Origin of the sequence: Pedobacter sp. AK017 (assembly GCF_014200825.1) — a bacterium.
Classification (GTDB): Bacteria; Bacteroidota; Bacteroidia; order Sphingobacteriales; family Sphingobacteriaceae; genus Pedobacter; species Pedobacter heparinus.
On the sequence record NZ_JACHCW010000007.1, the window covers coordinates 173,015 to 230,685 of the forward strand.

Below are 57,671 nucleotides of genomic sequence, written 5' to 3' on the forward strand. Positions count from 1 at the left end.
GTACCGCATCAGCACAAAACAGAGATGCGGTAAAATTTAGTCAGACCATTAACAAAGACAATGCCTATAGACATCTTTCTGTGCTTGCCTCTGACGAATATGAAGGTAGGGAGACTGGTAAAAAAGGGGGCTGGATGGCCGCAGAATATATTAAAAATCAGTTTAAGGTTCTGGGTTTAAATGGTCCGGTAAACGGCGATTATTTTCAGTCTGTAGACATGGCTTCTTTTGGTATTTCGCAGATGCTAACGCTGGAAGGCCAACCCGCAGAACCCATTAAAGATTTTTATGTCGTACCTTCATCGGTATCAGGCAGCGGCTTTGCTTTTAATTCAGGCAGCATTTTATTTGCAGGTTATGGGCTGAACAAAGAGGGCTATAACGACTACGAGGGGAAGGATATTACCGGTAAGGTAGTGATGATCCTTAAAACTGCAGAACCTTCGGGTACAACTACTGCAAAAACAGGTGGTAATATCAACACAAAAATTAAATACCTATCGGATCATAAAGCCCGTGCTGTTCTGGTAATAGACCCTGTGATTGATAACATGCCGGATAACCTGAAAAACTATCTGCAATCTGAACAGATGGTAATGAAAACCAAAGAAAACCTTGACCGCCTGAACGAGCCGCAGGGCATGCCCGTTATCTACATCGGTACGACTTTAGCCAACCAGATCTTAAAAGGGGCAAAAACTACCTTAGATGCATTAAAAAAGAAAATGACCGAAACCGGGAATCCGGTTTCGCAAGTCTTAACCGTCTCTGTTACTGCCAGTGCAAAGAAAACTGAAAATAAAATAAGGACTGAAAATGTTTTGGGCTTTTTGGAAGGTAGTGATCCAAAGTTAAAGAAAGAAATTCTAGTGATTACTGCACATTATGATCACATTGGCATTACTCCGGATGCAAAAGGTGACGATAAAATCAACAATGGAGCTGACGACGACGGCTCAGGGACAACCGGAGTGCTGATGATTGCCGAAGCCTTTTCAAAAGCTAAAAAAGCTGGGAAAGGCCCTAAAAGGAGCATCTTGTTTATGACGGTAACGGGTGAAGAGAAGGGGCTGTTAGGTTCCGAATGGTATTCGGAATATCCTGTTTTTCCATTGATCAATACGATTACCAATCTGAATATAGATATGATAGGCCGTGGAGATGCTGCGCATGCCCAGGATAACAATTTTGTTTATATCATTGGTTCTGATATGTTAAGCAGCGACCTGGACCGTATAGGTAAAAAAGCGAATAACGATTATGTAAAGATGAACCTGGACGAACGTTATAACAACCGTACAGACCCAAACCGTTTCTACTACCGATCTGATCATTATAATTTCGCCAAACATGGCATCCCGGTTATCTTTTATTTCAATGGGGTCCACGAAGATTATCATCAGCCGGGTGATGAGATCAGCAAGATCGACTTTCCAATGCTGGCTAAAAGGGCAAGATTGGTTTACTACACAGCCTGGGAGCTGGCAAATGGCGCCAAGCGACCTGCTGTGGACAAGAACGAAGACGGAACAAAGAAAAAATAAGATCTTTAAACCTGCCCCACCCGGCAGGTTTTTTTATACCATGTAAATCTGGCATAACAATGCTTCTGATTTATTTTTATATTTGGAAGATGATGAAGGTATCTGAGGAATTTTTGATTAAAGCGGATGAGAAGGCCTTTGATTTAGGGCATCGCAAAACAATTAATTACAACATAGGCAAATACAATACAGCCGTAGAACGTGGATTGTCCAAATTTGAGAACCTGGAAAATTCGAAAAAGAAAGCACATGTAATTAAATGGCGGGTAATGGAAAACCTTGACAAATTTCTACCTGAGTTTGAAGCCAATTTTCAGCGCAGGGGTGGAAAAGTAATCTGGGCAAATGACACCCAGGAAGCGCAAAAGGAAATCCTGAACATCATCAACAGAACCGGGGGTAAAACGGTCATCAAGTCAAAATCAATGACCACTGAAGAAATCCATCTCAACGATTTTTTAGGAGAGCATGGTATAGAATCGCTGGAAAGTGACCTCGGTGAATACATCGTCCAGTTGTTGGGCCAACACCCTTATCATATTGTAACGCCTGCCATGCACCTCAATAAGGAGGAGATTGCCAAATTGTTTCATGAAAAATTTGGTACTCCTTTAGACTATACCCCTCAGCAGCTTACACAAAAAGCCCGTGAGCTTTTGAGAGAAAAGTATCTGAATGCAGATATCGGCATTAGTGGTGGAAATTTTTTAATTGCAGATACCGGGAGTATTGCCTTAACGGAAAATGAAGGGAATGCCAGGCTTTGCACTACCTTTCCTAAAATCCATATCGCCCTTGTAGGTATAGAAAAAATTATCCCGTCAATGGCAGACCTTGACCTTTTCTGGCCATTACTGGCCAGCCATGGTACCGGCCAGAATTTAACGGTATACAATACCATACTAAGTGGGCCAAGACGCGGCGAAGAAACAGATGGTCCTGAAGAAATGTATGTCATCCTGTTAGACAATGGCCGCACAAATCTGCTGGCACAGAAAGATCAGCGCCAGGGCTTATACTGTATCCGTTGTGGTGCCTGCCTGAACGCCTGTCCGGTATATAAAAATATCGGCGGACATACTTATAACACGACTTATAGCGGCCCTATAGGCTCCATCATTACCCCCCACTTAAAGGGTATGAAAGAATTTAAGCATTTGAGCTACGCCTCAAGCCTCTGCGGAAAATGTTCGGAAGTCTGTCCCGTAAAGATCGACATCCATAAAATGTTGCTCCTGAACCGCAGGGATGCGGCAGCGGAACACGACAATACTAAAACTGAAGAAATTGGCTGGAAGATCTGGAAAACCAGCATGTTAAAAAGGTCAAGAATGGATGTTTTTGGCGGAAAGATCAAGAATTTCTTTCTGAAATTTCTGTTTAAAAAGATCTGGGGCAAATACCGTGAAATGCCTGAGGTTGCACCAAAATCTTTTGCTAAATTGTGGAGGGAAAAAAACAAAGATCCGAAAAGCTTATAATTTATGACCTTCGACAGAAAAGATAAGGACAATGTCACGCTGTTAAATTTTTATTTACAACTCCTATATCCCAGGATGGTGGAGGAAAAGATGTTGATCTTATTGCGTCAGGGCCGCATTGGAAAATGGTTTTCTGGTATTGGACAGGAAGCCATTGCAGTAGGCAGTACCATGGCAATGAAAGCCTCGGAATACATCCTTCCCATGCACAGAAATTTAGGGGTCTTTACTTCAAGGAATGTATCCTTAACCAAACTGATGGCCCAATGGCAGGGCAAAGCTACTGGTTTTACAAAAGGCCGCGACCGTTCCTTTCATTTTGGAACCCAGGAACACAAAATCATTGGAATGATATCCCATCTAGGGCCTCAAATGGCACTTGCCGACGGTATTGCCCTTGCAGATGTACTGATGGGCAAGCAACAAGTTACGCTGGTATTCACAGGAGAAGGCGCGACCAGCGAGGGCGATTTTCATGAGGCCGTGAATGTAGCCGCAGTATGGGACCTGCCAGTTATTTTTTTAATTGAAAACAATGGCTATGGCCTATCAACGCCTGTTAACGAACAATTTAGATGTAAGAACCTGATAGATAAAGCCATAGGTTATGGCATCGAAGGATTTAAAGTGGATGGAAATAACATCCTTGAAGTATATGACCTGATTGACAGGGTTGCCTGCAGAATGCGGGAAAACCCTAAACCTGTACTGATAGAATGCCTTACTTTTAGAATGCGTGGTCATGAAGAGGCATCGGGCACAAAGTATGTTCCCCAGGAGCTTTTAGATGAGTGGGAAAAAAAAGATCCTGTTAAAAATTTCGAACAATATCTGCTCGATCAAAAAATACTTAATCCTGATTCAATTGAGGAAATAAAAGCCAGCCTGAAAACTGAGATTGATAATGAGGTTGAAAATGCTTTTAATGAAGCCGATCCGCTTGCTGATTCTGAAAGGGAATTGAAAGCCATGTATTTCCCTTATGCTGGTACAAGCACAGCACCGGATAGTACTATTGCAAAAGATATCCGTTACATTGATGCCATTTCTGATGGTCTCCGTGTAGCCATGCGAAGGCACAACAACCTGGTACTAATGGGCCAGGATATTGCGGAATATGGTGGTGCCTTTAAAATAACTGATGGTTTTGCCGAGGAATTTGGCAAAGCGCGGGTACGGAACACCCCTATCTGCGAATCGGCCATTGTAGGCGCAGCGCTTGGCCTTTCCATAAACGGGTATAAGGCCATGGTGGAAATGCAGTTTGCCGACTTTGTGACCTGTGGTTTTAACCAGATTGTAAATAATCTGGCTAAAACACATTACCGCTGGGGAGAAAAAGCAGATGTGCTGATCCGTATGCCTACCGGTGCTGGTACAGGTGCTGGTCCTTTTCATTCACAAAGCAATGAAGCCTGGTTTACTAAAACACCTGGGTTAAAGGTGGTGTACCCGGCCTTTCCCGCAGATGCCAAAGGCCTGCTCCTTGCCGCCATAGAAGATCCAAACCCGGTCATGTATTTTGAACATAAATACCTGTACCGTTCTCTGCACGGACTTGTACCGGAAGGCTTTTATACCCTGGAAATAGGGAAAGCAAACGTCTTGAGACGTGGTGAACAATGCTGCATCATTACTTATGGTTTAGGTGTTCATTGGGCAATGTCCTACCTGGACCAAAATCCGGACCTTTCTGTTACACTGGTAGATTTGCGAAGTTTGCAGCCCTGGGACAAAGAAACTGTGGCCAGTGCCGTTAAAACAACCGGACGGGTGCTTATTTTACATGAAGACACACTGTGTTCTGGTTTTGGTGCTGAACTTGCCGCCTGGATTTCCGAGCATTGCTTTAAATACCTGGATGCTCCGGTAATGCGCTGCGCCAGTAGTGATACAGCAATCCCCATGAATAAGGTACTGGAAGATAGCTTTCTTGCAAAAAGTCGTTTAAAAGGTTCGATCAGACGTTTACTCGCCTATTAAACAAACTGGCACGATAATGGCCATTTTAGCTCTAAATCCATCAGGTATTATGAAAGCTATTTATTTTCCCATCCTTTTGCTATTTCTTTGTAGTTGTAGCCGAAAGCCTAAACACCCACAGGCAGGGTTAATTAACCAGCGCACTGCAGCTAGTATGAGCGAAAAGGATATCCTGCAATATGCAGATTCTATAGATGCAAATTCAAAAGACCTGGAAAAACAAACCAGTCTGGTTTATCAGCTGGGAGATCAGTTAATGTATGCATCACAATACAGCTGGAACGGGAGCCCCATAATGTTTATTGAATATATCAGCAATGAAGGCTTGAGCAACCAGACAAGGAAATATTACTTAAAAAACGATAGTCTGGTATTGGTTAAAGAAAAAATTAGCATGGACGGTGAAAATGCACAAAAATATACTGAAAGCAGGGCCTACATTAGAAACAACATCGTTTTTAAAAAAGAAAGCCGGTTAGCCGTAACTGAAGCCGCACTTAAATCAAACAAATATACCCTCCAGCAAACACCAGCAAAAAACAATCAGGAATTTGCTGAGAATATTTTACGCCTTAAAGATGCTGTCCGCGCCAGTAATAAATTTGAAGTCGTGTTTGACAACATCATTTCAGTTGCAGAAGAAAGCCGTATATTGCTAAAAAATAAGCTTCCTGATGGATACAGCGCCACTGTTGTGGTAAGAGACCAGGATGCATTTATAGATAGCCTGATCAGCATGCCTGCTGTTTTTAAAGATAAAAAACTGAATTTTAAGTGGCAGGTTAATGATAAAGAAGCGGTTTATGTACCGGTTGCAGCAAGTGTGACTTCTGCAAGCGGATTAAACAGGTAAACATTCCCATTATCAAGACAAACACAACGGTAGCGTTTTCTAAGCTTTTCACCTTTTTTAAACTGTCTTCCGTCCTTAATCCTGAATACTGCATGTAAAGGCAGCTCTTCCAGTCTGGAAACATCAGCCAACACATCGTACCTTTTTAATGCCCTGGATAACTTCAGGTCGGTACAGCTAGCTGCCGAGGGGTTATTCAAATAACTAACAATCGCTTTTTTCAGGTCCTCAGGAAAAATACTTTGCTCCAAAAATGGCACCATCATTCTTTTAAAATTATGTTTCCATTCATTTCCATGAGGTTTTACCTTGTTCTTATAGTCGTTCCAGGTAAGCAGATGTGCAAATTCATGTACGGTAGTTACCAAAAAAGCATAAGCGTTGAGGTTATTGTTTACAGAAATCTTGTGCCCTGCTTCCTTGAAGGGATGCCTGTAGTCGCCCAGCTTGGTGGCCCTGCCTTTTGATATTTTAAATTCACATTGAAAATAATCTATCCACTTCGCAATGATCGGCGCAGCAGCTACGGGCATATATTGTGATAAAATTTTCTCTTTTTCCACCACCACCAAGATAAATAAATTACTTCAAAAGTTGATAAGCAATAAGGGCAGCCACATAAGCCATAGCAGTCATATATCCCAACTGTATCATCGGCCATTTCCAGCCTTTAGTTTCGCGATAAACAATAGCAACTGTACTCATACATTGCATCGCAAATGCATAAAACAACATCAGTGAAATTCCGGTAGCAAAAGTATAAACCGGCATACCGGTTTTACTGTTTATCGAACCGGCCATTCTTTCCCGTATGGTCTCACTGTCCTCATCTCCTCCATCAACACTATAAATGGTAGCCATGGTACCGACAAAAGCTTCACGTGCAGCGAAAGAAGTAATTAATGCAATTCCAATCTTCCAGTCATAACCTAACGGACGTATTACCGGTTCTACTGCATGCCCAAGTAAACCAACATAGGAGTTCTCAAGCTTTTCTGTAGCAATTAAAGTTTTTATATGGCTGGTATTTGCCGCAGGATCTGCTAAAGCTGAAGCATACTTTTGATCGATCTTTTCGAATCTGCTTCCCGGTCCGAAAGAAGCCATTACCCAGAGAATGATTGAAATTGCAATAATAACCTTCCCTGCTTCGAAAACAAAAGTCTTTGATTTTTCGTACATGGTATAAATCACATTTTTCCACCTTGGCATCCGGTATATCGGCAGCTCCATAATGAAATAGGATCGCTCTTTAGATTTAATGATGACCTTCATCACCCATGCTACTAAAATAGCGGCAACAAAACTGATCAGGTACATCACCATCAATGCGAGTCCCTGCAGATTGATGATCCCGAAAACTGTCTCTGAAGGGATCACAAGAGAAATGAGCAGGATGTAAACAGGTAAACGCGCAGAACAGCTGATCAATGGGGTAACCATAATCGTAATCATTCTATCCTTCCAGTTTTCTATATTCCTTGCCGCCATAATGGAAGGCACTGCGCAAGCCAGTCCGCCTATCATTGGTACTACAGATTTTCCATTAAGCCCCACCTTGCTCATGATCTTATCCATCATGAAGGTAACCCTGGCCATATATCCGGTATCTTCCAAAATAGAGATAAAAGCAAAAAGTATCGCTATCTGAGGAATAAAGACAAAGATTCCACCCAATCCTGCAACTACCCCATCCAATAGCAAATCTGTAAGCATACCTTCAGGCAAGTGTTCGTGTCCAAATCCGGCCAACCAACCAAAACCATTTTCAATCCATTCCATCGGAAATGTTGCCCAGGCAAATATGGCATTGAAAATCACAAAAAGGAGGAGCATAAATATTACAAAACCCCATAACTTATGAGTCAATACAGCATCCAGCTTATCGCTGAACGAATATTTATTTTTTCCTCTGTCAATAACCACATCAGCCAGAACGTTGCTGAGGTGTTTATAGCGCGCAATGGTTTCTGCTGCCTGTATCTTCGAAGATTCGAAACCATTGGACTGCTCTATGCTTTCAATTTCTTCCTGTTCCGCAGCATTAAAAAAAGCCAGGTATTCATGCTGGTGCAATACCTGTAGTGCGTAATAATCACGAGTTGCACCAATTTTATGCTTAATGGCCCGTATGGCATCCGGCGCTAAAAAACTTACTTCAAAATCGCTCACCTGGGTGGCCATATTCGTATGTGCTATTGCCTGCTTCAAAGCATTGATTCCGATATTGTTCCTGGCAGAGATGGGCACCACCTGAACGCCAAGCTTAGCAGCCAGCTTATCGGCATCAATTTCAATACCTTGCTTTTCATTCAGGTCAATCATATTCAGGGCCAGTACTATTGGGATTCCCAAATCGGCTACCTGTGAATACAACAGCATATTCCGCTTTAAATTAGTGGCATCAACAAGGAGTACAATCACATCCGGATAACTGCTGTTTTTGGCATCGGCAAGCACTTGAAAAACAATACGCTCATCAGCGCTTTTAGGGTATAGGCTATATGTACCTGGTAAATCTGTAATCTGTATCTGCCTGCCGTCTGCTAACTTAGCATAGCCTATTTTTTTATCGACAGTAACTCCGGGGAAGTTTCCGATTTTTTGGTTTAATCCCGTTAAACGATTAAAAAGAGTGGATTTTCCTGTATTGGGATTACCAACTAATGCAACTTTAATATCCAACGCCGATTGATTTTATTGAATAATGATAACTGCAGCCTCACTTTTACGTAAACAAAGCTGATAACCTGCCACACGAATGGCAATAGGACAACCAAGTGGTGCAAAACGTTCAACTTCTACAAGCTCTCCAGGTAAACAACCCATTTCCATTAATTTCACAGACATCTCCAAGTCTGTAAATGCTACAATAGTTCCTTGTTCTCCTGGATTAAGCTGCGAAAGTTTCATCTATATTAAGATTTGTATAAATTTTCAATGAGTCTCCTGTCCTGTTACTAACTCCTGTTTGCTCATTGCTTATTAGGGCGCAATTTAGACTTAATTTATAATAATTCCAAATAAAGACCATAGGGAAAGGCTTTCCTTTATGGTCTTTATTTGGTCATTTTATTGATCTAAAAATCAGAAATGATGAAATGCTTTAATGTCTGGGATAACTATTATAGCTAACTTTAGGACAGTGGCAACCAGGTTTAAAAATCCCACAGCTGCCCATTAGGCATACCAGTAGTACTAAAGCCAGTTTAATTGCCGGTTTTTTCATTATAATTAGATTTATGTAAGAGTATATAACTAAACACACCCATAAACACACCGATCATATCACAGCCAAAATCCCACCACTCTGCGGAGCGATAACTAAAAAACTTCAACTGTAACAATTCTATGCCGGCACCCAACAGGGCTGTAATCACAATAATCTTAAAAATAGTTAAAGAGCTAAAACTGTAATTGTGCTGGTGCCTGATCTTGCCATAAAACAACAGAATCGTGAGCACGAAAAAAAAGCCCATGTGGACAAACTTATCAAACCCTTCGAAGAAAAAGCCGTGGCCATTGCCCGAGGGCATCCTCATTGTACAAAGGACTACGATGATGACGGTCCATACTACCGCCCAGACCTGATATTTTAATTGTCCAAAAATATTCATTTACTAAGCGCCTACAAGGGCTTTGTAAGCATCAGCAGTCAATAGTCCCTCTGCTTGCGCAGCATCGGAAACTGTTACTTTTACCATCCAGCCCTGACCATAGGGATCGGTATTTACCAGTTCAGGATTATCATTCAGGGCAGCATTTACTTCCAATATCGTTCCGGTTAGGGGCATAAACAGGTCAGAAACCGTTTTAACTGCCTCAACAGTACCAAATACATCATCTTTAGCTACCTCATCACCTACGGTATTGATGTCAATATATACAATATCACCCAATTCACGCTGTGCAAAATCTGTAATTCCAATAAAAGCTTCATTACCTTCAATCTTAACCCATTCGTGGTCTTTAGTGTACTTTAATTCTGATGGAAAATTCATTTTTTTATTTTATTTGTTAGTTGCTATGTTTTATGTGGTATCTGGCAATCCCATGCCGGTCCGCTTCAAAGGTAATTAAATCTCATCATTTAAAACAACCCTAATTCAGCGTAATCCTTAAACTAAAGCCAAAATTACTAAACGAAGTATTAAAGGTTTGTGAGGTGTATGGCTTGGTAACATTTGAGTCATAAAACAGCCTTACATTAAAGCGCTGGTTCAAAATATAATCCACACTTGGTCTTAAAGTAATGTTTTTAGCACCTGATGAGACCTCTGCTTCAGTAACATCAGCCCTGTAAATTACCGTTTTATTGTCCCTTATTGCCACATCCAGTTTAAAATCCATGTTGTTATCAGTTTTTAAACCCTTAAACAGACCGAATGGAAACCTAAACTTAGTTGTGCGGTATCCCAGACCAAAAACCATGTTATTTTCTGACAACTGGGCAAGCTGGCTATTGGCTAGGCTCAGTCCCAGTAAGCGTGTTCTTCCCAGCTCAAAATTGGCGGTCATGTTGTTCTTTAAGCGGGTATCCACCCCAATCAACGGAGAAAACTGTTCTGCAATGGTAACCTGGGCATATTGGTAATAAGGCAAAAAGTTGCTGTTCTCGTCCCTGCTGCTTACAAAACCGTTGCTTTCTTTATAACGGATCAATGAATTAAAACCGTTCACGCTATATACCGAGCGGTAAGCATGCCTCAGATCAATAGAACTGAACCTGTCGGCCAGAAAAGCAATTCTGGTCAACCCCCTATAGTTCAGGCGCCAGTTTGGTAAGGGAATTTTAGGCAGGGAGTTGAGGCCGATAGAAGAGGCACTCTTTCCTGTATAAGCAGCCAAAAAGGCCGAAACAAGAACATCCTGCGAATTTTTATCATATCCATCTGCATAACCTGTTGGCATATTGCCCGAAGAGTTTACATTCTGTGCCCCCAAACGTTGTGAAATGACCTGTCTGTTGCCCATAAATTCAGCAAATAATTTTGAGACCGTACTGCCCTGCTTCTCCGAAAATGCAGTCCTCAGCGAAATAAAGGAAACACTGTAATCACCGGTAGTAAAAGGACTCAGGTTCTCAAAATCGCGTACCGACTGGTCATACCGGAAGTTTGTAGAGTAATTGAGCGTTCTGTTTTTATTGGCTGTTAAAGTAATACTCAGGTCTTTAATCGGCTCTATCAGCCCGGTTAAACTTAAGTCTTCCCTTAAGGTATTGATGTAAAGCTGTGATTGTAAGGTATCTCTTGTTATCCAGCCATTGTTCAGGGCCATTTCCCGGATGTCACGCTGACTACCAAAAACAAAACCCAAACCAGGGGCTCCTGTTGCTTCATCCAGGCCAAAATAACTTACACGGGGCAAGTATCCGGGTAAAAAGATACCTTTCGTTTGCGTAAAGGCTGCATTTACATTTTTTACACTGGTTAACAAACCAACAAAGAATGAGGCCGCGGACGAGGGCTTATCACCTGCACCATTTGCGCGCCTCACAAAACCAAATTTATTGTATAACCCTGCAAGATTTAAGGTAGGGTTAACCTGTATTGTTCTTGAATTCTGAATGGTATTACCCAGGTCGATCAGCGGGTCCCTTAATGTAGATAAAGGCTCGGTCTGCCAGTTAAAGTTGGTACCATATCTTGTAGCCACTGTTACCCAGTCCATTCCCGGAATCTTATTCAGTGGCAATGAATAAGTCACGTTTAAATTATGGTTATAATCCGTAGTCCTGCCCAGGCGCTTTAAATTTTGCCAGATGGTATCTCTTTTTAATCCTTCAATCCGGCCCTCAGGCTCATCTATAATAGAATAATTGGTTGCGTCAAAATCCAGCGTTAATGAACGTGTTAAATTCCATGAAATGCCATAAACCCTCGTGATCAAAAAGTTTTTGTTAAACGTAGTGTTAATAGGAATGGAATTATTAGGATCGTTGTTCCGCAAACTGTTTTCCGAATAATAGCGGTCTACATCGATCCTGAAGTTGATCGCATTGGGTAATGGATTAAAGTTAAAATCTTTTAACAGGGCCAGGGTATTCGATTTGATGATCTTGGCAAAAGGTTCCACATTTTTCGCCTGTCCAGAATAACTATAAGCCAGCGATGCCCGGTAAGTTTTCTGCACATTATTCTCGTTGATAAAATCACGGTGTGCAAATTTTGTGTAAGCGTAACTTGCGTTAAAGTTCTCTATATCCCACACCTGCGATTTTTTGTCCGGATTTGTCCTTTCCTTCCTCACATTTGTAAAATTGATACTGTTCCGGGTCGTATAATCCTGGGCATACTCCAAAATTGCTTTCTTTTCAGATTTCGAAGCTTTGTCCAGCGCATTTTTCAATTCAATATCAGGCATTTTCGGGTCATATTGCGGCGTGCTTACCTGACTCGAATAACTCACAAACATCGGGATTTTGATCCCTGTTTTCTGAGGGAAAAACTTACCCAGTTCCATACTTGATGAAATATCGAAAAACACATTATCTGCCCTGTTCCGTTCGCTTACTCTTTTTTCCAGGGAACCAAAACCTATGGTCGATTTACTACCGGATACATTCACATCAGCAAAATCAGCCAGTTTGGCACTCATCCTTGCCGTTGCTGCCCATCCGCCCCGTTCGTCAAATTCTGTTAAACGCATCTCATTGAACCATACCTGGGCACTTTTATCCAAACCATCATCACCTGGGCTTGCCCCATTCCTGTAAGGGTTCAATACACCAAGCATATATACCCTCACCTTGCTCATATCAGGTTGCCCCTTTACAACAATCTTTTTACCATCAACCATATAAGTAAATGGCTTACTGATGTTCCATGGAAGACCATCTACATCTAAGGCACTGTTACGGGCAATTTTCGCCTTCTGGAACAACTCCAGTTCAATATCCAGCTTATTCTGATCAGGCCATATCGCATAAGGGTCACTTGTACCCGGACGCGTCACTTTCAAAGGCTGTGAATATTCGTAGTAGTTGTCCTGGTTATCCGTACCTATCCTTAAAAAAGCGCTCAGGTCATTGTCATTGATCGGCGCGTTCCCCAGAGCTTCCAGGTGAATGTACATTTCAAGGTGTTTGTACGACCTGAAATCGTTCAATGCAGTTTTAAATGTAGCCCTTCCATAACCATCACGTAAATTTTTTATGGTTACTGCAAGCGATTGCTCATTTTGTCTTGTATCTCCCCGGTAATTGCTGAAATCACGTTCTCTTTCAATACCAGGTGGTACTACGTAAGGAATAGGGGTACGCTTACCATTTTCTTCTATGTTTACCGTTGATATTTCAATAGTTGAATTGTCGGGGCCTAAATTTTGCAGTGCAGGATCCAGAATAACCTGTGAAACTTCGTTGTTTGCATTATACTGTCTCCACTCTCCTCTTACCAGCTGGATTTTTCCAAACCTCAGTACTGTAGTATCGGCAAAATTGGTCATGAACATCCTGATAAAGCGGATGGATTTAAAATCCTGGATACTGCCCACTTTTTGCTGATACTGAGCAAGGGGAATCCGGATCTGATACCAGGTAACCGGCTGCGTTTGCCCATTTGCCAGCTTCACCTGTGAGGTGATCTTATCTGTAACAAAATTCTGCCCAACCATTAAATCACCCGGGCGCATAGAAACCTTATACTGGAAATATTCATCGCTCTGGGTCATGTTGTTGTCCCTGTTGATATCTTCTCCGTCTGGCAAAGAAGTTGAAGCTGAATTATCTACCCCAAAGTCTTCCTGAGATTGCTGTGCGGTTTTAGAATTTCCCTCAGGTCCATTGTAGCGCTGGTAACGTTTCAATATCCCTGCATTGACCTGATCAAGCGCCCTGCCCCTAAAATAAACATAATCGTCCGATGAGGGGTCGTTGTCAAATTCAGCTGCTGCATCAGGGTTCAGCTGTCCTTTGATCTGGTTAATCAGTGCAGCAAATTTGGTTTTCTCATCCGCGTTAGACAGACCATCCAAACCCACATCCTGTGCTTTCCTGGCTGCAGGATCATTGTCAAATGCCTGCACTACCGGTTGCAGTTTAGGTACCCTGCCCCAGTTGGTCTCATCATATTTTTCCGGATCACCATTTGCGGGCAAACCATTTTCCAACGATTTACGCCCGTCTTTTAAAATATCTTCCGATATGTTCCCCAGGTTAAAATACAGGTCACCTCCTGTCGAGTTTGGTTTATAAATATTCGGGTCCATTACCCAAAGCTCGATATACTCGATGTTCAATGCCTGAAAGTCACTGGTTTCAATTTTCCTGAACAAACCACCCCAGCGCGATCTTGGATTGGTCAGTGTACCATTCGGATTAAAGCCAGTTGTAGTATAATTGTAAGGGCCCCGAACCATAGGATAAAATGCAACATCCAATGTAGGCAAAGTAATGGCCTGCCCGGTAGCTGTCTCTTTAAAAGGAAAAACCTCCTGCTCTATAATCTCACGCACATAATGATTAGACAACTCATTCCGGTTATTTCTCAGGTTATCCGGAATAGTACCTGTATTCCTGTTATAAAAAATCGGGTCGATGTTATAAAAAGCAATTCTTGCCCTGTTAAAGCCATAACTCAAATCATCTATCCTGCTCGCTTCCGGGAAAAACTGCGGCGTTCCCGACAGTTGCCAGGCAATCGCACTTTTCAGATCTATCACTGAACGAGAAGCTTCAAAATCATCCAGGTAACTCACCCCACCTTTATTGCCGCCGAAGTTCAGGGCACTTGGATGGCCGGGAATCAGTTGTGCAAATTCACCGGAAAAGGCGATATTGGAAGGCACTTTAGTCGATAATAATGGTAGCTTATCCACCAGTTTGGTCAAAAACCGGGATGGAGAACTGTAGTTCAGGTCAAGCCCCCACATCGTATTGGAGATCGGCTCCTCACCAATATTTACTTTGGCAGTAAGCGGCTTCTCTGTAAGGTTCATCAACGTACCTCCAAGGTTCAGCTTGTTATTCACTTTATAGTCGAGCCTTGTTCCAAATAAAGAACGTTGCTGTAAACCAAACAGTTCATTATTTTCAGTCGAAATCCTTATTGGCTGACCAGAACTCAGTAAAGCCGGATTAATGATCCTCACCCTGCCTCCCTGGTAATCAACTGTAAAATCAACTCCTTCCTGTAAGGGAATCGTCCCTGCAAATACTTTTACAGAACCTTCAGGTACATTGATGGCATTTAAGCTAAACTCTGAAGCGATTTCTGACTGGTAGGCACCTTTGATGATGTACCGGTTCTGGTTACTGAACAGCTGCTGGGCAACCACCTTAGTCGAATCGTATAATGCAGTAAAGGTATATTTATCAATCAGTGCCTGTTCTGTTGGTAAAAACTGATCTGCAAGGTCTTTTCCAAAAGGTTCAATCAGCGGAAATATGACCCTTCCGTTCAAGGGATCTATGGTGATATAGCCGTTAATGGTGTTGGTTGAAAAATTTACCTGGTTGTTTGTTGTACTGCCCGAGTTCCCGTTGTTATAGGATGAATTCTGTGTATTTGTACTACTGGTTCCAAAAGGTTTGTTTTCGGTTTCAAAATCGAATACCCCATCAGGTTTACGTTCTTTCTGCTGGTTCAGCCGGTCAAGCCCCGTCACCTGGATCCATTGCTTGCCGTTCAAAGGCCGGCGGTCTGCATCCAGCTTCTGTCCTTCCTGTATCAGCGGCTTCTCTACACCGGTCTTTTCGTCAATACGGAAAACATCCAGTTTAAAGTTCTGCTGACTGATCTGATAGCCTCCAATGGAATAAATGTTTTTCATCATCAGGTCCCAGGTGGGCAAATTGGTTTTGATCACATCATTTTTTAGCAATTTGGTATACAAAACTTTAGGTGTGGAAGGGTCAAAAGGAACATCGGTAGAAAATTCTCCAACCTGGTATTCCACTCCATTGTAAGTGTACCTGTAAGCAACCGTTAACACCTCATCGCTGTTCAGCGCATTGTTCAATGAGATATAACCCAGCTGGGGATGAAAAGTATATTCCCTGTCGGACAGTTTCCGCGCATAGGTCAGCTTGGCGTAATTATCCGTACCACCACTACCTGCAAAAAATGAAATGATCTCGTTAGAATTTGTAAATCGTGAATTGGCAGGAATCCTGGTTAAAAGATCATTGGAATTTCTTGGAAACAAAGGATTGGTAAAACCAGATGGCAGTACTGAAGCACCCCCGGTAATCCCCGGATTAAAAGTCTGGTTTTCTCCAAGGTCTATAAAACCGAGTACATCCCTTGAATCCTGTGTGTTTCCTGCTTTATTGGTAATCCAGACCTCTACCTTGGTAATCAGTACCCCGGAAGTGATGGTCGGGGGATTCGACAATACTTTATTGTAATTCTCCCTGAAATATCTGGCCAGAAAATAATGTTTATTGGCCTCATAATTATCTGCACTTAACCGGTACTCATTTTGTTGCGCACCATTGTTGATCTGAATTTCCCGCGACTGCGATTTTTGCTGTGTAAATACAGTTGCTACATTCAGTTTTCCAAACTTCAGCTGTGTCTTTATACCAAATAAGGCCTGAGTACCGTTAATTAGCGTTGTATTTAAGGGCAAGCTTACATTACCCGCCTCAATTTTTTGTATGATATCATCTTCAGCACCGGTATAGTCCAGCTTAACCTGATTTTCAAAATCAAACTGGGCTTCAGTATTGTAGTTCATGTTGATCTTCAGCTTGGTACCAATATTACCAATCACATCCATCTGTATGCGCTGGTTAAAATCAAAATTTCCCTGTACACGCTGGCGCTCGTTAAACAAAGGATTCTCATTTTTATTGATCCTTCCCAAAAAGGTAAGCTCAGCTTCCCCACGGGGCTGTATATCTATAGTTGTACCCCCAAATATCCGTTCAAAAGCCTTGCTGTTAACTTTCAGACTGGGTATAATGCCCGTTCTTCTTACATCGTTCACCTCCTGGTCAGACAATACCCGCCAGTTTTCGCGTTTAATTTCACTGTTCACCAGGCGCATGTATTCATCTACAGTCATATACTGCACCTGGCCAAAAGGCTTGTCGCCAATCAGTTCCTGGATAATATACCTCTTATTAAGCGCATCATATTCCACCTTACGGTGCATATTTTCGGGTAAGGGATAAAAAGGGCCCGACAAAGACCTGATACCAAGCCTTTGCTTCTCTTTCAGCCCGAAAGAGTTTTTTAAAGTATCCTGCTTCCCCTTTTGTGGCACAACCTGCGAAAAAGCCTGTTGTCTGCTAAAAGTAATTGTCAGGAAGAGAAATAGCGTTAATAAGGTTTTCAAGGGCAAATTTTATAAATTCTTCAATGCTATTTTTATCATTTGTTCAACAGACAAGTCTTGCCCACCATTTTTCACCGCATTGTCTATTGCCTTTTCAGAAGCAGGTTTGGCAAATCCAAGCATCATCAATGCCGAAAGTGCCTCTTCTCTTACTGTATTGTTTAAAGGGGCAGCAATTAACGACCCCGATCCTTCTTTCTTCAGCTTGTCCTGTAATTCCAGTACCAACCTTTGTGCAGATTTTGCGCCTATCCCTTTAATCCGCTGGATAAGTGCCAGGTCTGCATTCACTATCGCCGTCTGAATTTCAACCGGCGTAATAGACGAGAGCATCATTCTCCCTGTATTGGGGCCTATTCCCGATACCGAGATCAGGTGTAAAAAAAGTCTGCGTTCTCCCTCATCGGCAAAGCCATAAAGGGTATGTGCATCTTCTTTTACATGCAGCCAGGTATACACCTTACAACGTTCGGTATTAGCCAGGCTGCTATAAGTATTTAAAGATATATTAAGATGATAGCCTACGCCACCAGCTTCTACAACAATATAAGTAGGACACTTAAAAGCCAGCTTACCATCAATATACTCAAACATAATTATTTCTTAGCTATTCTTTTTAACAATCCGCCTTTTTTAAGATTTACCTCTTGTTCTTTTCCCTGAACATCCAGAACAGCTAAGGTAACCATATTTACAATCTCCCTAACCGAACTTCCAAGTTGAACAATATGAACAGGCTTGTTCAAGCCCAATAAAATAGGACCAATAGCCTCAGCCTCACCCAGTTCCTGTAAAAGCTTATAAGCAATATTGCCCGATTCCAGATTAGGAAAGATCAACGTATTTGCCGGCCCGTCTATCAATCTGCTGAAAGGAAAATTATCTTTTAACAGGGCATTATTAATGGCAAAATTTCCCTGCATTTCGCCATCTACCATAATGTGCGGATGCTGATCATGCAGTATTTTTACAGCCTTTCTAACTTTTTCAGGCACCACACCCTCATTAGAACCAAAATTGGAATATGACAGCAACGCAATACGCGGATGGATGTTAAATTTACTCACAGAACGTTCCAAAAGCAAGGTCAGGTCTACCAATTCTTCGGCGGTTGGGTCTACATTCACTGTAGTATCCCCAAAAAATACAGGGCCTTTCTTGGTCATCATCATGTACATTCCTGCAACACGGTTTACACCGGGTGCAGTGCCAATTACATGCAGGGCAGGTTTAATGGTCGAAACATAATTTCTTGTCAGTCCCGATATCATGGCATCCGCCTCACCAAACTCTACCATAGATGCACCAAAATAATTCCTGTCACGCATCAGCTTGGTGGCGTCAAACAAGGTAAGCCCCCTCCGTTGTCTTTTTTCATACAGGGCCTGGCCATATTTTTGCATCAGTTCAGGCTCCTTAAAAGTATCTATGATTGTTACGCCTTCCAGCTCCAGTGCACTTTCTTCAATAATTCTTTCGATTACCTCTTTATTGCCCAGTAAAATCGGGATGGCAATGTTTTCATCCTTAACAATCTGGGCAGCTTTTAGTATCTTATAATGATCTGCCTCTGCAAATACCACACGCTTAGGATCGGATTTGGCCTTATTCGTGATTGCACGCATAATGGCATCGTCCATGCCCAACCGGTGCTTCAGTTCTTCCTCGTAAGCATCCCAGTCGGTAATGGTTTTCCGGGCAACCCCTGATTCAATTGCTGCCCTGGCCACCGCTGCAGAAACGTTAGTCATTAACCTCAAGTCCATCGGCTTTGGAATAATGTATTCCTTACCAAATTTTATGTTTTTCTCATTATAGGCCATGTTTACAGCCTCGGGAACAGATTTTTTTGCCAGCGACGCAATGGCCTTTACTGCAGCAATTTTCATCTCTTCATTGATTGCAGTTGCCCTCACATCCAGCGCTCCCCTGAAAATATAAGGGAAGCCCAGTACATTGTTCACCTGGTTGGGGTAATCAGAACGGCCTGTAGCCATGATGATATCTTTACGGGATTTAATGGCCAGTTCATAAGCTATCTCCGGATTGGGGTTCGCCATGGCAAACACAATAGGGTTTTTAGCCATCGATTTCAGCATATCTTCTGTAACGCAGTCGGCCGACGATAAACCGATAAAAACATCGGAATCTTTCATCGCTTCTGCCAGTGTATCCAGTTTTCTGGAAGTTGCAAACTCAGCTTTGATCTCGTCCAGGTTTTCCCGGTTATCCCTGATCACACCCGACCTGTCGCACATCACAATATTTTCTTTTTTAGCCCCCAAGGAAACATATAAACGTGAACAGGAAATAGCAGCGGCACCAGCACCATTTACAACGATCCTGATCTTATCCATCTTCTTTTTCTGCAGTTCACAGGCATTTAACAAAGCTGCTGCAGAAATGATAGCCGTACCGTGCTGATCATCGTGCATCACCGGAATATTCATTTCAGCTTTCAAACGCCGCTCAATTTCAAAGCATTCAGGAGCTTTGATATCTTCCAGGTTCACTCCCCCAAATGTAGGCTCCAGTGCTTTTACTATTTTTACAAAATCATCAACATTCGTGGTATCAAGTTCCAGATCAAAAACATCAATATCGGCAAATATCTTAAAAAGAAGGCCCTTACCTTCCATCACCGGTTTACCAGCTTCGGGACCAATATTGCCCAGGCCCAAAACAGCGGTACCATTACTGATTACGGCTACAAGGTTGCCCTTTGCTGTATATTTATAAACATCTTCTGTATTTTCGGCTATTTTTAAGCAGGGTTCTGCTACGCCAGGTGAATAAGCAAGCGCCAGATCCCTTTGGGAATTGGTTGGTTTAGTGGGTATAACCTGGATTTTACCCGGCCGTCCTTGCGAGTGGTAATCCAATGCATCCTGCTTTCTATTAATCTTACTCATAAAATGCTTATCGTGTAAGGGGCCAAAGTTACAATTCTTTTAACAAGCCATAAATAAAAAAGAACACATTAAATTTAACCTCTTAGCGGGGCTGCTGTATGCCTTCCTTCAATGTTGCTATAAATTTTCAGGCGTTGCCCCGGAACAATTGTTGATCCTTTTAGATTGTTCCAGACCTTCAGGTCCTGTACCTCTACATGATATTTATTGGCAATACCAATCAGGTTCTGACCAGGGGCTACTTTGTGGTACACAATCGGAGATTTACGTTCAGCTTTAGACTTCCGCTTCAACTGGTTGTCATTTGACGCCAGTATAATGTGTTTATCCACATCGGCTTCTGTCTCGTTCAGCAATTCGTATACCCTGGTAAAACTGGCCAGGCTCACCTTCGGTAAAATCACCCGTTTTGGCGAAAGCTCAGAACCGTTTACAATCTTCTTCTTATAAGAGGGATTCAGACTCCACAACTCTTCTACCTCTATATTCAGGGCCTCTGCCAATGAAGGGAGAGAAACAAAACGGTTCACTTGGATGGTGTCTGTATTTTTAAGAAAAACCGTACGTTGCGCCTTAATTTCATGTTTTCCTGAATAGTTCATCACATACACAGCCGCAATAAAGGCCGGCACATAATTTCTTGTCTCCATAGGCAAAAAGCGTCTGATCTCCCAGAAATCCCTGGAATCTGCCTTTGCAATTGCACGGTTTACATTTCCCATTCCGCAGTTGTAGGCTGCAATTGCCAGCAACCAGTCGCCCAGTTCTTCATAAGCATCTCTGAAATATGCCGCAGCTGCATAGCTGGCCTGTATAGGGTCTTTACGTTCATCCACAAAGTTATCCATATTCAGTCCATACCCCTTAGCTGTAGCAAACATAAACTGCCATAATCCGGTTGCCCCAACCCTCGAAACTGCGTGTGGGTTCATCGAGGATTCAATGATTGGCAGGTATTTGATCTCTTCTGGAATGTTATAGCTTTTTAGAGCCTTTTCAAAGATTGGGAAATAATAGCCCGAAAGCCCAAGCATTTTGCCCATCATATCTTTACGGCCTGCATAAATATCAATGTACTTCTGTACATATTCATTGTAGCTTAGCGGAACTGTTTTCTGAATAGAATCCAACCTGGCCTTATACATGTAATTGTGGTTATAAAAAGTTGTTGCTTCTTCAACAACAGGCACATAGGTTGTATCTGTAATCTGCAGCATACGTTGCTGTGCATCTGCCGTAAAGCAGGTGAAAGCCAAAATACAATAAGATACAAAGCGTACTATTAGTCTCATAGGCATAATATTTATTAAGTCTGCCACAGGCATCTTTTCCCGTACTACAAGCTTATGATGGTTTTTGGTTCATTGGTTTAATTGGTCAGTTGCCTGGCATTTAAAAAGTTATGAGCTAAAGACAACAGGTCCTGCTCTCCAAAATGTCTGGCCATCAACTGAACACTTAACGGTAAACCTGAATAATTATTGCCCAAAGGGACAGCAATTGCAGGAATACCTGTTAACGAGGCCAGTACTGTAAATATATCAGCCATGTACATCACCAAAGGATCGTCAATATTTTCTCCTATTTTAAAGGCGGGTGTTGGTGCTACTGGGCTTATTATCACGTCAAACCGGGTTAGCAGTTCTTCCATTTTCTCTCTGATCAGCCTCCTCACCTGCTGTGCTTTCTGGTAATAAGCATCGTAATATCCTGCACTTAAAACAAATGTCCCCAATAAAATCCGGCGTTTCACTTCCTCACCAAAACCTTCAGCCCGCGATAATTTATAAAGTTCATTCAGGCTAGTTGCTTCCATGTTGCGATGCCCGTAATGTACCCCATCGTAGCGTGACAGGTTCGAGGAAGCCTCGGCCGTAGTCAGCACATAATAAGCTGGCACCAGGTAATCGAGCAGATCAAAAGAAACATACTCAACCGTATGTCCCTGTTCCTTTAATTCGCCGATGGCATTTAATATTGCATTTTTGATATCCGTATCCAGCGCTTCACTTTCCAAAGTCTCCTTCAAAACAGCGATTTTTTTCTTTTTAAACGTACCTTTCCCGAAAGCAGCACTGTCTGCAAGCAGGCCGGCCTGATAATCAGGCACCGGCAATTTGGCTACCGTGCTGTCATAATCATCTGCACCAGCTAAAACTTCCAGTAAAACTGAAGCATCACCAACTGAAGAAGTAATGGTACCTACCTGATCAAAGGATGAAGCATAAGCAATTACGCCATATCTTGAAATCCGCCCATAAGTAGGCTTTAAACCTATACAACCACAAAATGCAGCAGGCTGTCTTACCGAACCTCCGGTGTCTGTTCCTAAAGCAGAAAGGCAAAGATCGGCCTGTACAGCAACAGCCGAACCTCCTGATGAACCTCCGGCGACTTTTTCACTGTCGGCCGCATTTTTAACCGGCCCATAATACGAAGTTTCATTAGAGCCGCCCATCGCAAACTCATCGCAGTTCAGTCTGCCAATGATCACAGCATCCTCAGCAATCAGACGTTCAACAACTGTGGCAGAATAGGGGGAAACAAAACCTTCCAGCATTTTAGAAGAGGCACTAACCTGATGGTCTTTATAACAGATATTGTCTTTTATACCAATCACCATACCTGCCAGTTTACCCGCTGTTCCCTGTGCTATCTTTTCCTGTACCAGTTTAGCCTGGTTTGTTGCAGAATAAAAAAACACCTCATTAAAGGCATTGAGGTGTTGATGTTTTTCTATCTGCTTAAAATAATAGTCCAATAAGTCAGGTAAACTAAGCTCTTTTTGCTCAATAAGGCTTTGTATCTCTTTTAAGGAGTTATACTTCTTCAAAATCAAGAATACATTATAAAATTAAAAAATCGGGTTGGTAACCTACAAAGGTTTTTTAGTAGGATTCTGTTCTACCGTTTCCTCATCATTACCATCTTTCCCGTCTTTAAATTCTTTAATTCCTTTTCCAAGCCCACGCATCAGTTCAGGAATTTTTTTACCGCCAAAAAGTAATAATACTATTACTACGATAACAGCAATCTCTCCGCCGCCCAATCCAAAAGCTAATATTGTTGTGTCAAACATGATATTTTAGTTAAAGTTTTTTTTATCTGTGTCTATTTTATCTTTACCAGCTTCATCAACATGTTCAACATGCTCAGCCGTATCTTCTTTCTTTTCTAAATTTATCCCTTCCTTATGAGGCTCATCCTGGGCTACATACGTATTTTCATTGGGTGTATAATCGTAAGGATGAGGCCTGCTGCTGTCGTCATCATTAATGGCCGATTTAATGTCATTGATCTCATCGGTTATACCTACGGAATTTATGTTTCTGTGGATTTCACGCTTTACGCCTTCCGAAGCATCCTTAAAGTCCCTCAAACCTTTTCCAAGCCCTCTTGCCAGTTCAGGTAATTTTTTACCTCCAAACAACAAAAGTACCACAGCAAGGATCAGCATTATCTCTCCTCCGCCCATATTTAAGAATTCCACTAACGTGCCTGTATACATCTCAACTCTGTTTTAACTTACAATAACACAAACTTAGCAAATATTGTTGCCAATAACAATATTACGATCTCTCTGATACCTTTTAAAAAGCTATAAGTAAAAGGAAATAATTATTTTGCTATCCAGGCAGCGGGATTTTGTGCCGCAGTTCCCCTGTAAATCTGAAATTGCAACTCCGGCACATCACCCGAAGACGCCACAGTGCCAATGTTCTGTTTGGTGGTCACATCATCGCCTGCGCTTACGCTTACCGACCTTAAATTCTGGTAAACTGTAAAAAATTGCCCATGTTTGATCAATATATAATACCGGCCAAGTGCGTTCCCTACTTTGGTCACCTTCCCATTAAATACAGCACGTACACCGGCCCCTTCTGCAGTCTGGATGGTTACCCCCGCATTGTCATAACTGGCCTGTCCCTCCTTATGCTTTCCAAAGCTTTCCGTGATCGATCCCGCAGCCACCGGCCAGGGCAGTGAACCGCGGTTACTTTCAAAAGCTGCTGATAAACGTGCCGCCTCTGGTGTTGCCGCCATATACCCCCCGCTGCTTTCTTTAGGTTTGGCAACAGGCGCTGCCGGTACAGGTCTGTTCTCGGCCCTTGCTTTTGCCGCGGCGGCGGCGGCAGCTTTTGCAGCAGCAGCCCTCGCCGCTTCCTCAGCACGTTTACGCTCCAAAGCGATCTCGCGTGCAATTGCAGCACGGATACTCCTGTCAAGCTGCGCCTGCTGTTTTTTTCGCGTAGCTATATCCTGCCGGTATTGCTTTTCCTGCTTGCTGTACTTGCTCAGTACGGCCGACTGTTGTGATTTATTCTTACCCAGTTTGTCCTTCTCGTTCTCCTGCTCATGCAATAAACTGCTTTTCTCCTTCAGGTTCTTATCCAGCACCACAATCTTATAATTCAGGTCTTTTTGCGTGCCCTGTATATAACCTGCCTGTTTTTTACGGTATTGACCAAATTGCTGTAAATATTTGATCCTTTTGTAAGCCTGGTTAAAATCTTTGGCGGCAAAAATAAACATCATTTTATCATAAGCATTCTTGTTCCGCTGTGCAAACCTGATCATCGCTGCATATTCTTTCTTCAGCTGGTTCAGTTGACCTTTTAAAGTAATTACAGTATTGGTATTTTCGTGGATCTGGTTATCCAGGTTCTTGATCTCAGAGTTGATCACCGTGATTTTATCCTGCATCAGCTTGATTTTGGTATTCAAGGCATTGATCTGACCTAAGGTAAGTTTCTTGTTATTGGCCGTTTTATTCAGGTTTCGCTGCAAAAGTTCAATTTCTCTTTGTATGGCTTCTTTTTTTCTTTTGAGTTCCGAACTGCTTTGTGCACGCACAAGGGATACGGAGAATATAAATAATAAAAGTAAAAGGGATTTGTTTAACTTCATCGGGTCAAAAGTATAAAAAAAATCAGTTTATTACTTCATACTTCTTAGGAACACTAAACGGAAAATCAAGTGGAACATTGCGTTCAATCTTTGAAAAATCGAACTGAATGTCTACCTGTTTTATCCCTGCCAACGAACTGATCTGCATATTGGAAGGGAAAAGTTCGTCAATTACTTTCTGGTAATCCCCATACACAACCTTTAAAGCTTTGCCCGATTTCACATCGTTCAGATTGTTCTCGCTAACTTTCAATAAAGTATTGAACACTACCCTGTAAGCCAGATCCTGCTGCTGCCCCTTTAGCTCCCAAACTCCATTCTGCTGCCCCAGTTCCGATTGTGCTACCATAAAATCATCAATGGTATTTCCGGAAAGTACCGATTGCAGCAATTTAAAGCTCACCTGCTTATTGGCATAGGCATGCACATAATCAAAAGGTTTTTTCAGGTATACCCCCTGAAAATTGTTCCTCACCTTAATGCTGTCAGGTGTAATTAAAACACGGGCTACCTCTATCCCTGCAATTGCAGTTACACTTACCCATATCATTTCATCTTTTTTGATCTTAATGTTCATGTTCACATTGTTGCTGTTCCCATTGATGCTAAGACTCGCCTTCCCTTTTAAAGAGAGGGTATTAAAAGAAAGATCGTTTTTTTTCAGCATGGCCAGGTTCTCAGATTTCCTGTTGTTTACCACAGCGGTTCCGCCTGTTTTTGGTACAGCAACTATTGCTTTTTTAGCCTTACAGGCCAGTAAACCTGTCGAAATCAATACTGCGCAAATCCATTTATTCCAAATACTTCCGTTCATTGATCTTTTTATTTAATTTTTCAGAACTGTTCCCTGCCGCTTTCGACTTTTTCCATTGCAGCAATGCCTGGGCAGGCTCTCCTTTCAAAAACAAAACATCGCCATAAAGCTCCATATAAAGCGCATTTCCTTCATCCAGCTGCAAGGCAGTTTCGATATTTGTCAGGGCTTCCGTATAATTACTTATATGTTGCAGGGCTACAGCCTTATGATAATACAGAACTGCCTGACTAGGATATAAAGATAAAGCTTCATCTGCTGTTTTTAAAGCCTCGGCATATAAACCCAGTACCACTTCAATATGTATTGCACGTTCCCAGGCCATATAAATCTGATCGGTATTTTTAAGTATTGATTTAAACTGGGCCATTGCCCCTTTCAGATCGCCCTGCCTGTACAATTTTTCGCCAAGTACCAGCATTGTTTGTTCCGGGCTCAGCGAGGCTGCTGCCTGATGGCCCTCATTTTGTCCACCTGCAGTATCATCCTTTTCCATCGTTACCCGTTGCCTGGCATGGTTCAGTGCTTCAGAATTGCCGAATTTTTTTTCCAGCTCATCATAACCTTTCATAGCGGCGTCTGTATTCCCAGCCAGTAGCCAGGCATTAGACCGGTCGTAATAATAGGCCTCCTTATCCGGTGCAAGCCTGATCATCTGGTTCAGAACCTCTACCAGAGCTTCCATATCGCCCTTTCGTTTATACAACTCAGCCATCAGCATCCAGTACCACACATTGTTACCATCAGCAACAAGGGCTTTTTTTATGGCCATTTCAGCTTCAAAAAGTTTATTCTGCCGGTAGTTCATTACCGCAATTTCATAGTGGACGGCTGCATTGTTAGGGTCTAGCACCAGTATTTTGGTAAAACTTTCATTGGCCCTGCTATAATCCTCGTTCAACTTATCACGCAGGCCGGCAAAAAAAAGCGTTTTCACGAGATTACTATCTACATATCCCTGCACAGGCTGTTGCGCCTGTACTGCAGGTATATAGCTCAGCAAAATCAATAAAAACACTTTTCCTTTCATGCAGTTTATTTACCGGTATGCCCGTAACCACCGGCACCCCTTTCCGTTCCACTTAGTTCTTCAACCACATTCCACACAGCGGTCTCATGCTTTGCAATTACCATTTGCGCAATCCTGTCGCCATTGTTCACCACAAAATCCGTATCCGATAAATTCACCAGCAACACTTTAAGCTCTCCGCGATAATCCGCATCTATCGTCCCTGGTGCGTTCACAATACTGATGCCATGTTTATAGGCCAGGCCGCTACGCGGACGGATCTGGGCCTCATAGCCTACAGGCAGTTCTATGTACAAACCTGTTGGCACCAGTACCCGCTGCAACGGTTTTATCGTAATTTCTGTTTCTATAAAAGCACGTAAGTCCATCCCTGCAGCATGGGCAGTTTCATATTGTGGCAGCGGGTGCCCGGAATTGTTAATGATATTTATGTTCATCGTTTTTTTAATATAAGTTTCAACTGATCCTTTTCAAAATAAATAATGCCGGCGAAAAAAACCAGAAGCATGGTATTACCAATATAAATATTTCGGTTAAATACCCAAAAAGAAAGCACTACCAACAGTACCGAAACCAGCAGATAGGTGATCATCCTTTTCAAGTCATAAGGTATGGGATAGTGTTTTTGTCCAAGTACATAAGAAATCACCATCATTACAAAATAGGCCAGCATAGACACCCATGCAGAACCCATATAGCTATATTTAGGAATCAGCACAAAATTCATCACTATAGTTATAACGGCGCCAACGACAGAAATGTATAAACCGAATCTGGTTTGATCCGATAATCGGTACCAGATAGATAAGTTCATGTAAATACCCAGGCATACGTAACCAAAAAGCAGGTAGGGTACCGCAGGTAAGCCCACCCAATATTCGGCTATATGTGCCTTATCCCTGCTTATGAAATATTTGAGCAGCTCTATATTCGCAATCAATCCTACAAATAAAAGCGCCAATGCAATTACGAAATAATGCAAAATCAGGGCATAAGTATTTTTGGCGTTTGCATTTTTTGCGTAGCTAAAAAAGAAAGGTTCTGCCCCTAATCTGAATGCTGTAATAAATATGCTCATGAAAACTGCGATTTTACAGACAGCACCATAAATACCTACCTCATGATCAGCAATATGCTCTGGTAAAAGTTCACTTAACACAATTTTGTCAAGGTTTTCGTTCACGATGAAGGACAGGTTGGCCACCAGGATAGGCCAGGAATATCTGAACATCTTCGCAAAAAGCGCTCTGTCAAACCTGAGTTGCAGCTTAAAAAACTCGGGTAGCAACAACAGAAAGGTAACCAAACTGGCAATTAAGTTAGAAATGAACACATAACCCACCCATTTTTCCCGATACCACGAAACCAGCCAGTCGGCCATTGGCCATTCGTGTTTAATGATGGCTGGTACCACAAAAATAAACAACAAGTTAAAGCCTACAAAGCTTCCGATATTCAGGAACTTAACCACACTGTACTTAAAGGCGCGGTCTTCTGCCCTTAATTTAGCAAAGGGAATTACGCAAATGGCATCAACAAATAAAATACCGATAAAATATTGCACATACTTTTTGTAATCAGCAAGCTGTGCCGGGTCAGCAGAAAGATATCTGGCAATTGGATTTACAAAAACAAAACCGGTGATCAGGAATAGCAGCGAGATAAAAACAATGCATAAAAACGAGTTATTGTACACTTCTTGTTTTTTGTCTTCATGCTTGTTCAGGTACCTGAAATAAGTACTTTCCATACCGAAAGCCAATACTGCATTGATCATTGATGCATAGGCATACATCTTTGTAAAGATGCCATAAGTAGCCGAAGGATAGGCCCTGGTAAAAAGAGGGGTCAAAATAAAATTAAATAGCCGCGAAAAGACTGTACTGATGCCATATACGGCCGTTTGTCCCAAAAACTTTTTTAATACCGACATTATTTTTTCAGGATTACAAAATCAGTAAAATGTTTCGGTTCGGCCATCTCAACAGCACAATTTTCCACTTTTGCCCTATCTGGCCCGTCATTGCACCATTCCAAAAATGAATCCAGTTCCCATTGCTCTCCTTCGGCCTCAATATAGACCGAACCATCAGGTTCATTCCGCACAAAACCTTTAATTCCCGATTGGTCGGCCACATATTTTGTAGTCTCCCTGAAAGTTACACCCTGCACTTTTCCAGTAATTTTTATATTTAAATGTATTTTCTTCATACGTCAAATTCTTTAATCCGCTCTACTTCAAGCAAAAACTCCCGCCACATATGGTTCAGTATTTCTGCTGCCGGTTTTATCTCCTTCAGCATGGCCGATACCTGGCCAATCTCCAGTTCACCCTCTTTCATATTCCCTTCAAACATACCCAATTTTGCACGGGCCCTGCCCAGCATACTGATCAGTACTTCGGCACTGGCCCCCGCTGCCTCTGCTTCCGCAACCGCCTCTGCAAACTCATTTTTCAGCAAACGTACCGGCACCAGTTTTTTTAAACTCAGTTTTGTATCCCCCTCAGCAGCATGGATAATCCGGTCCTTAAAATAAGGATGTGCAGAAGATTCCTCTGCAACAGCAAAAGCAGATCCGACCTGAACGCCATCTGCACCCAAGGCCATCGCTGCCAGCATAGCCTTGCCACTGCCAATACCCCCAGCAGCAATCAAAGGAAGCTTAACAGCCGCCCTGATCATAGGAATCAGGCACATCGTGGTAGTTTCTTCCCTCCCATTGTGCCCGCCTGCTTCAAAACCTTCGGCAACTATGGCATCCACGCCACAGGCTTCCGCTTTCAGTGCAAACTTTGTATTGGCAATTACATGTACCACTATAATCCCTTTCTCTTTTAAAAAAGAAGTCCAGCTGGCCGGGTTGCCTGCCGATGTAAATACGATACGCACCCCTTCTTCAACTATGATCCGCATAATTTCCTCTACGTTGGGATAAAGCAAGGGTACGTTTACTGCAAAAGACCCGGAGGTAGCCACCTTACATTTGCGGATGTGTTCCCGAAGCACATCAGGATACATCGATCCGGCACCTATAATACCCAAACCACCGGCATTAGACACAGCTGATGCCAAACGCCAGCCACTGCACCATACCATCCCTGCCTGTATAACCGGATATTTAATATCAAAAAGTTCAGTGATCTTATTTGTCATATTCAATATTAAAACAGCCGTTTTACTTTATCCCCTAAAATTACTGCACCATCTTTTTCCGTAAAATCAACCAGATTAACCCCGGGACGTTTTCCGGGCTCAAAGCTACCAAATTCTGACGCTAAGCCTAAAAATTCGGCCCCGTTAATTGTTGCCCATTTTAATAATTCTTCAGTTGGCACATTAAAATGCTCCTGCAACAGGTTCATTTCCGATAGAATGCTCAGCCGGGTATTACTGGCCAAACTATCCGTCCCAATTGTTAGCCTTAAACCGGCAGCGCGCAGCATATTCACATCGGGCAGTTTATTTTCTATATACAGATTGGCATGCGGGCAAAGGCACCAGTATAAATTAGGATGGATAGCGACGGCAAAAGCTACATCTTCTGCCGTAGTATAAGTATTGTGTACCAGCAAAGTTCTTAGTCCGGGCGAGATCAGTGGCAGAAAAGCTTTTATTGAACTGGTTCCAGGGGCCTCAAAAAAACTGATGTCTTGTCCTAAAAACTCAAAAAGACCTAAAAAGCCACCTGTTTTATGCTCAAAAAAGGCATTTTCATCTGCCGATTCCTGGTTATGAATACTTAACATCCCTGCCATCTCCTCTTGATGCAAACGAAGCTCGGCAAACAACTCTTTTGAAACAGAATACGGCGCATGTGGCACTATTGAGACTGGTAAAGGGGCAAATTCTTCCTTAAATTTCAATGCCCTGGCTATCGCCTCTTTCGCTTTATCGGGGTTGAATCCCATTATCTCCAAAAAGGTATGGTAATGAATGGGTGTATTGTTTTTAAATTTCCTGGAGATCAGCTGATTCGAAATATCACCCACGGCAGCTATGCCATTTTCAAACATCTCTATATCAGCCTTCAGCATAGCCGTTTCAATTTCATACTCATCTGAAGTACGTGACCTGATGACCGATTTTGCAAATTCCGGTAAACCGGTATGCCGCCTGATCTGGTAACAAAGGTTAGAGAGTTCAAGGTGACAATGTGTATTTACAAAACCTGGCACCAACAGACCGTCATGGTATTTGATGTTCCTAATCTTCCTTTCTTTAGCCTCCTCTGCAGTAAATACCGCCTCAATTGCCCGATCAGGGCCAACAGCAAGTACCCCGTTCTTTATTGGCGGGCCAACAACGGGATGTACATAAGTTGCCGAAATGTATGATATCATACGCAAATAAAAGATTTTTCCATCTAATAATGTTAATTTTGTTTTTACCAATCCATAAACCTGATGAACCGAATTGACCGGCTGTTTGGCATACTTTTATTACTCCAAACCAAGAAATACATTACAGCAGATCAAATTGCTGATCAGTTCCAGATCAGTGTACGAACGGTATACCGCGACATTAAGGCCCTCCTGGAGCAGGGGGTTCCTATCAGCTTTGAACAACCCAAAGGCTATTTTATTGTACAGGGCTATTTTCTTCCGCCGGTTTCTTTTTCCCAGGATGAGGCCAATGCCTTGCTCATCATGGAGCGTCTGGTATCGCGTTTTGCGGACAGGTCTATTTTGGCCAATTACACTACGGCACTGAACAAGGTGAAGGCAGTTTTAAAACATGCTCAAAGGGAAAAACTTGAACTCCTGAATGAAAGTATAAAGTTTCAGCTGAACCATGAAATGCTGAACGATGAGTTTGACCACCTGTCCACCCTTCAAAATGCCATTTCAGGCCGATGTATAATCGAAATCGATTACCAGAACAATAACGGCGAAAGCAGTAAAAGGGAACTTGAGGCTATAGGACTGGTATTTTATGCCTATAACTGGCACCTTATTGCCTGGTGCCACCTGCGCAATGAATACCGCGACTTCAGGGTATCACGTATAGTAAAAGTCAGAAACCTTGATATCCCTTTCCGGAAAAAAGACCATATAAAAATTGGGGATTATATGAAGATGCTACCTGTTGACTATTAAGGCCGTGGTAGATTTTATTTTTTCTTTTCACCTTCTCTGTTCCATATCATCTAACCCCCATACTGCCATCGCATTGAGCACAGGTTGCAACTTCGCTCCTGCAGGGGTTAATGAATAGGTAACAAATGGAGGAACAACAGGTTCCGCAGTTCTTAGCACCAGATTATCTTCCTGCAACTGCTTCAAATGCTGGATCAGCATCTTTTCTGTGATTTCGGGGATGGCCCGCTTTAATTCGCTGTAACGCTTCGGGCCGTTGGAAAGGTGATACAAAATAATCGGCTTCCAATACCCGCCAATCTTGTTCATTACGTAGGTAACGGGACAAGAAATAGCAGAAACCTGCTTGTTAAAATTACGCGTTGAACTTTCTTTAATTGCGGTCATAGTTACATACTTTGGGGTAAGTACTTGTATAAAAGTAAGTACAAATATACCTTTGTATTCAACAATTTAAAATATATAACCATGAATTTTACAATCACAGGATCGCTAGGAAATATCAGTAAACCATTGGCAGAAATCTTAATCGCTACCGGACACCATGTTACCATCATTAGCAGCAATCCAGCTAAAGCTAAGGCTATTGAAGCCCTTGGCGCCACTGCAGCTATTGGTTCAGTAGAAGATGTAGCCTTCTTAACCTCTGCCTTTTCTGGCAAAGACGCCATTTATACTATGGTTCCACCAAATTTTGGGGCACCTAACATCAGGCAATTTATAGCTGGCACCGGTAAAAAATATGCCGAAGCCATTCAGGCCTCTGGCATTAAACAAGTGGTTAACCTGAGCAGTATCGGTGCACATTTAGACGGGGGTACAGGTCCTATTTCGGGTCTTCACGATGTGGAGAAAACCTACAGTCAACTGGATGGTGTAGCTGTTAAACAACTGCGCCCGGCATTTTTTTACATCAACTTCCTTGGAAACATCGATATGATTAAACATGCAGGCATTTTAGGTTCAAATTATGGCCCGGAAACACCACTTGTACTGGTACATCCAAACGATATTGCAGCGGTAGCCGCAGAAGAATTGCAGCAGACTTTTACAGGTAAAAGCATAAGGTATATTGCCAGCGACGAAAGCACTGCTGCAAATGTGGCTGGTGTATTGGGTACGGCCATTGGTAAACCAGAACTTCCCTGGGTAGCATTTAATGATGAAGAGGCTTTGCAAGGCATGTTACAGGCAGGCTTGCCAGAGGTGATGGCTAAAAGCTATGTAGAAATGGGCGATGCCACCCGAAGCGGTAAATTATATGAACACTATTTTAACAACAGGCCTTCAACATTTGGGAAAGTCAAGCTAGAGGATTTTGCAGTAGAGTTTGCAGAAGCATTTATCCGATAAGGCTAACTATTTTATATTTCGCTGAAGCCATAACATTTTATCGGCATATCGCTCCCCGTAGACAGTAGCCGAAGGCGAATCGAAATGTGTCAGGTCACCTTTATCCACCAGTGATTCCGACGTGGCCAATGCCAGGTTCGGAATCATTTGCGGAGCCCCGGCCAGCATCTTATTAAATTGCTGATAATTGGTTTTATACCGGCCCAACTCTCCAACTACAACCGGCAATTTTTCGTTACCCACCATTTTCCTGATCCTGGTGATCAGTTCATTTAGCTTATCTAAATAGCCGATCATATTTTGGGCACCGCTATTTGCTTCACCCTGATGCCAGATCATCCCTTTTACCACCCCATATTTCATCGCTTCCCTTATCCTCATTTCCGCATCATCAAAGGGATGCGTATTTGTCGCCTTGTCCATAGCACCAGGCTTCCAAACATCAATATTGGTTCCGCCCACTGCGCATGGCACCAATCCGATACGGACATTTGACTTTGACCGGGCCATTGCAAAACCAAAAGACAGGCCGGGGCCAACACCTGCAAACTTGGGTTTATCGTAATGTAAAGGATGCCTCGCTATCGCCCATTTACCTTCCCTATCCCAAACCAAAACATTGGGCTGCTGCATTTCGATGTATTCCGCTAAAAGCGGTCCTCTCCCAGCCATATTTGACTGTCCAAGTAACAGATAAATTTCCAACTCAGGGCCTGGTTTTTTAATATGAAGGCTTGTATCCACATCATACCCCTTGTTAAATAAAGGAGTGCCAGCATGAACAAAATTCGGGCTTATAAAGCAAACCAATAATAAAATGAAGTAGTTCTTAAACATATTTTGCGATAAGCTTCCCTAATATACAGCATAAATGTCCAAATTTTATGCTATTCATTCATAAATTCTGCCTGTAACCAGTCAAACTTATGCCTTTCTGCTTCTTAAAGAACTTGTTCAGGTGACTGCCATCGGCAAAACCGAATTCATCAGCAAGTTCATTGATTCGGAGATCGCTGAACTTTAACCGCCATTCGATCAGCCGGATCCTGTAGCTGGTAATGAACTGCTGGATAGTTTCTCCGCATTGCTTCTTGAAATAAACACCCAGGTAAGCCTGTGAAATCCCAAAAGTCTGACTTATTGCAGCCGCAGTCAGTTGATCTGGCATAAAAATATGGCGCTCGATATAATTGATGATCTGGAGTATGCGCTTATCTGTATTGGTACGGACGTTTTCAGGCCTTATCTTTGAAATGTTTCTGGCTGCAATAACAATCAGTGCGTTTACCAGGTTCATGTCCAGATCTTGCTGGTAAACACCTCCAAGCTTCATCCCAAACAGTAGCGATTCGACAATCATCTCAACCAGACGGCTGTCGTCCTTGCAGCGCATTACGCAACCCGATAGATGTGTGGCATAGAAGAGCAGACATTCCAGGTGGTGAATACTTTTCCAGGGATAACTCCGAACGTAACTATCGCTAAACCGGATCAGCAGGAACTCTGTTACTTCAGTTATTTCAAAAGTATGGCGGTCGTTGGGCGTGAGTAATAATAGGTTCCCGTCACGATAGGCCATGCGGTTGCCATTGATACAGACGGTGCCCTTACCAGAAATGAGGTACACCATTTCAAAGAAACTATACTGCCGGTCACCTAGTGGGCAGTGATCAGTTTTGAGGTATTCCAGCTCTACCTGCTGGTGCATATTTTGTTTAACCATAATACAAACATACCTTTTTATCATAAAAATGAACCGAATAGTCATGCCTTTTTCGGTCTACTTTTGTTAAAAATGACCACAGAAATAAAAACTATGTTTAAAGACAAAAAGAATACACTTACCCTGGCCGCCGTTTGCCTTTCCTCATTAATGTTTGGACTGGAAATATCTAGTGTGCCGGTATTACTGCCCACGCTCGAAAAATTATTAAAAGGCAATTTCAGTGATGTACAATGGATCATGAATGCCTATACCATTGCTTGCACTACAGTATTGATGGCTTCCGGTACGCTTGCAGACCGCTATGGTCGCAAACTTGTTTTTATAGCCGGGCTTGTGCTTTTTGGTATAACCTCTCTGCTTTGTGGGCTGGCCACAGCGATGCCATTACTCATCACAGGACGTTTTTTACAAGGACTTGGCGGAGGCATTATGCTGATCTGCCAGGTTGCGATTCTTTCTCACCAGTTCCAGGACGGACGCGAACGCAGCCTGGCCTTTGCCGCCTGGGGGATTGTTTTTGGAGTAGGCTTGGGGTTCGGGCCTCTAATTGGCGGTATGATCCTCACATTTTTAAGCTGGAAATGGGTGTTTCTGGTACATGTGCCACTCAGCTTGCTTACACTGGGACTTGCATGGGCCGGGGTGCGGGAATCGCGGTCGGCTCAAATACAGCGATTGGACACCTTAGGGATGGTCACTCTTTCCTTAGCTGTTTTTGGACTGATTTATTACATTACCCAGGGACCCGCAATGGGATTTTCAAGCCTTTACGCGCTATTGATTCTGGGGGCATCTGCAGCTTGTTTTCTGCTCTTTTTATATGCAGAAAAGACAAGCACCCAGCCTATGTTTGATTTTACCGTATTCAGGATACGGGACTTTTCCGGGGCCATCATTGGCTCTATTGGCATGAACTTTTGTTTTTGGCCCTTTATAATCTACCTTCCTATCTATTTTCAGGGTGTGTTGGGATACAGTAGCCTTATGGCCGGTACGATGCTGCTGGCCTATACTTTGCCTACATTGGTAGTTCCACCACTGGCCGAGCGGCTTTTGATGAAATACCGGCCCGGTATCGTTATCCCATTCGGGCTTTTTATCATCGGACTGGGATTTATATTGATGTGGTTTGGCATCCATGTTGCACACATGGGGTCGTGGACCATGATACCAGGTATGTTGTTGTCCGGCATCGGACTAGGGTTCTCTAATACTACGGTTACCAACACTACCACAGGTGCTGTGAGTTCAGACCGTGCAGGTATGGCTTCAGGGATAGACATGAGTGCAAGACTGATCACCCTGGCAATCAATATTGCTTTAATGGGATTCTTGTTAAGTAAAGGTGTGCTCATTCATTTAAAGATTGCATTCGCAGGAGTTTTTGATAGTCCTCAGCTCCATTCGGTGGTTGAAAAGATCGCAGCAGGAAATTTTGCTGGCCTTCTGGAAAAATATCCCAGGATTGCAACTTTAGACCCGGCTGGCGATATTACACATCAGGCATTAGCTGGCGGTTTTCAACTGCTGACTTTGTTCGGCGGAATTGGGGTAGTTTTCCTTGCATTGGTCAGTTTCTTTATATTTAAGCCACGATCAATTCGATAATGTTCGTCTAATTATACCCATACACTGTCACTTACACTTTTCCAATTGGCAGCTATAAGGGTTAAGGATTTGTTTTGTACTGAGGATGTAATGATCAAGTATTGAGTATGCCTTTCTTAAGCCTGGGGGTATATCAAGGCTTAACCAACCCTTGCCCAATGGTTACTCAAGGCATACTCAAAGTTGAATGAAATCAATTCCTCTTCACTGCACAACCCAATGTTTCAGCAAATGTTTACCTGTAACTCAGATCAAGAAGCGTAATCACCGGCTTTCTTAATGCCGAAAAATCCTTTGGTCTATAAATTCTAAACAAGGCCATTAAATCATCCATGGTATTGATGCACCAGCTGTCGTTTGTTGCTGGCACCGGTTTAAAAGATTCCCAAAGGTTTTGCCAGGCCGAAATCGGAATGGGTACCATCAAAACAGCATCGTTTGCCAGTCCGTAAACAGATCTCAGTTCATTTAACCGGTTTAAGGTAGCGTAATGATTTGAAGTAATGGACATACCATCATCAGGCGCAATGTGTATGCACAAATCTGTTTCTGCACCGATGTGATGCGTACGGGCTTCAATTGCGTTATATTTGCCAGCATCTGCCCGTCCTTCTCTTACAGCCTTATCAAACTGCCATTTATAAAATGTATTTAAGGCATTGATCATCTCTTCGGCATTGCGAAATGTTTTTTGGGATACACCAAAAAAAGTAAAAGCTTCGTCTGCCTCGGCCTTTAACGCCTCCTTTTGCCGTTCTCTAAAAGCTTTATTGTGCACACTATAATCATAGGCAAATTCTTTATTCCAGAAAAATATATGGTCTTCATCCATTTCGGCAGCCAGGGGGGCAGCTAAAATGTAAGCACCGTCCCATCTTTGCAGCACGGTACGGTAGTACCTGGCCCTGGCTAAGCTGCCTGGCTTTAAGTTGGGGATGCTTGTTTTTAAAACCGGAAAAACATCATTCATCAGGTTATGCTTAAAATAATAATATTTTGGGTCGGTTTCATCAATTTCAAATACACCTTCTACATAAAACTTAAAATCCATAGTATCCTGCCTTTTCTGCCCGGGCCAGTTTAAAGTTTTAGCCAGTACATCAACAGGATTAAGCCCTGATAAGCTGGTATTTCTTTTGTGCATGATATCATTCATTACGATCTGCATGTTAATTTCTAACGTGCGCTTGTCGATGTTTGGCTCCTGCTGTCTTAGTTGCTGCCCCTGTGCAAGCCAATAATACTTAAGCTCATATCCAAACAGGTAACTGTCGTAGGCAAACCATTGCAGTATGTTCTTAAATTCTGTAGCTGAGCCATCCGCAACCAGCATTTCCTTGTAAAAATCGGTGGTACGTACCTCTTCAATCTGGTCCAGGTAATCAAAAGCCAGATCGCGGAAACCAATAAAGAACATTTCGGGGGGCATTTCCTTAATTTGTTTGGTGCGGTGTAAAAAGGCACAGTATACAAAAGTAAGGTAATGGATGTCGGCAGGATGAATGTCTTCGCAGTCGTCCCACTCAGCAAGTTCTTCGGTTGTATAGAATGGAATGCGCTTTCCGTACAGGGTTTGGTGCTCGGCCAGTACCGTTTCCCAAAAACCAATTTTGTTTACCCGGTCTTCAAAATAAGCAGTCACTATATACGCCAGCTCGCGCATTTCATTAGGCCCCATTGTACCATTTGTTTTCTTTAAAACACTACCCAGGCCATAAAAAAGATGCCTGAATATTTTTAAATATTCCAGGTCATACTTTACGTTGTTTTGATATGGTTTTCTGTCATTAAACCATTGCAAACTCAAAAAATTATCCAGCATTAAGAGAATTAATTAGGGCCATGCCTACACAGGTATTTCCTATTGCAGAAATACAATCGTGGCGCAAAAAGCCATTGTTAAATAATACGTTAGTTAAACAAATGTTATTTAAATAATCCAGAAAACCAAAATTTTGATGCTCGTTTTGTTTGCTGGTTTATCGAATTTTTAATTATACCGCCTTCCCAGCCTTCAATTATACTTATTGCATTGATTTTACTACGAAAAAGTAAATAATCGGCTAATTGTTACCAACTTATATGAATTTATAATTAGACTTACAGAAAAATTTACGTATTTTTATACAAAGGGATAAACCTATTATCATGGCTGCTTATAGCGGATATACTGATCAGGAACTGACGGCTTTGTTAAAAAGCGGGGATAGGATTGCGTTTACTGAGATCTATAACCGGTTTTTTAGTTTACTCTATTTGCATGCTTTTAGCAGACTTAGGGATAAGGATGATGCAAAGGATACAGTTCAGGAGCTATTTACTGCTTTATGGGTTAAACATGAATCTATTTCATTTACAAACCTGTCCAACTATTTATATACCGCAGTAAGAAACCGGGTAATGAATGTGATTTCGCATAAGAGTGTTGAATCCAAATACCTATCGGCACTTCCCCCTTCGGTTGTTATCGAGAATTGTATTACCGATCATAGATTAAGGGAGCGGCAGCTTACAGCGATTATCGAAAAGGAAGTTGCAGCTTTACCTCCAAAAATGAGGGCAGCTTTTGAGTTGAGCAGAAAGACCAACATGAGCCATAAAGAAATTGCCAATGAACTTGGAATAACAGAACAGTCTGTTAGAAGTCACGTAAAAAATGCTTTGAAAATACTCAGGTTAAGGCTCGGCTTAAGCTTGTTTCTGGTATTACTGTTTACATATTAAATTAATATTAATTTTTTTTACCCCCATGGTAGGGTGGCTCGCTGTCTATATCATTATAAGGGCATACAAGCCTTGTTGCTATGGATAATATAGATTTACAAGATTTATTAAGCAAATACAGGACAGGTACCTGCAATGCTGAAGAACTAGCCTTGCTGGAAAACTGGTATGCCCAATGGAAGGTAGAATATCCGCATTTCAGTGACGAAGAATTAATGGGCGTTAAGGATGAAGTTTGGCAGGCTATTGCTAATGACGTTAAGCCAAACAGCCCAATAAAACTCTGGCCACGCATTATCGGCGTAGCCGCTGCCGTAGCAGCGATTGTTTTTGGCGTGTTCTTTTTTAAGGCACCAAGTAATCCTGAACCTGGTTCTGGTTCTGCAAACTATACAAACGACATTGCCCCGGGTAAAAACACCGCAACCCTTACCCTTGCCAATGGTAAAACCATAAACTTAAGCGATGCCAAAACCGGGGTAATTATAGATGCTTCGGATTTGAAGTACAACGATAACACACCCGTCATTTCGACAGAGCGGAGCGACGAGAACCGAGCCCTTCGCGAGCTCAGCGGAGCTAAATCTCTTGGTCATGCTAATTCAAGAGATCTCTCCTATCGTCGAGATGACGGGGCTGAACGAAGCCTTACCATCACCACCCCACGCGGCGGAACTTATCAGGTGCGTCTACCTGATGGAACAAAAGTCTGGCTAAACGCCGCATCGAGTTTAACTTATTATGCGCCGCTAATTGAGCGTGGCGGTATCAGAAAAGTTGAACTCAGCGGCGAGGCCTACTTTGAAGTATTTAGGAATAAAAATCAGCCATTTGTAGTAACTACCAAAAATTTGACAACAACGGTGCTGGGTACGCATTTTAATATCAGTGCTTATGAGGATGAGGGAAGCACAAAAGCGACGTTGTTAGAAGGGTCTGTGCGAGTGGCTTCCCTCGCCCCTTTGGGGAGAGGTGGCGTAGCCGAAGAGGGAAATGTAGTACTCAAACCCAACCAACAAGCCATTTTAAAAGACAACTCTATTAACTGCGTACAAGTAGATGCAAATGCGACCATAGACTGGAAAAACGGACAGTTCATATTTAATGATGAACCATTGGAGAGCATTATGCGTAAAGTAGCCAGGTGGTACGATGTAGAAGTAATTTATCAAAACGTAGATAAAACGGCACTTTTTTATGGCAGTGTTTCCAGATACGATCAGGTATCTAAAATATTATCCAAGCTGGAAGTAACCGGAGGCATTCATTTTAAAGTAGAGGGAAAAAAGATACTTGTATTTAAGTGATAAAAAATAAACCGATCAATTCACCATTAAAAACTGAACATAGTATGATGAGATGCTACAGGAATGACCCTTAAAGAGGGAAAACTTAGCGAAGCGGTCTCTTGAATACCATTGAGAACCAATAAAAGCTAATGAAAAAACAACCAGACCATTTTCATGACCTGGTTGATCTGGCTCTGGCCAATAAAAAAATTATTGAAGTTTAACCGCAGGTGTCTGTTCCGTCGAAAGTAAAGACACACTGCTTAGAACCAAGCTATAAATGTATAAATTTTATACGAAGAAACCTGGTATGCCCATGCGGTTGTACCATAAAATATTGCTAATTATGCGACTAACCACCGTTATATTGATAGCATCCCTAATGCAGGTTAGCGCTGCTGGCTTTGCACAAAAATTTTCTTTAACTACCAACAAAGAAAGTTTAAAAAATGTATTTGCCGAAATTCAGAAACAAACCGGTTTTAACGTGTTGGCCAAATCTGCATACCTTAACAGGAGTAAACCAATTACCATCAGCTTAAAAAATGTGTCGTTGGAAGAGGCGCTGATTAAAATATTAGAAGGACAAAATCTCAGTTTTACCATTGAAGATAGGGTTGTACTAATTAAAGAAAAAGCGCCTTCCTTTCTGGAACGCCTGGCTGATCGCTGGGCTGGTATTGATGTGCGGGGCCGTGTGGTGGATGAGCAAGGGGTGCCGTTGAGCGGGGCCAGTGTGAAAATCAAATGGACTGATAGAATGACCAGAACGAATGAGAATGGAAGTTTTATTTTGATTGGGGTGGATGAGAAGGCGGTTTTGGTGATTAGCTATCTAGGGTATAAGATGAGGGAGGTAAAAGTGAGTAAGGATTTGGGGGATATAAAATTAGAGGTTGGTGCTGGGGAGTTGGACGAAGTGACGATTAATACAGGCTATCAAACAATTAAACCTAATGAACTTACGGGTTCTGTCACAGTAATCGACAATAAACTACTTAATAGAAGAGTAAGCCCGAATATTTTGGAGAGATTGGACGGAGTGACAAGTGGGCTAGTCTTTAAAGGAAATATTTATGGTGGCGCTAACGAACCAAAAATTTCGATTAGGGGTAGAAGTACCATTTTTGCAAATGCGGAACCTTTAATTATCCTCGACAATTTTCCTTATGATGGTGACATTAGCAACATAAATCCAAACGATGTTGAGAGTATCTCAGTATTAAAAGATGCAGCAGCGGCTTCGATTTGGGGGGCAAGATCTGGTAATGGCGTTATTGTTATCACGACAAAGAAAGGAAGTCCTAACCAGGAACCGAAGGTTTCCATCAATGGGAATATAACTATAGGGGATAAACCAGACCTCTATTATGCCCCAAGGTTATCATCAAGTGACTATATCGAGGTAGAAAAATTCCTATTTAACCAAGGTGCCTATAACTCAATAATCACTAACAAATACGGAGCGATTTCACCCGTTATTGAAATCCTATTAAAAAACAGGAATAATGTATTAACAAATGGACAAACAGAAGAGCAAATTAATCAGTTTAAGCAATTTGATTTTAGAGACCAACTAGGTAAGTACTATTATCAAAAATCTATAAATCAACAGTATAATTTAAATGTTAATGGGGGTGCCCAAAATCAAATCTATTATCTATCTGCAGGATATGATAATAACCGCGGTACAATTGTTGGAGGAAATAATGAAAGATTAACAATTAAGGCAAAGGACAGTTATTTTTTGCTGAAAGGAAAGTTGGAGTTGTCTGCTGATGTCTTACTAACCAATACAAAAGTCAAAGCTCCGTATGATCTGCCAAGGGGCTATCCGTACGAACAACTAGCAGACTTGAATGGTAATCCCTTAAATATTGTCGGAGGGAAAAGGAAATCATATATAGATACAGTTGGAGCTGGAAGACTTTTAGATTGGTCCTATAAGCCGTTAATAAACCGGGAATTACGAAGTAACTCAACAAGTCAAACAGACTACCGGATTAACATTTCTGCAAACTACAGGATTCTTTCCGTTCTTTCTGCAAGTATTCAGTATCAATATGGTAGATCAAATACAACCGGCGATAATTTATATGATAAGGATGCCTATTATGTGCGAGACTTAATCAACGATTTTTCATCTATTAATTACACCACTGGAGTTGTTACTAGGGCGGTTCCAATAGGTGGAATATTAAACCGAAATGATAGTCAGTATACGTCGAATTACGGAAGGGGACAACTCAATTTTAATAAAGAATGGAATAGTATACATTCTTTAACTGCTATTGCCGCTGTCGAGGTGAAAAGCGCAACAGGTATTAATTATAGTAATACTGTTTTTGGTTATGATCCTGGCACCGCAACTTCACAACCAGTTAACTACAATACGGATGTTAGGGTATATTCGACAGGTAGTACTACAAGAATTAGCGACCGCTTTTCCAATGACCAGTCTTATACAGAAGATCGATTCTTGTCTTATTTGACCAATGTTTCTTATGGCTATTTAAAAAAATATTTTATATATGGGAGTTTGAGACGTGATGAGTCAAATTTATTTGGGGTAAATACAAATCAGAAAGGGATACCACTCTGGTCTGTTGGTATAAGTTGGAAGGTAAGCAGCGAACCTTTTTATAAACTAGAATTTTTGTCTGATTTAAAACTTAGATTTTCGGATGGATATACCGGCAATATCGATAGAACGTTATCTGCTTATCTTACTAGTCGATATAGCTCTGGTCAGACTAATCTCTATGGTAATGCGATTGCATCAATTGTTAATCCCCCGAATCCAGCACTTAGGTGGGAAAAAGTGCATGTTTATAATGCCGGCATTGATTTTAGTTCAAAAAAAAATATTATCTCAGGAAGTATCGATTTATTTAAGAAATTAGGTACTGACCTAATCGCGAATAGTCCAATTTCTCCACAAACAGGACTTATCCAATTTAAAGGGAATGCAGCTGATTTGGAAACAAAGGGTTTAGATTTTGTGCTTAATGCCAAAATTTTGGATAGGTCAATTAAATGGGGCGTGAATCTTTTATACAGTTATGTTACAGATAAAGTGACACAATATAAAGTAACGCAAGCATCTAATCTCGCCTATATTCAAGGTAATTTCAATAACCCATTAGTTGGTAAACCTTATTCTGCCTTATTTAGTTTTCCGTATGCAGGTCTAGATAATCAAGGAAACCCTGTTGGCTATGTGAATGGAACATTAAGTACAGATTATGCCACTATAACGAGTTCTAAGGACCTGACCACAATGATTTATAACGGCCCACAGACCCCTACACAATTTGGATCAATACGCAATAATTTCAGCTACAGTGATTTTACTATTTCTGTCAACGTTGTTTATAAGTTTGGTTATTATTTTAGACGGGCGTCATTAAGCAATAGCAGTTTGTACTCGGTAACTTCTGGCATAAACAATCAGTTTTTTGCAGACTATTCAAAACGTTGGAAGAGTCCCGGTGATGAGCTAAGTACTAATGTTCCATCATTGATTTATTTACCAAATGCTACTAGAGATAATCTTTATACCTATAGTAATGCATTAGTTGAAAAAGGGGATCATATCCGTTTACAAGATATTAGTTTATCTTATCAGCTTTCAAAAAAACAGTTTAAAAGACTGCCATTTTCCAACCTGACCATTTATGGGTATATTAATAATCTTGGATTAATCTATAGTAAGAATAAATTCCACTTAGATCCTGATGTCACAGTCGGAGCATATCCAAATCCCAAAACATACTCACTCGGCGTTAATATTAATCTTTAATTTTTTTCTTATGAAAAATGCTGTCAAAATATTATTTATTGTTCTATTACCCTGTAGCCTTTTATATTCGTGCAAAAAAGGATTTCTGGAAGTAAAACCCCAGTCAAATATTGTGGTCCCTTCAAATTTAGAGGATTTACAGAGATTGTTAGATAATAGTCTTGTAAATAGTGCTTTTCCTGGCTTAGGACAATTATCATCCGACGAATACTACTACACTTATACTACCTGGCAATCGTATCCAGCGATCGAACGAAACCTATACATCTGGACTGATAATGTTTATCAAGATCAATCAAATAATGGAGATTGGAACTCGGGTTTTCAAGCAATTTATTATGCTAATGCTGTGTTAGATGGATTAAATAATGTGGAAAAAACCAGTGATAATTCTAACTCCTGGGATAATGTTAAAGGGGGGGCATTGTTTCATCGAGCAAATAGGTATGCAGCATTATTAGATGTTTTTACATTGCCTTATGAGCAAACAAAGGCGAGTGAGTTGTTGGGGTTACCCATTAGAACAACAGCGGATGTTAGTCAATTAAAACAACGGTCTACGTTAAAGGAAACCTATGATTTCGTTATCAAAGATTTAAAAAACAGCATTCCATTATTGCCAGTTGGGCCAGGATCAAGTAGGGTTAGAGCAAGTAAAGCCGCTTCTTTTGCACTCCTGGCGCGGATCTACCTGAATATGAAGGATTATTCGAATGCAAAGATAAATGCAGATAGCAGTTTACTGTGCTACAATAAATTGATAAACTATAATACCTTATCTACTACCACAAACACCCCATTTTCTGATGTTCATGATGAGATGGTAATGTATGATCTTAGAAACATATACGATTCCACACGTCCAGGATATATCAGAACAACAAACTTTGCTGATCCTACATTATATAGCTTTTACGGAGCAAACGACTTAAGAAAAATTATATTTTTTCTTTCCCCAAATTCTGATGGTACTGTTTTAACGAAAGCACTTTATAATTCCAGGCAGCAAAATTTTGGCGGTATAGCGGTTGATGAAGTTTACTTAATTAAGGCAGAATGCCTAGCCAGAGCAAATGAGGTTCCGGAAAGCTTAAGTATCCTTAATGCTCTTTTAATCAATAGATGGAAGTCTAATACATTTATTCCATTTACTGTCTCGGATTCAAACGCTGCGCTCCAATTGGTTTTACTTGAGCGGAGAAAAGAGCTGATTTCAAGAGGATTTAGATGGTCTGACGTAAGACGTTTAAATACTGAGGGAGCAAATATTACGCTTCGTAGAAACCTGAATGGTATTATCTACGAATTGTCCCCAAATAGTAACAAGTACGCTTTATTAATACCTCCGGATGAAATAAATTCTTCTGGGATCCAACAAAACATTCGTTAATCAATAAAATAATAGGAATGAAAAATATAATTTCTTTCAGTGTTGTATTATGTTTTATATTGAACAGCATAGCATTTGCACAAAGTAATATTACAATTAAAACTAGTAAGGCTCATTTTTCGAATAACAATACCGCAAAGCCTTCTGATGCTAAATATGCAGTTCTTTCAGGTAAAATTAGCGGCACTCTACAAAAAGTTGATAGTATAACTTTCTGGATATCTAGAAACTTTATCAATACTAGGGGCCTGCTCGATTGCGAGCTCTATACCGTAAAGGTAAAAAACAATACTTTCAAAGTAAAAGTTAAACTGGAAGTGCCTAAAGCTTATTTTTGGGTTGACTTTCCAGGCATTAAAAGTTTACGTTTTTCATGGTATGGTTATTTAAATTATGGTGATAACCTGTTTATGAATTTAAAGCCTGATGATGCGACGTTTGAAGGAGTTGGATCTGAAAAACTAAATTTTTTATGGAATGTAAACAAGAATAATAAAAATATCGAAAAGACTTCTTTAAAAGCTCTTGACTCTTCAAAAGTCCTACAACGTATTACAGCGAATAACTATAACCAGGATTCTACCCTCTATTTTTCAGATTATTTCAAATACAGGTTTAATGTTTTGAATGAAATATTTAATCAAAAGATTATACTTTTAAATTCAGTTAAGCCAACTCTTACAAGGGATGAGTACAATTTTATTTACTTGATGTTGTATTCTCAAGATGTTTTACTAAAAACACAGGTTCACATTTATGGTTGTAGCAACTCATTCTATAAAAAGGCCCGGCGTGATTATTATCTTACTTGCCTCAAACCGCTAATAGCCTCCAAATCCAGTGATAAATATGTCGAATACGCTGCATTTTATGATGAATTCAACTTCAATCTTTTGTTACTTGATTTGATATATTTTTCTAATGACCCAGTACCATTAGAGTATGGTAGATTATTCCAAATAATAAATGAAGTATTCAAGAATTCACTGAGAGATAAGATTTTGATTACCTCTTTGTCAAAAGAAAAGTCTAATCGTTTTAAGAATATAAAATTGCACTATGACCACGTCATAAAAGATTTAAAAAGTCCTCATTATAAGAATATTGCAATCGGATATAAAATGATGAATAGCATTGGTGAAGATTTTTATGCTTTTAATTTACCAGACACGGCCGGTAAAAGGATCAAATTAAGTGATTTGAAAGGGAAATTATTGATAATAGATTTTTGGTTCACCGGATGTGAAAATTGTTATTTGCTCACTAAAGCTATGGAGCCTGTGTTTGAAAAATATAAAGACAGAAATGATGTGGCTTTTTTAACGATTAATATGGATAGAAGTAAAGAACGATGGATTCAGAGTATTAAAAATAGTGAGAAAGGAGGAATTGGTCCAGCTTATACCCATGCAGGTAGTATAAATCTCTCAACTTTTCCAAAAGGTTTCGATTCTGATTTCACCAAGTTTTATGGTATAACAGGAGCCCCTCAATTGTATATAATCGATAAAAGTGGGAAAACATTAAACTTGAACCCTCAAAGGCCGACCTTAAATAATTACGATAAAAAAACCGATAAATTTATTAAACTAATAGACAATTATTTAAGCATAAACTGATTTGACAATGAAAGCATCAATTTTAATACTTATCGTTATATTTTTAATTAGTAGTTGCAAAAAAGATTCCAGTTATCAACGGAAAGACATTGCGACATTAAATGTGGTAAATATGGTTACTGATATTTCAGGAGTTAAATTCAATGCCTCAGGTAGCAAACAAAGCTGGGCAAGTATAGCTGCTGTTAATATCTTGACAAATAAAATTTATTCCGTTACAACTAACGCTCCATCATTGAATATAGTTTCTGCGGCCGATACTACAAAACAACTTTTTAATAAAAGCTATAACTTGCAATCAGCTGTCTATACACTGTATTTAACGGGCATATCAAGTAATACAGATACCTTATTCAGGCAGGAGACTAATTTTCCTTTTGTAAGCACAGACCCGGCAGTAAAATTGGACAGCGTAGTCAATTTAAGGTTTGTCAACTTATCACAAAATAGTCCTGCGCTGAAAGTAAACATTAAATCAGGGTCATCCAACGAAGTGGACAATTTAGCGTATAAAAGCATTGGTGCCTGGAAACCCTATCCGGCAAAGTTAACCACAACTGCTTATATATTTGAAGTGCGCGATATGTTGACCAACGCCATTCTTTTGACTTACACCTTCAATGCTACCTCAACCAATCGCTATAAAAACGTAGCGTTAGTGATCAAGGGCATGATCGGAGGAACTGGAAGCTCAGCCTTTGGCATAGTGCCCGTTAATTATTTTTAAACTCATCTAAATCAATTTAATCAGAAAATGAAATCATTTAAATTATTAATTATAGCCATAGTTATCATGGTTAGTGGCAAAGCCATTGCTCAGGAAATTCCGGCAGAGATTGTCAAAGCATTAAAAACGGACGATGATGTTAAGTTAAAATCATTGGTTAGTAAAGAGCATATCAATGACTGCTTTGAAGAAAACGGTCTGTATTATTCTCTGTTATCACAAACCATTCGCGGGCATTTGTTAAAGTCTTTTAAGGCTTTGATAGAAATTGGCGCTGATGTAAATAAATCATGTAATGGTTATGTCCCTCCTTTGATGCACGCCGCTAAGTACGGCTCATTAGAAATGGTGAAGATACTAATTGTGAAAGGGGCGAATGTTCATTATAGATATGAAGGAGAGTACCAACCAGCGCAAAACCAAACGCCAGTCACTTATGCTGAGAAATTTAATCAAAAGGAAATCGCTGAATATTTAAAAAGTATAAAGTAATCCAATTTATGAGAGTTTCATGGGCTTTGTTTACTGTTCTGATTATTTGCAACTTTTTTATTGGAAATGCGCAAGATAAAAGCACGATTGCGTTTTCCGGTTCAAGTTGGATCGGCACTTCGTACCAGGAAACGACAGTTAAAAGAGCTTGCCCTGTATTTAATAAAGCGTTTAGATCTGTTAAAGCCATCAAATCTGCGAAGCTTTACATCACGGCACTAGGTTTATATGAAGCAAGGTTAAATGGAAAGAGGATTGGCAAGGATTATTTCACTCCTGGTATTACGGTTTATAATAAGCGGTTGCAATACCAGGAGTATGATGTAGGTCGTTTGTTGAGCGCTACCAATACATTTGAAATTACTGTTGGCGAGGGCTGGTACAGGGGTGCATTCCGCGGTGCGAAAGGTGAAAATGGCAAGGATAATTTTGGCTCGCAGGCCGGTTTGTTAGTGGCCCTGTTAATCGATTACCAAGACGGCACTTCAATTCGAATCGTATCTGATGATTCATGGAAATGCACAGAAGGCCCTATCAGGTATTCCGAACTTTATGATGGTGAACTGTATGATCATGGTTTTATAATCAAAGATTGGGTGCCTGTTAAAATTATTGATCATCCCAAGGATATACTGATCCCCTCGGAAGCTGAACCTGTCAGAAAGCATGAGACTTTTAAACCGGTCAGCATCTTAGTTACTCCAAATACCGAGCAAGTTGTTGATTTCGGCCAAAATATAGCTGGCTGGGTGCAATTGAGCGTGCGCGGAAGAAAAGGCGATACGATCCGGGTTTACCATGCAGAAGTGCTTGATAAGGAAGGTAATTTTTTCATAGGGAATTTGAGAACCGCTAAAGCAATTGACACTTATGTTTTAAAGGGTGGCGGATTGGAAGTGCTTGAACCGCATTTCACCTATCATGGTTTCCGTTATGCAAAAATATCCGGTTTTAAAGCAACCAAACAGAACTGCACCGCCGTTGCATTGTATTCAGATTTAAAGAAAACGGGAACGTTTTCCTGCTCCGATCCGATGATCAATCGGTTGCAAAAGAATATCGAATGGAGCCTCAACAGCAACTTCTTCGATATACCGACCGATTGTCCGCAACGGAGTGAGCGCCTGGGCTGGACGGGTGATGCACAGGTATTTGTGGCTACTGCCAGTTACCTGCGAGATACACGAAAGTTCTACAGCAAATGGTTAAAGGATCTTTCGGCAGAACAAGGTAAAAACGGGGGTATACCAGATTATGTTCCGACAGTTGCTAAAGCAAAAGATATCGTTCACGGAAGTGCTGGCTGGGGTGATGCTGCGACCATTATCCCCTGGACGGTCTATCAAACATATAACGACACCTTGGTTTTAAAGAACCAATACGCTTCTATGAAGGCCTGGGTAGATTATATGAAATCAAACAGTCAGAATGGATTGTGGAAAGCCAATGGTTATGGAGACTGGTATGCACCTGGCCCAGGTACAAATGTATTTTTGATTGACCAGTGTTTTTGGGCTTACTCGACTTCGATAGTATCGCAAGCGGCCAAAGTACTCGGAAAAACATCCGATGCAGCCTACTATCATGAGGAAAAGGAACGGATCAAACTCGAATTTGTCAAACAATATGTTCTGCCGGATGGTCGGTTGTCCTCAGATACGCAAACGGCTTATGTGCTGGCACTGGCTTTTGATATGCTACCGCAAAAAGAAGCGCTGGCAAAAAGATTGGTGGAACTGATCCACGAAAACAAAGACCATTTGGCAACTGGTTTTTTAGGGACACCTTATTTGCTACAAGTGTTAAGTGATAATGGATATAGCGATGTAGCTTATACTTTATTGATGCAGAAAACTTATCCTTCCTGGTTGTTCCCGGTGACGATGGGCGCTACCACCATTTGGGAAAAATGGGATGGTATGGATGCTGATGGTACTGTGAAGCCAACTTCTTATAATCACTATGCCTATGGCGCGGTGGGTAATTGGCTGTACCAATATGTTGCCGGAATTAGACCCGCTGCCCCTGGGTATAAGGAGGTGGTGATTAAACCGGTAATTGGTGGCGGGTTGAGCTGGGCAAAGGGGAGCTATGTATGTGATTATGGTAAAATCATTTCAGAATGGAAATTGAACAAGGGGAAGGTAGTAATGAAGGTAGAGCTACCGAAAGGTGTAACAGCAAAGGTATATGTGCCGGGAGAGCAGTTGCCGAGAAGTGTTGTTTCGGGTGAATACCAGTTTAATGGAAAAATATAAAAGATGATATATGGAACAGGAGACCTATTACCAAAAACTATATGAAGAAGCAAAACTTGAACTACAGTTGCTAAAAGCCGAATTGGCCTTAAAGAAGAATGAAATAATGATACTGAACCAGGTTAGAGAAACTCAGGCAAAACATTTATTGCAAATGGAGCAGCAGATTAAGGCTTTTGAAGGTAAAAAAGAAAAATGATGATGAAAGTATTAAAAGAAAATACGGACATATTACCCGCCAAAGAACTTGATGATTTCTTTGCTGTTGCTGGTATGCATATAAAAACAAAAGAGGAAGTTTATCTTGAACTGCATGAAACGGGCCAGGTAATAGCAACCTGTCCATTAAGCTTTGATGAAAAGAAGGGCATCAGCATAGACTTGCTTGCAGATTACGACAATGTAGAACAATTGATAAAAGTACATGGCATTAAGCGCACAGAAGACCTGAACAGGATTACGCAGTCTGACTTATGGTTAAGGTATTTGGGAGGAAATGGCTATGTGGCTGCAGATATTAATGAACTGGATGCTGAACTGTGCTTCAGGATTGTGAAAAGTGTGACGATGGTGTATAGCGCAGATATGAATTTTTACCAGGAAATAATCCATGTAATGAGTATGAAGCATCAGTTTGAAAGGTACATTGACGAGAATATGCACCGCTTTGCGGTGGCGGTACTGATGCGGCCAATGTTACTGCCCGAAAAACTGTATGTGCCTTGATCATAAATTGCAGATAATCATGTACAACACCAGCATTGGCCAAAAACTTAGGGTTTTACGCAAAAACCGAAACTGGATGCAAAGGGATGTGGCAGAACGGCTGAATATTTCTGTACCGGCCTATAGTAAAATAGAATGTGCACAAACGGAAGTTACCGTAAGCAGGTTAAAGCAGCTTGCGCTTATACTGGAAGTAAAAGTTTGCTGGCTGATGGATGGCGAGGAAGATGCGGTATTGCATCAGGAGAATGAGGTGTTGAAAGAAAGGTTAAGGTTGAGCAATATGGAGGTGATGGTGTTGCAAAAGAAATTGCTGGCCTGTGTTGAAAAAATGGTAAAATGAGCGCGAAACAATATTTCCAGGCACATGGGAGCTTGCTGATCAGATCTGATGAGGGTATTTACATCATCCTTCATCCAGATGGTACTGTTGAAGCAACTGCAATGTATAAGGGTACAGACGGTGCATGTTTTACGATCATCAAGGATTATAAAAACGTTAGGGCTTTTATGAAGGCTTTTAAACTGGACAGTTTTGAAGAGATTAAAACAATTAGCTGGGGTAATTTTTTTATGGCGTAGATATAAAATGGCCGAAGGTAATTTTAAGCTTACAAAATATATGGTGCCGGGATGGTACTGAAAGAAAATGTTCTTTGAAAATATTGTTTAAGATTGATGGTGTGGTTGTTGTGATGATTTTGTAGTATATTTGTATTATACATTTTTGACCTACCAAATTAAACTAGATATGGTAATTGTAATTAACAAAGAGACAGACGAAAAGGAGATTAAAGCCGCCTTGAAGAAAATCAGTAAAGATCCAAAAAAGCCTAAATTAGCGGATTTCTTTGGTGCTTTACCGGATGTTTTTGGAGATGGTCTTAAATATCAAAAAAAGGTAAGAAGTGAATGGGATTAATTATGTAGTTGATACCAACTGCTTCATTTATCTTTTGAGTAAGAACCCCACATTGCTACCATTTTTAGATAGCAAATGGGCATACTCCTACATGACTGAAATAGAGCTTCTGTGTCAAAAAACTTTAGACAAGGAACAAGAGTTTTTGATCAGAAGTATGCTAAACACCTGTTTTAAGGTAAATCACAGCCAGGCCATAACAGAGCTAACCATCCAATTGAGACGTGAGCATAATGTAAAAATTCCAGATGCTATCGTAGCCGCTACGGCCCAATTGTTGCAACTGCCCCTTATTACCGCAGATAAAGGCTTTGCGAAAATAAAAGGGATTGATTGCATTCTCCTTGAGTTATAATTGAACTCTATCCCCCCGTCTTAAACAATAATTTCAAAGTTTTTAATTAAATATTTGCTGGTATGGGTATGTCCTGTGCTGGCTTGAAAATTAAATTTTTGAAATGAGCAAATCTGAAAAAACAAGATACATCATGGCCAGGCCGCTACGGTATGGCATTAAGCGGCATGTGCAGGAATTGGAAAAAGTATTGTTTGCAGCACAGGATAAAGTTTCTTTAAACATGCTGAGGGAGTATGCTGTACATGATACTCGGTTGCTGTATAAAATGGCAGCACGCTTCCTCCCCTTTTCTCCTACAGAAAACCAGGAATTGATAAGCGGTTTTATTCTGGCAGAAAAAGATGGCGAGGATACCATAAGCGAGGATGGCGAAAATGAGGTAGAGCAGCTGACGAATGTATTGCTGGTACGTGCAAGCAATTTTAAAGAAGTACATGAATTTATTAGCGCTGCAGAACTGGCCTTTGCAGTAATACTGGCAGTAGAACCGGAAATACCCAATGTGTACGATGAAGGCTGGACCTATCAAACCATATTGAATGATGCCTTTGAGTTTTTGACCAATATGGCAGAGGAAATAGAAAATGTGAAAGTGATAGAAAAGCTATATGAAATGACATTGGATCATTTTGAGAACAGAGATGCTGATGACAGCCATTGGGAACACAAGTTTGAAGAATTGCTGGAAACACTGAATAAGCGGTTGTAGAAATAGTTGCAATTCAGCGATTTTGCAAAACTTGAAGATTTTTTTTTCTGTTTTTCCATTTATCGCAAAAAATTGATGTTCGATGAACCAGAATAATATAAAAATGAGCAATTAACTGAACCAATATTTATAAAAAAAACTAAAAAACAACTATGAAATAACGCTACACTCACCTCCTGCATCTGAATCCGGATGCAATTTTATTTCCCCTAAACCCGCTTACAAGCGGAACAAAAAAACAGCCTTGTGCTGTGTGGGATTGCTATGCCTGATCTTTCGGTTTTTACCATTCAATAAATTGATAATCAGACGATTATTTTTAAAAAAATTGCACTAACGCAAGCCAAAAAGCACAAAACACGCCCTACCTTGGCAACATCAATTTTAACCAAATATTTATAAATGAGACCAGATTTTAACCAATCGCACATGGGTACTTTTGCTGCCGCAAACCTGAAAGACTGTGATATGTTTGAACGGGCAGCCATGTTTAGCGATTATATAGCACACCAGCACGAGCGTGGCCTGTGGAACTACCGCAATGTATGCATCAGCGGCTGCAGGCCCGAAGTAGAACTGGATTTGCCGGATACCTTAAGGCACATTAAGCACAAGACCTTTGTAGCCACCGTATTTAATGACTACCTGGGCTTTAGCCAGCACCCCGCCGTAAAAGCAGCCGCCATTGCTGCGATAGATCGTTACGGTGTGGGTGTTACGGCCAGCCCGGCCATTGGCGGGCATATGGATTTCCACAGGGAAATAGAACAGGCCACCGCCCGCTTTTTTAGACAGGAAAGTGCCATTTTGTTTACCACCGGCTATACGGCCAACAGTGCCACCATGCTGGCCTTATTGAACGATAAGGATTTGGTGCTGGCCGATATGAGTGCCCATGCCAGCATGTTTGAAGGCATGAAAAACACAAACATGAGAACTTTTAGCCACAACGATATGGGCGTACTGGAACGCAAGCTGAAAGAAAATAAAGGCAGGTACCGCAACATGACCGTGGTAATTGATGGCGTGTACAGCCAGCCTGCAGACCTGGCCAAACTGGATGAGATTGTTTTTTTGTGCAAACAGTATGGGGCCTTTTTAGCCATGGATGATGCACATGGTATTGGGGTAATAGGCCAGACCGGCCGTGGGGTAATAGAGCATTTTAATGCCTGGCAGGATGTGGACATCATTACCGGCACTTTTAGCAAAACCCTGGGCCATTTGGGGGGCTATGTGGTGGCCAGCCCCGAAATGATCAGGTACCTGCAGTTCCAGGCGGGTCAGCACATCTTTTCGGTAGCGCCTACACCGGCATCGCTTTGCGTAATTAAGAGCATGGCCCTGCTGGACGAGGAGCCCTGGTGGCAGGCCAAGCTTTGGGAAAACATCAGTTACCTGAAAAAGGGCCTGCATGATTTGGGCCTGGACACGGGCAACAGTGCCAGCGCCATAGTGCCGGTAATGATAGGATCGGCCCATTTAAACGCCCAGGTATGCCGCTGGCTTTTGGAAGCGGGCATTTACGCCTGCCAGATTGGTTACCCGGCAGTAAATGTGAAAGGTGCACGCATCAGGATGAGCCTGATGGCTACGCATACGCTTGAGCACCTGGACAGGATACTGAATGCCTGGGAATGGGTAAAGACAAAAATGAACATCAGGAACTTTGAATAATTTTTAGGATACCATGAGCAAAAATAAAAGGAATAAACTGGCTACAAAGGCAAGTCTGATAAAAGCTGCGCTGGAAGATATTGTTAAAAATGGTTTTAAAAGCTTATCGGGTGCAAAACTGGCCGAACAGGCTGGCAGGCATGGCAGCAGGATAACCCATTTGTTTGGTGGCTTGGGCGGACTGATCAAAGCAACCGTTGCCGAACATGACCATTGGGACCTGCTGTTTAAAAAGTTCAGCATCCCGAAAGATGCCGGGGAAAAAGAGACAAGAAAGCTGTTTGCAGGGCTGATGGCTACCAACTTTAGCGCTTTTAAGGAAAACACGGACATGCAGCACATGATATTGGGACAAATGAGTGTAAAGCTTGAGGTGTTGCAGGAGATATCGGCCTACAGGGAGCTGGAAGGGGCAAAACTACTGGACAGAACGGACAGGTATTTTGAGGACAGCGGGGTGTGTTTTCGTACGGTTATTGGGCTGTTGCTGTATGGCAGTTATGGATTGGTGCTTCATGCCCGGCATACCGGAGGTACGGTTGCAGGTAAGGACATCAATAAAGAGGAAGACCTGAAGGTAGCAAAACAGACGATTGCTAATTTGATTGAGCTGGCCTGGGAGGATGCGGGCAAGAAGCGGAAGACGGGTTTGAGGGAAAAGAAGAAGGGCCTGAGGGGAAAAATGACCGTTCTGCTCATCGCGGGGATCCTTTGGACTGAAGAAGTCCAAAATATCCCAATGCTCTTCACAGAAGGTAATTTTTTTTGAGCAGGCCAGCTGGGGAAATAATTAGAGGATATGAAATTGATTTTGAATAAAAGATGTTGGTACCTGCTGTTGATCGATGTGATCAGGTACTTGTTTATGGTGCTGTTTTTATATGCAGCATTTAGCAAAGTTTGGGACTTTCAGAAGTTTAAGGTACAGCTGGCACAATCGCCCATACTTTCAGATTTTACACTGCTGGTAGCCTGGTATGTGCCTGCTATTGAAATATTGATTGCAATAGGTTTGGCTTTTAGAAAGACTTTGGTGCCCGCCTTATGGGCCAGTTATGGCCTGATGTTCATGTTTAGCTTGTACATCATGGTGATTGCGAGGTTTGTTGACAGGCCGGTGTGCCATTGTGGGGGTGTTTTTGAGGACATGAGCTGGGATGTGCACCTGCTGTTTAACATGGGCTTTGTGGTGTTAAGCTGGATAGGGCTGGGCTGTGTTGAGGATGAAGCGGTTTAAAAATATTCAATGCGCGTTGAACAGGTGGAAGCTGAAAAACCTGATTGAAACAGAGTAGGCATTAAATAATCAAATAAAAATTATGAAAAAATCATTTTTAATGCTCGTTGCAGTGGCCTGTGTTGCTGTGAGCACTGTGTTTGCGACTGCAAAACCAACAACAAGTGTTTTACTGGGATCGCCTTACAATGACCAGGGTGAATGTACTACCCCGGGCAATGTAATTGGCACCTGTGATGTAAACTACACGGGCAATGCCTGCCAGCTGCTGGCAGGTGGCGATGCTTACCTGCAGGATACAGAGACTGGCCTATGTACCATTCCACTGTACAGACAAAACTAGATCTCCCAATTTAGTTTGACATCCTTAAACGGCCCGCTGCATTAGCGGGTCGTTTATTCCAAACCTTGTTTTTACATCCCATAACCCATTTGCCTATATGAGAAAATTCTACTACTTACTGATCATTGTTGCTGTACTTTCATCTTTACCTATCCTGTATTTAACCATCCGCTATGCGCTTAAACAGCGCGCTGCTACCTATAACTTTAAAAGGAACCTGCTAGGGGTGGTTAAGGGCCATAAGGCCATCGATATAAAATACAATTCCTATTACCTGGCCGGTGAGGCCGGAAGTTCCGTTTACCTGGCCAGCGGAACGGCCATAGGCCATTTGCTGAAGGTTGGCCCTTTGTTAAGGGATACGGTAAGTATTAACCTTGAGCTGAACAGGCAGGAGGTAAAGTTAAAGGGCAGTTATAAGGCTTATGTAGATTCAAGCTCTTTTTACCTGTACAATGGATTGGAGCGTAGCATCCTGAAGGGCAGTACTGGTGTTTGGAAGGCAGCGGTTTATAATATAAAGGCCCCTTACTTTGCACAAGTGCAGCCTTTGGGCATACAAACGATGGTTTTCCGTTTTATAGATACGGATACCCGGGCGAATAGTTTGCGTAAGGTGAGTGTGCCGGGAGAAAGCATGAGCAATACCGGGATATTTGAAAAGCAGGTAGATGGCCTGTTTTGTACGGATGGCATGCTGAGGTATAACCGGCAGCTGCACATGCTGACATACCTGTACCATTACCGCAACGAAATTTTGCTGATCGATACGAACCTGAACCTGGTAAAGAAAATAAAGACC

At 41.5% G+C, this 57,671-nt stretch carries 51 protein-coding genes (2 of these 51 running past the window's edge); 27 read left to right on the plus strand and 24 right to left on the minus strand.

Annotation, left to right across the window (positions count from 1 at the left end):
• The 4 genes from HDC92_RS11935 to HDC92_RS11950 form a co-directional block, all read left to right on the plus strand.
• On the plus strand, positions 1-1,544 hold the 3' portion of the coding sequence (locus tag HDC92_RS11935) for a M28 family peptidase (protein ID WP_183874713.1). 46 nt of this gene lie to the left of the window's left edge; only the last 1,544 of its 1,590 coding nucleotides appear in the window; its start codon lies off the left edge, out of view; its stop codon occupies positions 1,542-1,544.
• Between the two features lie 89 nt (positions 1,545-1,633).
• Complete coding sequence (locus HDC92_RS11940) at positions 1,634-3,025, plus strand: LutB/LldF family L-lactate oxidation iron-sulfur protein (RefSeq protein WP_183874715.1); 1,392 nt, start codon at positions 1,634-1,636, stop codon at positions 3,023-3,025.
• 3 nt (positions 3,026-3,028) lie between these two features.
• On the plus strand, positions 3,029-5,008 hold the full coding sequence (locus HDC92_RS11945; RefSeq protein ID WP_183874717.1) for a thiamine pyrophosphate-dependent enzyme: 1,980 nt from the start codon (positions 3,029-3,031) through the stop codon (positions 5,006-5,008).
• A gap of 154 nt (positions 5,009-5,162) precedes the next feature.
• Positions 5,163-5,861: a hypothetical protein gene (locus tag HDC92_RS11950; RefSeq protein WP_183874719.1), complete on the plus strand. Its 699-nt coding sequence runs from the start codon at positions 5,163-5,165 to the stop codon at positions 5,859-5,861.
• On the opposite strand, the gene HDC92_RS11955 is transcribed toward HDC92_RS11950, so the two are convergent.
• The 20 genes from HDC92_RS11955 to HDC92_RS12050 form a co-directional block, all read right to left on the minus strand.
• A complete protein-coding gene (locus HDC92_RS11955) occupies positions 5,810-6,424 on the minus strand; it encodes a SprT-like domain-containing protein (protein WP_015809626.1) in 615 nt (204 codons plus the stop codon). The two genes, HDC92_RS11950 and HDC92_RS11955, sit on opposite strands and share 52 nt — an antisense overlap.
• 19 nt (positions 6,425-6,443) lie before the next feature.
• Positions 6,444-8,546, minus strand: a complete 2,103-nt coding sequence (gene feoB, locus HDC92_RS11960) for a ferrous iron transport protein B (RefSeq protein ID WP_183874721.1) — start codon at positions 8,544-8,546, stop codon at positions 6,444-6,446.
• 12 nt (positions 8,547-8,558) lie between these two features.
• On the minus strand, positions 8,559-8,774 hold the full coding sequence (locus HDC92_RS11965; RefSeq protein ID WP_015809628.1) for a ferrous iron transport protein A: 216 nt from the start codon (positions 8,772-8,774) through the stop codon (positions 8,559-8,561).
• A 296-nt stretch (positions 8,775-9,070) separates the two neighbouring features.
• Positions 9,071-9,478 (minus strand): VanZ family protein, encoded by a 408-nt coding sequence (locus tag HDC92_RS11970; protein WP_015809629.1) that lies wholly within the window; start codon positions 9,476-9,478, stop codon positions 9,071-9,073.
• Between the two features lie 3 nt (positions 9,479-9,481).
• A complete protein-coding gene (gene gcvH / locus HDC92_RS11975) occupies positions 9,482-9,862 on the minus strand; it encodes a glycine cleavage system protein GcvH (RefSeq protein WP_015809630.1) in 381 nt (126 codons plus the stop codon).
• A gap of 100 nt (positions 9,863-9,962) precedes the next feature.
• Positions 9,963-17,153, minus strand: coding sequence for a cell surface protein SprA (sprA, locus tag HDC92_RS11980; protein ID WP_411267835.1), 7,191 nt, complete (start codon positions 17,151-17,153; stop codon positions 9,963-9,965).
• Between the two features lie 3 nt (positions 17,154-17,156).
• Positions 17,157-17,741 carry a Holliday junction branch migration protein RuvA gene (ruvA, locus tag HDC92_RS11985; protein ID WP_015809632.1) on the minus strand — a complete coding sequence of 195 codons (585 nt, stop codon included), beginning with the start codon at positions 17,739-17,741 and terminating at the stop codon, positions 17,157-17,159.
• Between the two features lie 2 nt (positions 17,742-17,743).
• Complete coding sequence (locus HDC92_RS11990) at positions 17,744-20,059, minus strand: NADP-dependent malic enzyme (RefSeq protein ID WP_015809633.1); 2,316 nt, start codon at positions 20,057-20,059, stop codon at positions 17,744-17,746.
• A gap of 74 nt (positions 20,060-20,133) precedes the next feature.
• Positions 20,134-21,351 (minus strand): lytic transglycosylase domain-containing protein, encoded by a 1,218-nt coding sequence (locus tag HDC92_RS11995; protein WP_183874725.1) that lies wholly within the window; start codon positions 21,349-21,351, stop codon positions 20,134-20,136.
• A gap of 77 nt (positions 21,352-21,428) precedes the next feature.
• Complete coding sequence (gene gatA, locus HDC92_RS12000; protein WP_183874727.1) at positions 21,429-22,892, minus strand: Asp-tRNA(Asn)/Glu-tRNA(Gln) amidotransferase subunit GatA; 1,464 nt, start codon at positions 22,890-22,892, stop codon at positions 21,429-21,431.
• Positions 22,893-22,934: 42 nt separating this feature from the next.
• Positions 22,935-23,138, minus strand: a complete 204-nt coding sequence (locus HDC92_RS12005) for a twin-arginine translocase TatA/TatE family subunit (protein WP_015809636.1) — start codon at positions 23,136-23,138, stop codon at positions 22,935-22,937.
• 6 nt (positions 23,139-23,144) lie between these two features.
• A complete protein-coding gene (locus HDC92_RS12010) occupies positions 23,145-23,567 on the minus strand; it encodes a twin-arginine translocase TatA/TatE family subunit (RefSeq protein WP_183874729.1) in 423 nt (140 codons plus the stop codon).
• A gap of 110 nt (positions 23,568-23,677) precedes the next feature.
• Positions 23,678-24,967 (minus strand): murein hydrolase activator EnvC family protein, encoded by a 1,290-nt coding sequence (locus HDC92_RS12015; RefSeq protein ID WP_015809638.1) that lies wholly within the window; start codon positions 24,965-24,967, stop codon positions 23,678-23,680.
• A 22-nt stretch (positions 24,968-24,989) separates the two neighbouring features.
• Entirely contained in the window at positions 24,990-25,781 is a 792-nt protein-coding gene (locus tag HDC92_RS12020; protein ID WP_183874731.1) for a DUF4292 domain-containing protein, read from the minus strand.
• Positions 25,759-26,811 (minus strand): tetratricopeptide repeat protein, encoded by a 1,053-nt coding sequence (locus HDC92_RS12025; RefSeq protein WP_183874733.1) that lies wholly within the window; start codon positions 26,809-26,811, stop codon positions 25,759-25,761. The genes HDC92_RS12020 and HDC92_RS12025 overlap by 23 nt, the downstream gene beginning before the upstream one ends.
• Positions 26,812-26,816: 5 nt before the next feature.
• Positions 26,817-27,248, minus strand: coding sequence for a dUTP diphosphatase (gene dut / locus HDC92_RS12030; protein WP_015809641.1), 432 nt, complete (start codon positions 27,246-27,248; stop codon positions 26,817-26,819).
• Positions 27,245-28,744 carry a lipopolysaccharide biosynthesis protein gene (locus HDC92_RS12035; RefSeq protein WP_015809642.1) on the minus strand — a complete coding sequence of 500 codons (1,500 nt, stop codon included), beginning with the start codon at positions 28,742-28,744 and terminating at the stop codon, positions 27,245-27,247. The genes dut and HDC92_RS12035 overlap by 4 nt, the downstream gene beginning before the upstream one ends.
• Positions 28,744-29,022: an acylphosphatase gene (locus HDC92_RS12040; RefSeq protein ID WP_015809643.1), complete on the minus strand. Its 279-nt coding sequence runs from the start codon at positions 29,020-29,022 to the stop codon at positions 28,744-28,746. The genes HDC92_RS12035 and HDC92_RS12040 overlap by 1 nt, the downstream gene beginning before the upstream one ends.
• Positions 29,019-29,966 (minus strand): NAD(P)H-dependent flavin oxidoreductase, encoded by a 948-nt coding sequence (locus HDC92_RS12045; protein WP_183874735.1) that lies wholly within the window; start codon positions 29,964-29,966, stop codon positions 29,019-29,021. The genes HDC92_RS12040 and HDC92_RS12045 overlap by 4 nt, the downstream gene beginning before the upstream one ends.
• Positions 29,967-29,974: 8 nt before the next feature.
• A complete protein-coding gene (locus tag HDC92_RS12050) occupies positions 29,975-31,153 on the minus strand; it encodes an amidohydrolase family protein (RefSeq protein WP_183874738.1) in 1,179 nt (392 codons plus the stop codon).
• Positions 31,154-31,216: 63 nt separating this feature from the next.
• Between HDC92_RS12050 and HDC92_RS12055 the strand changes: the two genes are divergently transcribed.
• Positions 31,217-31,909, plus strand: coding sequence for a helix-turn-helix transcriptional regulator (locus HDC92_RS12055; RefSeq protein ID WP_015809646.1), 693 nt, complete (start codon positions 31,217-31,219; stop codon positions 31,907-31,909).
• 27 nt (positions 31,910-31,936) lie between these two features.
• Here the strand turns inward: HDC92_RS12055 and HDC92_RS12060 are convergent, their stop codons facing one another.
• Positions 31,937-32,296 (minus strand): helix-turn-helix domain-containing protein, encoded by a 360-nt coding sequence (locus HDC92_RS12060; RefSeq protein WP_317618093.1) that lies wholly within the window; start codon positions 32,294-32,296, stop codon positions 31,937-31,939.
• A gap of 81 nt (positions 32,297-32,377) precedes the next feature.
• Here HDC92_RS12060 and HDC92_RS12065 point away from each other — a divergent pair, with 81 nt between their 5' ends.
• Complete coding sequence (locus HDC92_RS12065; protein ID WP_183874740.1) at positions 32,378-33,262, plus strand: NAD(P)H-binding protein; 885 nt, start codon at positions 32,378-32,380, stop codon at positions 33,260-33,262.
• A 6-nt stretch (positions 33,263-33,268) separates the two neighbouring features.
• Here HDC92_RS12065 and HDC92_RS12070 read toward each other — a convergent pair whose 3' ends face one another.
• Positions 33,269-34,099, minus strand: a complete 831-nt coding sequence (locus HDC92_RS12070; protein WP_255484515.1) for a sialate O-acetylesterase — start codon at positions 34,097-34,099, stop codon at positions 33,269-33,271.
• Between the two features lie 58 nt (positions 34,100-34,157).
• Positions 34,158-34,985, minus strand: coding sequence for an AraC family transcriptional regulator (locus HDC92_RS12075; RefSeq protein ID WP_015809650.1), 828 nt, complete (start codon positions 34,983-34,985; stop codon positions 34,158-34,160).
• 72 nt (positions 34,986-35,057) lie between these two features.
• Between HDC92_RS12075 and HDC92_RS12080 the strand changes: the two genes are divergently transcribed.
• On the plus strand, positions 35,058-36,596 hold the full coding sequence (locus HDC92_RS12080) for an MFS transporter (RefSeq protein WP_255484516.1): 1,539 nt from the start codon (positions 35,058-35,060) through the stop codon (positions 36,594-36,596).
• Positions 36,597-36,831: 235 nt separating this feature from the next.
• Here the strand turns inward: HDC92_RS12080 and HDC92_RS12085 are convergent, their stop codons facing one another.
• Positions 36,832-38,418, minus strand: a complete 1,587-nt coding sequence (locus tag HDC92_RS12085; RefSeq protein ID WP_183874744.1) for a DUF3843 family protein — start codon at positions 38,416-38,418, stop codon at positions 36,832-36,834.
• A 326-nt stretch (positions 38,419-38,744) separates the two neighbouring features.
• Here HDC92_RS12085 and HDC92_RS12090 point away from each other — a divergent pair, with 326 nt between their 5' ends.
• From HDC92_RS12090 to HDC92_RS12185, 20 genes are all read left to right on the plus strand, one after another.
• Positions 38,745-39,320, plus strand: a complete 576-nt coding sequence (locus HDC92_RS12090; RefSeq protein WP_183874746.1) for an RNA polymerase sigma-70 factor — start codon at positions 38,745-38,747, stop codon at positions 39,318-39,320.
• An 80-nt stretch (positions 39,321-39,400) separates the two neighbouring features.
• Positions 39,401-40,627 carry a FecR family protein gene (locus HDC92_RS12095; protein WP_183874748.1) on the plus strand — a complete coding sequence of 409 codons (1,227 nt, stop codon included), beginning with the start codon at positions 39,401-39,403 and terminating at the stop codon, positions 40,625-40,627.
• A gap of 328 nt (positions 40,628-40,955) precedes the next feature.
• Complete coding sequence (locus tag HDC92_RS12100; RefSeq protein WP_183874750.1) at positions 40,956-44,411, plus strand: SusC/RagA family TonB-linked outer membrane protein; 3,456 nt, start codon at positions 40,956-40,958, stop codon at positions 44,409-44,411.
• A gap of 10 nt (positions 44,412-44,421) precedes the next feature.
• Positions 44,422-45,801 carry a RagB/SusD family nutrient uptake outer membrane protein gene (locus HDC92_RS12105; RefSeq protein WP_183874752.1) on the plus strand — a complete coding sequence of 460 codons (1,380 nt, stop codon included), beginning with the start codon at positions 44,422-44,424 and terminating at the stop codon, positions 45,799-45,801.
• A 17-nt stretch (positions 45,802-45,818) separates the two neighbouring features.
• Complete coding sequence (locus HDC92_RS12110) at positions 45,819-47,420, plus strand: TlpA family protein disulfide reductase (RefSeq protein ID WP_183874754.1); 1,602 nt, start codon at positions 45,819-45,821, stop codon at positions 47,418-47,420.
• Positions 47,421-47,427: 7 nt separating this feature from the next.
• Positions 47,428-48,147: a hypothetical protein gene (locus HDC92_RS12115; RefSeq protein ID WP_183874756.1), complete on the plus strand. Its 720-nt coding sequence runs from the start codon at positions 47,428-47,430 to the stop codon at positions 48,145-48,147.
• 27 nt (positions 48,148-48,174) lie between these two features.
• Entirely contained in the window at positions 48,175-48,639 is a 465-nt protein-coding gene (locus HDC92_RS12120) for an ankyrin repeat domain-containing protein (RefSeq protein ID WP_183874758.1), read from the plus strand.
• A gap of 8 nt (positions 48,640-48,647) precedes the next feature.
• The gene (locus HDC92_RS12125; protein WP_183874760.1) at positions 48,648-50,897 is read left to right on the plus strand and encodes a family 78 glycoside hydrolase catalytic domain; all 2,250 of its coding nucleotides are present in this window, start codon (positions 48,648-48,650) and stop codon (positions 50,895-50,897) included.
• Positions 50,898-50,907: 10 nt separating this feature from the next.
• Positions 50,908-51,096: a hypothetical protein gene (locus HDC92_RS12130; RefSeq protein WP_183874762.1), complete on the plus strand. Its 189-nt coding sequence runs from the start codon at positions 50,908-50,910 to the stop codon at positions 51,094-51,096.
• Positions 51,093-51,623, plus strand: coding sequence for a hypothetical protein (locus HDC92_RS12135; protein ID WP_183874764.1), 531 nt, complete (start codon positions 51,093-51,095; stop codon positions 51,621-51,623). Before HDC92_RS12130 ends, HDC92_RS12135 begins: the two co-directional genes overlap by 4 nt.
• Positions 51,624-51,642: 19 nt before the next feature.
• On the plus strand, positions 51,643-51,966 hold the full coding sequence (locus HDC92_RS12140) for a helix-turn-helix domain-containing protein (protein ID WP_183874766.1): 324 nt from the start codon (positions 51,643-51,645) through the stop codon (positions 51,964-51,966).
• Positions 51,963-52,205: a hypothetical protein gene (locus HDC92_RS12145; RefSeq protein ID WP_183874768.1), complete on the plus strand. Its 243-nt coding sequence runs from the start codon at positions 51,963-51,965 to the stop codon at positions 52,203-52,205. Before HDC92_RS12140 ends, HDC92_RS12145 begins: the two co-directional genes overlap by 4 nt.
• Positions 52,206-52,374: 169 nt before the next feature.
• Complete coding sequence (locus tag HDC92_RS12150) at positions 52,375-52,545, plus strand: hypothetical protein (RefSeq protein WP_183874770.1); 171 nt, start codon at positions 52,375-52,377, stop codon at positions 52,543-52,545.
• Positions 52,532-52,900, plus strand: coding sequence for a PIN domain-containing protein (locus tag HDC92_RS12155; protein WP_183874772.1), 369 nt, complete (start codon positions 52,532-52,534; stop codon positions 52,898-52,900). Before HDC92_RS12150 ends, HDC92_RS12155 begins: the two co-directional genes overlap by 14 nt.
• Positions 52,901-53,003: 103 nt before the next feature.
• Positions 53,004-53,612, plus strand: coding sequence for a hypothetical protein (locus HDC92_RS12160; protein ID WP_183874774.1), 609 nt, complete (start codon positions 53,004-53,006; stop codon positions 53,610-53,612).
• A gap of 402 nt (positions 53,613-54,014) precedes the next feature.
• Positions 54,015-55,289, plus strand: coding sequence for an aminotransferase class I/II-fold pyridoxal phosphate-dependent enzyme (locus HDC92_RS12165; protein WP_183874776.1), 1,275 nt, complete (start codon positions 54,015-54,017; stop codon positions 55,287-55,289).
• 13 nt (positions 55,290-55,302) lie between these two features.
• Entirely contained in the window at positions 55,303-56,058 is a 756-nt protein-coding gene (locus tag HDC92_RS12170) for a TetR/AcrR family transcriptional regulator (protein WP_183874778.1), read from the plus strand.
• Positions 56,059-56,088: 30 nt separating this feature from the next.
• Entirely contained in the window at positions 56,089-56,526 is a 438-nt protein-coding gene (locus tag HDC92_RS12175; RefSeq protein WP_183874780.1) for a MauE/DoxX family redox-associated membrane protein, read from the plus strand.
• Positions 56,527-56,608: 82 nt separating this feature from the next.
• Entirely contained in the window at positions 56,609-56,869 is a 261-nt protein-coding gene (locus HDC92_RS12180) for a hypothetical protein (RefSeq protein WP_183874783.1), read from the plus strand.
• Between the two features lie 97 nt (positions 56,870-56,966).
• Positions 56,967-57,671: the 5' portion of a hypothetical protein gene (locus HDC92_RS12185; protein ID WP_183874785.1), read on the plus strand. The gene runs 342 nt beyond the window's last position; only the first 705 of its 1,047 coding nucleotides appear in the window; it begins with the start codon at positions 56,967-56,969; the stop codon falls past the right edge of the window.

Bases quoted from the DNA above. Each gene is read 5' to 3' on its own strand.
- HDC92_RS12145 (WP_183874768.1), top strand. From the start codon at position 51,963: ATGAGCGCGAAACAATATTTCCAGGCACATGGGAGCTTGCTGATCAGA.
- HDC92_RS12130 (WP_183874762.1), top strand. From the start codon at position 50,908: ATGGAACAGGAGACCTATTACCAAAAACTATATGAAGAAGCAAAACTT.
- HDC92_RS12180 (WP_183874783.1), top strand. From the start codon at position 56,609: ATGAAAAAATCATTTTTAATGCTCGTTGCAGTGGCCTGTGTTGCTGTG.
- HDC92_RS12065 (WP_183874740.1), top strand. From the start codon at position 32,378: ATGAATTTTACAATCACAGGATCGCTAGGAAATATCAGTAAACCATTG.
- HDC92_RS12125 (WP_183874760.1), top strand. From the start codon at position 48,648: ATGAGAGTTTCATGGGCTTTGTTTACTGTTCTGATTATTTGCAACTTT.
- HDC92_RS12005 (WP_015809636.1), bottom strand. From the start codon at position 23,138: ATGTTTGACACAACAATATTAGCTTTTGGATTGGGCGGCGGAGAGATT.
- HDC92_RS12045 (WP_183874735.1), bottom strand. From the start codon at position 29,966: ATGACAAATAAGATCACTGAACTTTTTGATATTAAATATCCGGTTATA.
- gcvH (WP_015809630.1), bottom strand. From the start codon at position 9,862: ATGAATTTTCCATCAGAATTAAAGTACACTAAAGACCACGAATGGGTT.
- HDC92_RS12070 (WP_255484515.1), bottom strand. From the start codon at position 34,099: ATGTTTAAGAACTACTTCATTTTATTATTGGTTTGCTTTATAAGCCCG.
- HDC92_RS11945 (WP_183874717.1), top strand. From the start codon at position 3,029: ATGACCTTCGACAGAAAAGATAAGGACAATGTCACGCTGTTAAATTTT.
- HDC92_RS12020 (WP_183874731.1), bottom strand. From the start codon at position 25,781: ATGAACGGAAGTATTTGGAATAAATGGATTTGCGCAGTATTGATTTCG.
- HDC92_RS12040 (WP_015809643.1), bottom strand. From the start codon at position 29,022: ATGAAGAAAATACATTTAAATATAAAAATTACTGGAAAAGTGCAGGGT.
- HDC92_RS12055 (WP_015809646.1), top strand. From the start codon at position 31,217: ATGAACCGAATTGACCGGCTGTTTGGCATACTTTTATTACTCCAAACC.
- HDC92_RS12160 (WP_183874774.1), top strand. From the start codon at position 53,004: ATGAGCAAATCTGAAAAAACAAGATACATCATGGCCAGGCCGCTACGG.
- HDC92_RS11965 (WP_015809628.1), bottom strand. From the start codon at position 8,774: ATGAAACTTTCGCAGCTTAATCCAGGAGAACAAGGAACTATTGTAGCA.
- HDC92_RS12175 (WP_183874780.1), top strand. From the start codon at position 56,089: ATGAAATTGATTTTGAATAAAAGATGTTGGTACCTGCTGTTGATCGAT.
- HDC92_RS12115 (WP_183874756.1), top strand. From the start codon at position 47,428: ATGAAAGCATCAATTTTAATACTTATCGTTATATTTTTAATTAGTAGT.
- HDC92_RS12090 (WP_183874746.1), top strand. From the start codon at position 38,745: ATGGCTGCTTATAGCGGATATACTGATCAGGAACTGACGGCTTTGTTA.
- HDC92_RS12075 (WP_015809650.1), bottom strand. From the start codon at position 34,985: ATGGTTAAACAAAATATGCACCAGCAGGTAGAGCTGGAATACCTCAAA.
- HDC92_RS11950 (WP_183874719.1), top strand. From the start codon at position 5,163: ATGAGCGAAAAGGATATCCTGCAATATGCAGATTCTATAGATGCAAAT.
- HDC92_RS12010 (WP_183874729.1), bottom strand. From the start codon at position 23,567: ATGTATACAGGCACGTTAGTGGAATTCTTAAATATGGGCGGAGGAGAG.
- HDC92_RS12170 (WP_183874778.1), top strand. From the start codon at position 55,303: ATGAGCAAAAATAAAAGGAATAAACTGGCTACAAAGGCAAGTCTGATA.
- HDC92_RS11995 (WP_183874725.1), bottom strand. From the start codon at position 21,351: ATGAGACTAATAGTACGCTTTGTATCTTATTGTATTTTGGCTTTCACC.
- HDC92_RS12140 (WP_183874766.1), top strand. From the start codon at position 51,643: ATGTACAACACCAGCATTGGCCAAAAACTTAGGGTTTTACGCAAAAAC.
- HDC92_RS12015 (WP_015809638.1), bottom strand. From the start codon at position 24,967: ATGAAGTTAAACAAATCCCTTTTACTTTTATTATTTATATTCTCCGTA.
- HDC92_RS12080 (WP_255484516.1), top strand. From the start codon at position 35,058: ATGACCACAGAAATAAAAACTATGTTTAAAGACAAAAAGAATACACTT.
- HDC92_RS12105 (WP_183874752.1), top strand. From the start codon at position 44,422: ATGAAAAATGCTGTCAAAATATTATTTATTGTTCTATTACCCTGTAGC.
- HDC92_RS11970 (WP_015809629.1), bottom strand. From the start codon at position 9,478: ATGAATATTTTTGGACAATTAAAATATCAGGTCTGGGCGGTAGTATGG.
- HDC92_RS12135 (WP_183874764.1), top strand. From the start codon at position 51,093: ATGATGATGAAAGTATTAAAAGAAAATACGGACATATTACCCGCCAAA.
- HDC92_RS12050 (WP_183874738.1), bottom strand. From the start codon at position 31,153: ATGATATCATACATTTCGGCAACTTATGTACATCCCGTTGTTGGCCCG.
- ruvA (WP_015809632.1), bottom strand. From the start codon at position 17,741: ATGTTTGAGTATATTGATGGTAAGCTGGCTTTTAAGTGTCCTACTTAT.
- HDC92_RS11940 (WP_183874715.1), top strand. From the start codon at position 1,634: ATGATGAAGGTATCTGAGGAATTTTTGATTAAAGCGGATGAGAAGGCC.
- HDC92_RS12060 (WP_317618093.1), bottom strand. From the start codon at position 32,296: ATGACCGCAATTAAAGAAAGTTCAACGCGTAATTTTAACAAGCAGGTT.
- HDC92_RS12085 (WP_183874744.1), bottom strand. From the start codon at position 38,418: ATGCTGGATAATTTTTTGAGTTTGCAATGGTTTAATGACAGAAAACCA.
- HDC92_RS12025 (WP_183874733.1), bottom strand. From the start codon at position 26,811: ATGAAAGGAAAAGTGTTTTTATTGATTTTGCTGAGCTATATACCTGCA.
- HDC92_RS12095 (WP_183874748.1), top strand. From the start codon at position 39,401: ATGGATAATATAGATTTACAAGATTTATTAAGCAAATACAGGACAGGT.
- HDC92_RS12035 (WP_015809642.1), bottom strand. From the start codon at position 28,744: ATGTCGGTATTAAAAAAGTTTTTGGGACAAACGGCCGTATATGGCATC.
- HDC92_RS11990 (WP_015809633.1), bottom strand. From the start codon at position 20,059: ATGAGTAAGATTAATAGAAAGCAGGATGCATTGGATTACCACTCGCAA.
- HDC92_RS12150 (WP_183874770.1), top strand. From the start codon at position 52,375: ATGGTAATTGTAATTAACAAAGAGACAGACGAAAAGGAGATTAAAGCC.
- HDC92_RS12165 (WP_183874776.1), top strand. From the start codon at position 54,015: ATGAGACCAGATTTTAACCAATCGCACATGGGTACTTTTGCTGCCGCA.
- HDC92_RS12120 (WP_183874758.1), top strand. From the start codon at position 48,175: ATGAAATCATTTAAATTATTAATTATAGCCATAGTTATCATGGTTAGT.
- HDC92_RS12110 (WP_183874754.1), top strand. From the start codon at position 45,819: ATGAAAAATATAATTTCTTTCAGTGTTGTATTATGTTTTATATTGAAC.
- HDC92_RS12100 (WP_183874750.1), top strand. From the start codon at position 40,956: ATGCGACTAACCACCGTTATATTGATAGCATCCCTAATGCAGGTTAGC.
- dut (WP_015809641.1), bottom strand. From the start codon at position 27,248: ATGAACATAAATATCATTAACAATTCCGGGCACCCGCTGCCACAATAT.